Origin of the sequence: Xanthomonas euroxanthea (assembly GCF_903989455.1) — a bacterium.
Lineage (GTDB): Bacteria > Pseudomonadota > Gammaproteobacteria > Xanthomonadales > Xanthomonadaceae > Xanthomonas > Xanthomonas euroxanthea.
Window position 1 is genome coordinate 1723177 of record NZ_LR861803.1, and the last position, 57671, is coordinate 1780847.

The following is a 57671-nucleotide window of genomic DNA, read 5'->3' on the forward strand; positions in this document are numbered from 1 at the left end:
AGCGTCGGCTGGCCGGCCGGCGGCTTGGGGATGTTGAGGTGGTTGGCGACCACCGGCTTGAAACCGGTCAGCGCCGACTGCGATACGTAGGAGTTCATCCAGGCGCCGCCGCGCTTGGATTCGCGTGCGTACATGTCGGCGATGAAGATCGCCAGCTGCTTGCCGTCGGCGTCGAACACGTCATAGACGGTGATGTCGTCGCGGTAGGTCGGCAGGTCGGTGCGCTGCTTGAAGGTCAGGCCATATTCCTGGTTGGCCGCGTAGAACACGCCGTTTTCCAGCACGTTCTTCAGCTCGAAGTACGGCTTGAGCTGGGATTCGTCGAAGTTGTACTTGGCCTGGCGCACCTTCTCGCTGTAGTAGGCCCAGTCCCAGGCCTCGAGCTTGAAGCTCGGCTTGCGTGCGGCCTTCTGTTCCTTGTCGATCATCGCCTGCAGGTCGGCCGCCTCGCGCTTGGCGTTGGCCACCGCCGCCGGTGCCAGCTTGCCCAGCATCGCGTTGACCGCTTCGGGCGTCTTGGCGGTCTGGTTTTCCAGCGAATAGGCCGCGTAGGTCGGGAAGCCGAGCAGCTTGGCCTTGTCGGCGCGCAGCTTCATGATGCGCGACACCAGCGCGGTGTTGTCGTACTGGCCGCCGTGGCTGCCACGCGAGACCGAGGCATCGTAGATCTTCTTGCGCAGTTCGCGATTCTTCAACTGTGTCAGCGGCGGCTGGCCGGTGGTGTTGAGCAGCGCGATCACGTACTTGCCGTCGAGCTTGCGCGCCTTGGCGGCTTCGGCGGCGGCGGCGATCTGCTCCTCGGACAGGCCGTCGAGCTGTTTGACGTCATCGACGACGACGGCAGCGGCATTGACTTCGGCCAGCACGTTCTGGCTGAAGGTGGTGCCCAGGTTGGCCAGCTCGGCATTCATCGCCTTGAGCGTGGTCTTGTCGGCATCGGAGAGCTTGGCGCCGTCGCGGACAAAATCGCTGTAGTACTTCTCGACCAGGCGCACGCCTTGCGCGTCCAGGCCCAGCTGGCTGCGTTGGTCGTATAGCGTCTGGATGCGCGCGAACAGCTTGCCGTTGAGCGAGATCGCGTCGCGGTGCGCGGCGAACTTCGCCGAGTAGTCGGCCTGCAGTTTCTTGCGCGCGTCGTTGGTGTCGGCACCGACCAGGTTGAAGAACACCGTGGTGGCACGATCGAGCGTGGCGCCGCTTTTTTCCAGCGCGATGAGGGTGTTGTCGAAGCTCGGCTTGGCTTTCTGGTTGGCGATCTTGTCCACTTCCTTCAACTGCTCGGCCATGCCGGCGTCGAAGGCGGGTGCGAAGTCGCTGTCGGTGATCTTGTCGAACTGCGGGTAGTGCAGCGGCAGCGTGCTGTCTGCGAAGAACGGATTGGCGTGGGTGGCGGCCTGCGTGGTGGCAGGTGCGGCGATGCTGTAGGACGGCATGGCAAGTCCCAGGGAAGCGGCCAGGGCAAAGGCGAGACGGGTGGTCAAGAGGGTTGCTCCAAAGTGCGAACCGCCGAGGCTACCCCAGCCGGGCCGGACAGGCGTGTGACAAAAGGCATGGCTGCAAGGTCCTCGCCTTGCCATCAGGCGGGCGCGAGCGGTGCGCGCCTTGCGGGCCCAGGACCGCTGACGCCGTGCGTGCGCCGCCGCCGGACGGGCGCTGCAGATACGTGCTGCGGCACGCTTTTCATTTGGCTGCATGCCGGCTGCCCGGCGAGCTGCCGATCTGCCTGCCTGGCCGATGCTGGCCGCTAGTGCGCCGTGCCAGCGGCCGGCAACGGTCGGGATCATCGGGTAGGGCCAGGTGGCTGCGGCAATGGATCCGTCGAGGACCGCCTTTTCCCCGCTGACACGCTTGCGATCGCGATGCCGCGCTACGGGCCGTTGCGTTACGCTGCCCTGCTTGCACACAGCGGGGCGGCCATGAGTGACATCTCCACGTTTGAATTCACCGACCTGGACGGTCGTACGCAGTCGATGCGCGATTACGCCGGCAAGGTGGTGCTGGTGGTCAATGTCGCGTCGAAATGCGGCTTTACCCCGCAATACGCCGGACTGCAGGCGCTATGGCAGCGCTATCGCGACCGTGGGCTGGTGGTGATCGGGTTTCCCTGCGACCAGTTCGGTCACCAGGAGCCGGGCGATGCCGCGCAGATCCGCCAGTTCTGCTCGCTCGATTATGCCGTGGATTTTCCGCTGGCCGAGAAGGTCGAGGTCAACGGCAGCGGCGCGCATCCGCTGTGGCGGTGGCTCAAGCACGAACAGCGTGGCGTGCTGGGATCGGAAGCGATCAAGTGGAACTTCACCAAATTCCTGATCGGCCGCGATGGCACGGTGCTGGAGCGTTACGCACCGACCACCAAGCCGGACGCCCTGGCGGCGGACATCGAACGCGCGTTAGTTGAATCGTAGGAGCGCACCTGGGCGCGATGAGGCATTACCGGGAACGCTTCATCGCGCCCGGGTGCGCTCCTACGGCGGTTGGTTCCGCACAGGAAACGCCGCATCGCGCTGACGTCTCACGCGCGCCGCATCATTTCTCGACGAAGGCGCGCTCGAACACGTAATGCCCCGGCGTGCCGATGCGTGGCGAGGTCTGGAAGCCACGCGCGTCCAGCAGGGTGCGCAGGTCGGCCAGCATCTGCGGGCTGCCGCAGATCATGAAGCGGTCGTTGGCCGGATCCAGCGGCGGCAAGCCCAGCGTGTGCTGCATGCGGCCATCGGCCATCAGTTCGGTCAGGCGGCCCTGATTGGCGAACGCCTCGCGCGTCACCGCCGGGTAATACAGCAACTTCTCGCGCAGCAGGTCGCCGAGGAATTCGTGCTGCGGCAGCTCGCGCTCGAAGTAGTCGCGGTAGGCCAGATCCTGCACGAAGCGCACGCCCTGGGTCAGGATCACCTTGTCGAAACGCTCGTAGGTTTCCGGATCCTTGATCACCGACAACCACGGCGCCAGGCCGGTGCCGGTGCCCAGCAGGTACAGATTGCGGCCCGGGTGCAGGTCGCTGATCAGCAGCGTGCCGGTGGGCTTCTTGCCGACCAGCACCTTGTCACCGGGCTGGATGTGCTGCAGCCGCGAGGTCAGCGGGCCATCCGGCACCTTGATGCTGAAGAACTCCAGATGTTCTTCCCAATTGGCACTGGCGATCGAGTACGCCCGCAGCAGCGGGCGGGTCTCGGTCTCCAGGCCGATCATCACGAACTGCCCGTTCTCGAAGCGGAAACCGGCATCGCGGGTGGTGGTGAAGCTGAAGTAGGCATCGGTCCAGTGGCGGACCTCAAGCACCGTTTCGGCGCCGAAAGCGGAAGACATACCGGTAAGTGTCGTGGGAAGAGTACCGGCCAATTCTACCTCAAGCCGGCCAAATGAGATGAACTCTCATTTGGCTGGGAATGGAGAATCGGGAATCGGGAATGGAGTGCAGCGCCGAAAGATCTGGGCCCCTTCAGGATCGGGAGGTTGAGTGCCTGTCAGCAGCCGCGAAGCCGCCTCTAACGATTCCCCATTCCCGACTCCCCATTCCCAGCCTCACCGATACCCCGCCGCCTGCAACTCGAACAGCTCCGCATAGCGCCCGCCCTGCGCCATCAGCTCGGCGTGGGTGCCGTTGGCCTCGATGCGGCCGGCGGCCAGCACCAGGATGCGGTCGGCCATGCGCACGCTGGAGAAGCGGTGCGAGATCAGCACCGCGGTGCGGTTGTCCGACAGCTCCTTGAAGCGCTGGAACACCTCGAACTCGCTGCGCGCATCCAGTGCGGCGGTGGGTTCGTCCAGGATCATCAGCTGCGCATCGCGCATGTAGGCGCGCGCGATGGCGATCTTCTGCCATTGCCCGCCGGACAGGTCCACGCTGTTCTTGAAACGGCGCCCGACCAACTGGTCGTAGCCATCGGGCAGGCTGTCGATCAGCTCGCCGGCCATCGCACGCTGCGCAGCGGCGCGGATGCGCGGCGCATCGTCCATCGCATCGACCTGGCCGACGCCGATGTTCTCGCCCACGCTCAGGTGATAGCGCACGAAGTCCTGGAAGATCACGCCCAGGTTGGCGCGCACATCGTCCAGGTCGTAATCGCGCAGGTCCTGGCCATCGAGCAGGATGCGGCCTTCGTCCGGGTCGTACAGCCGCGCCAGCAGCTTGACCAGGGTGGTCTTGCCGGCGCCGTTTTCGCCGACCAGCGCCAGCACCTCGCCGGCGCGTAGTTCGAAATCCAGATGCCGCACCGTCCACTGCTCGGCATCCGGGTAGCGGAAGCCCACGTCCTCGAACACGAAGCCCTGGCGGATCGGTCGTGGCACCGGCAGCGCGTTCGGGCGCGAGCGGATCTCCGGCACGATGTTGAAGAACGAATACAGATCGTCCAGATACAAGGCCTGGCCGGCGACTTGCGAAAACCCGATCAGCAGGCCTTCCAGCAACTGGCGCAGACGCAGGAAACTGCCGGCCAGGAAGGTCAGGTCACCGATGCTGAAATCGCCGCGCACCGTGCGCCAGGCGATGTAGCCATAGGCCATGTAGTAGCCCAGCGTGCCCAGTGCAGCCAGCAACGCGCCCCACAACGCACGCTTGCGCGCCAGTGCGCGGTTGGCCTGGAAGAACTTGTCGGCCAGCCGGCGATAGCGCGTGATCAGGAACCGGTGCAGGTTGAGGATCTTGACTTCCTTGGCGGTCTCGACGCTGGCGCCGACCTGGCGCAGGTAGTCGAGCTGGCGCCGCTCCGGCGTCCACTGGAAGTTGAGCGAATAGCCCAATGCGTTGAAATGCGCCTCGCCGATGAAGGCCGGGATCAGGGCGATCGCCAGCAGCAGGATCAACCACGGCGCATACACCACCAGGCCCACCGCCAGGCTGACCACGGTGATGGCGTCCTGCACCTGGCCGAACAGCTGGCTCATCAGGTTCATGCGGTTCATGGTCTGGCGCCGCGCGCGATCCAGCTTGTCCTGCCGGTCGGGGTCTTCGAAATCCTCCAGATCCAGCTGTGCGGCGTGTTCCATCAGGCGCACGCTGGCGGCGTTGTTGAACAGTTCCGACAGCAATGCATCGGCATAGCCGACCAGCCGGCCGAGCAGGTCCGACCCGATCGCCAGGGCCAATTCCAGCGCCAGCAATTCCAGCAGCCGGTTCAGGCGCCCGCTGCCCAGCGCCTGGGCCAGCGAGTCGAAGGCCGGTGGTTGGCCGACCAGGTGGATCGCCTCGTCGATGATCAGTTTGCCGATATACAGCGACGCCACCGGCATCAACGCGCGCAGCACGCGCAGGCCGATGCTGCTGGCGCTCAGCCAGCGGCTGGTCTGCCAGATCTGGCGCAGGAACGGGGGCAGGTTGCGCAGCGCGTCCAGGCGCTCGCGCAGGGTGGGGCCGGGACGGGGAACGGTGGGCGCGGTGGCGCCGGAACGGGGAGCTGACATCGCATCAGTGTGCAGCGCTTTGCGTGGGCGCGGGGTGTTGGAGCGCAGCAGTGCGCATTGCGGCAGTGGCGCGCGATCGCTGCTGCGGCGCTGGCTGCACGCTTGCACGGCAACGCGATCGGTGTCTGGCGGCGCGCCCGTGCCGCGGGCCGGCCCTGCGCGATCGATGGCCCGATCAATCGCCTCGATTGACGCAACGCCCGGACGCGCCGGAAGTTTCGACTAAAATGGCCGGATTGCCCCCGCCAGCCGTAGAGCCAGCCGTGACCTCGATCAAGCAGGAAGACCTCATCCAGTCCGTCGCCGACGCGTTGCAGTACATCAGCTACTACCACCCGGTCGACTACATCAGGAACCTGTCCGCTGCCTACGAGCGCGAAGAGTCGCCGGCGGCCAAGGACGCCATCGCGCAGATCCTGATCAACTCGCGCATGTGCGCCGAAGGCCACCGCCCGATCTGCCAGGACACCGGCATCGTCACCGTGTTCCTCGAGATCGGCATGAACGTGCGCTGGGACGACGCCACGATGGGCGTGGAGGACATGGTCAACGAAGGCGTGCGCCGCGCCTACAACCACCCCGACAACAAGCTGCGCGCCAGCGTGCTGGCCGACCCGGCCGGCAAGCGCACCAACACCCGCGACAACACCCCGGCGGTGGTCAACACCAAGATCGTGCCCGGCCACCATGTCGAGGTGATCGTCGCGGCCAAGGGCGGCGGCTCGGAGGCCAAGAGCAAGTTCGCCATGCTCAACCCGTCCGACTCCATCGTCGACTGGGTGCTCAAGACCGTGCCGACCATGGGCGCCGGCTGGTGCCCGCCGGGCATGCTCGGCATCGGCATCGGCGGCACTGCGGAAAAGGCCATGCTGCTGGCCAAGGAAGCGCTGATGGAGCCGATCGACATCGTCGACCTGCAGGCGCGCGGCGCGTCCAATCGTGCCGAGGAATTGCGCCTGGAACTGTACGAGAAGGTCAACGCGCTCGGCATCGGCGCGCAGGGCCTGGGCGGGTTGACCACGGTGCTGGACATCAAGGTCAAGGACTACCCGACCCACGCCGCCAACTTGCCGGTGGCGCTGATTCCCAATTGCGCGGCCACCCGCCATGCGCACTTCACCCTGGATGGCAGCGGCGCGGTGATGCTGGATCCGCCGTCGCTGGAAGACTGGCCCAAGCTCACCTACAACCCGACCAATGCGCGCCGGGTCAACCTGGACACCATCACCCGCGAGGACGTGGCCAGCTTCAAGCCGGGCGAAGTGGTGCTGCTCAACGGCAAGCTGCTGACCGGCCGCGACGCCGCGCACAAGCGCATGATCGACATGCTCAACCGCGGCGAAACCCTGCCGGTCGACTTCACCAACCGCTTCATCTACTACGTCGGCCCGGTCGATCCGGTGCGCGACGAAGTGGTCGGCCCGGCCGGCCCGACCACCGCCACGCGCATGGACAAGTTCACCCGCCAGATGCTCGAGCAGACCGGCCTGTTGGGCATGGTCGGCAAGTCCGAGCGCGGCGATGCCGCCATCGATGCGATCCGCGACAACAAGGCCGTCTACCTGATGGCGGTCGGCGGCTCGGCTTATCTGGTCTCCAAGGCGATCAAGGCCGCACGCGTGCTGGCCTTCGAAGATCTGGGCATGGAGGCGATCTACGAATTCGAGGTCAAGGACATGCCGGTGACGGTGGCGGTGGATGCCACCGGCGAGTCGGTGCACAAGACCGGCCCGCGCCAGTGGCAATCGCGCATCGGCAAGATTCCGGTGGTGGTGGAGTAAGTAAACCTGGAACGGCGACGCACGTGCACTGCGTCGCCGTTTTCGGTTTGGGCGCTGCGCGTGCCTGCTGTTCGCACGCGGTGCCTGGGTCCTGGAAAAAACGCCTGCATGCGTGTCTCACGTCGGGTGCGGGCGGCCCGGCAGGAACGGGCTATGCTCGGGGCCTACATGCCGGCGCCCTCAGGAGAACAGGAATGCTCCGTCTCATCTGCCTTGCCGTCCTGGTGTGCGCCAGCCTGCCGCTGGCAGCGCAACAAAGGACCCCGCCCACCGTGCTGTTTCCGTCCGGCAACTATGCGCCGCAAGCCACCGCGCCAGTACCGTTTGCAGAGAAAAAGCCGCTCAAGCCCAGCGACACCGCAACGCGCTTCGACGGCCCCTCGGCGATGGAGCGCTGCATCGCGCAGTGCAACCGCCGCGCCGCGCAGTGCGCCGCCGACCGGCCCAGCGAAAGCAGCTGCCGCATGGCGGTGGCACCACGCGGAAAGAGCTGCGACGCCACCCAGAATCCGGCGCAGCGGGCCAATTGCATGGCCCAGGTGTTCGATTGCACCCAGCAGAGCGATGTCAATCGCTGTGAACCGCACAAGCTCGCCTGCTTGCGTTCCTGTACCAACTAGTCCTGCACCAACTAACGAGGGAGTCTGCATGACCACGACGCTGTACCACGCCCCCAGCACTGCCGCACTGGTCGTGCATTGGCTGCTGATCGAACTCGATGTGCCGCACGTGCTGCATCCGCTCGATTTCGAGCGCGCCGAGCAGAAATCCCCCGCGTATCTCGCACTCAACCCGGCCGGCGTGGTGCCGACGCTGGTGCTGGATGGGCAGGTGCTGACCGAGGCGGCGGCCATCGTGCTGCACCTGGCCGACCTGCATCCGCAGGCTGGCTTGGCACCGCCGCCGGGGACGCCGGCACGGGCGGCGTACTACCGGTGGATGTTCTTCTGCGCCAACACCTTGCAGCCGGCCTACCGGGCCTGGTTCTATCCGGACGAGCCGGCCGGCGCCGCGCATGCCGATGCCGTGCAGGTCCAGGCACGCGCCAGGCTCGAAGCGGCCTGGGCCCAGGTCGACGCGCACCTGCAGGCCAATGGTCCGTATCTGCTGGGCCAGACCCTGTCCGCGGCCGATTTCATGCTGACCATGCTGATGCGTTGGTCGCGCAACATGCCCCGGCCCAGCGACACCTGGCCGGCCCTGCAGGCGCATGCGCAGCGAATGAAAGTCCGCCCGGCATTTCAGGAAACCTATCGCCGCGAGGGTCTGACGGACTGGACCTGAACCCGGGGGCGCGGGTTGCGAAATCGTGTCGACATAAGCCCGCGCCGGGCCATGGTGCCGCGCCTGGCCCGGTGTACGATCGCGAGACAACCAGAGAGCAGGGGCTCGTCCATGTCGCATTCCGCATCCCGTCGAAAACTGCTGCAATGCGCCTGTTGTGCGCCGATTGCCGCCGCCGCCGCGTCACTGCCGTTTGCCGCAGGCGCGGCGCCGTCGAAGAAGACCGATCTCAATGCCGAGCAGGCCTTGCAGATCCTGCGTGACGGCAATGCCGCGTTCGTGGAAAACCGCCCCAAAAAGGTCATTTCCGACAGCAAGCGCCGTCTGGAACTGGCGCTGGGGCAGACCCCGTTCGTGATCCTGGTGTCGTGCTCGGATTCGCGGGTACCGCCGGAGTTGCTGTTCGGGCGTGGCCTTGGCGAGATGTTCATCGTCCGCAATGCCGGCAATACCGTCGACACCACCGCGTTGGGATCGATCGAATACGCGGTCAGCCAGCTCGGCGTGCCGCTGGTGGTGGTGATGGGCCACGAAAGCTGTGGCGCGGTTGCTGCGGCGGTGTCGGTGGTGGAGCAGAACGCCTTCTTCCCCGGTGCGATCGGCGCGATGATCGAGCCCATCGTCCCGGCGGTACTGACCGCCAAGAGCAAGGGCGGCGGCGACCTGCTGGCGGCCTCGGTCAAGGCCAACGTCAAGCGCACCGTGGACCGCCTGCGAGGCGCGTCCGAACCGGCGCTGCTCGAACCGCTGCGTGCAGGCAATGTCCGCGTGGTCGGTGCGTACTACACCTTGAAAGATGGCAAGGTCGATTTCTTCGACGTCTGATCGCCGCCAGCACCGCGTCATCCAGCAAAGCCGTTTCATGGACATGGCGCAGGATGGTCTGCTGCGCTGTTTGTCTACCCGCAATCGCATAAGTAAAAAGCCGGCATGCGCGCATGCCGGCTTTTCAATGAGGCTGGACGTTGCTCACTGCAGCAACGTGACCTGCTTAGAACCACTCCAGCAACGACACGCCCAGGCCGATGTAGGTGGCCTTGTGGTTGTAGTCGATCAGGCTTTCGCCGTAGCCGTCGAACACCTGCACGTGACCGCGCAGCAGGTTGGTGATCGGGAAGCCGTAATCCAGCTGCACCGAGCCGTGCGAGCGGTCGCCGCCGCGCAGCGAATGCCGCGCGATCAACGCCACTTCGTGCCCGTCCTTGTTGTAGACCAGCGTGGCATCGCCACGGCCCATGTAATCCTCGATATCGGGATTGTTGTCGTCGGCACGGTCTTCCTTGATGCGGAACCACGGGCGCAGCGTCAGCGCCCAGTTCTCGCGATCCAGGCCGATGTTGAGGATGACCCGGTTCCAGGAGCGCGACAGCGGATCTTCGCGGCCATTGGACATGTGGTTGATGCTGATGCCGCTCATGCGGCCCTTCCAGCCGAACAGGCTGTAGTTGTTGCGGAACACCAGCATCGCTTCCGGCTCGTAATTGGTTTCGCGGAACGGGCGCGAGGCATCGCTGTTGTAGGCCTGCCAGCGCGAGCTCTGGGTGTAGCCCATCCAGATGTCGCCGTTGTCGCCGAACAGATCTTCGACCACCTTGGTCTTGAAGCTGAGCTGGAACTTCAGTTCGGTACTGTCCAGTTGCTGCGGGGTGGACACCGAGTTGGCCGGATTCGGCGACTGCGGGGTGCGGTTGGAATCGCTGGTCCAGAACGCCGGCAACAGGTAAACCGGCTTGTAACCGCGCAGCTGGAAGGTGCCGAGCTTGGAATCCTTGGCCAGCTCCCAGCGGCGATCCAGCAACGAGCCGCGGCCGGCATTGGCAACTGCCTCGGCCTTGGGCTGGTCCTGGCCATCGGCGCGGAAGAAATCGCCAACGCGGCTGATGGCGCGCTCATCCTGCGGCTTGGAGTGCTTCTGCTTGGCGATCTGCGCGGCGGCGTCGGCCTCGGCGGTCAATTGCGGCGTGTAGCCCAGCGCCTGGTCGTAACAGGCCAGCCGCGCCGCATCCGAGGTGACGGAGGTGCAGGCCTGCGGGGAAGCGGGGGTGGGGGCGATTTCCTGGGCGTGCGCCAGCGGCGCGGCCACCAGGGCGATCAGCATCAGGGGACGGGTGCGGTGCTTGGACATGGGCAGTCTGGCCGAAAAAGGCGCCAGGCAGGCGCGTCAGATGCGAAGCTTAACGGTCGCGCCTGCATACGCGATGTGTACACGGTGGCATAACATCCTGGCGATGCTGCAATTGAAGGAGGTCGGCAGCCGACGAACGCCTGCGCCGTCCTCGTCAGGACGAGCCTGCACGCAAACAAGTGCTCGTTGTCGGGCCGTTGCGAGCCGCTAGAAGAACCAGGCGATGGCGAACACGCCCAGCATGCACAGGCCGAGCGCCAGCTTGGTCGCGGTGCCGAACACGATGCCCAGCCAGGTGCCGATGCCGACCTTGGTGGCCTGGTCGGACTTGCGGGTCTGCCAGTATTCGCCGAGCCACGCGCCGGCGAACGGGCCGACGAACAGGCCGATCGGCATGAAGAAGATGCCGACGACCGAGCCGATCACCGATCCCCATAGTGCCGCCTTGCTGGCACCCACCCGCTGGGCGCCGTACACCGTGGCGAGGAAGTCGATTGCAAACGACAACGCCGTCATCAGGCCCAGGATCACCAGCGCCACCCAGCCGACATGGGCGAAGCCATCAGCCCAGGCGGCCACCAGCAGTCCTGCGAACACCAGCGGCAGGCCCGGGAGCGCCGGCAGGACGACCCCGGCAAGGCCGATCAGTACCAGCACGCCAGCCAGGATGTAGTAGACGACGGTCGTATCCATGAGGTTCAAAAATGTCCCGTTTCAGGCTTGACAAAATTGTGCAAGACCTGCTTGAAAATTCGTTTTGTGCGGGTTAAGTTGCCAGCGCTGCTGTTTGCAACGGTCACCGTGAATCGTGGCCTGATGCGGTAGATCGTTCGATCCGCTACATCCTTGTACCTCGCTTCCTCCTTGCAATCACAGCCACCACCGTCAGTCCATCACAGTGTCGTAGGGAGTCAGTCGAGATGTCCAATATCGAACGCGAGAATGGTGTCGTGAAGTGGTTCAACGATGCCAAGGGCTTTGGCTTCATCAGTCGCGAAAACGGCGAGGACGTCTTCGTCCATTTCCGTGCGATCCAGATCCAGGGCTTCAAAAGCCTCAAGGAAGGCCAGAAGGTCAGCTTCACCGTCGTGCAGGGACAGAAGGGCCTGCAGGCCGACGCGGTGCAGGTGGTCTGAGCGAGGCGCGACACGCCAGGCCATCGTGCAGACAGCAGAAAGGCCCGTTGCCGGGCCTTTCTGTCGTCTCGCCAACGCTGGCGGATCGAATGTAGCGAGCAGTCGTCAGGCGGGTGCGGAGCAATCGCATTGCACGCGTGGTCCACGCCGGTTCCGGCGGCCAACCGCGCCCACCTGACGATGAGCGCCGTCGTTGTGCTGGCGCTCCGGCTGCGTGCGTCGATCAGCGCAGCACGACCTTGCCGTTGACCACGCGCACATAGGCGTTTTCGCGCACGCCGGCCAGATCGCGCTGGTTCACCACGACGACGCGGCCATCGTCCATGCGCACCTGCACATCGAAGCTCTCGCTGGTGACGTTGTTCTGGATCGCATTGCCCGCCACCGCGCCGGCGGCGGCACCGGCCACGGCCGAGACGTTCTTGTTGCCCTTGCTGCCACCGGTCTCCTTGGAGATCTGGCGCCCGGCCACCGCGCCGACGATGCCGCCGAGCACCGCGCCGGTGCCGGTGGGAGCGCTGCGGGTCGGGCCGACTTCATCGATGCGAGTCACGATGCCGCAATCCACACAGCGTGCCTGCGGCTGCGAGTAGCCCTGGTCGTAGCCGCGGTCGCCGCGATAGCTGCCGTACTGGGGCTGGGAGGTGGCGCAGCCAACCAGCGTTGCGGTTGCAGCCAGGCCAATGACGAGCAGTCGGGTCTTCATGAGGTCTCTCCGGGGTGGTTCGAAAAAAGCGGTCAGGGCCGCGGCGACGTCATCCTGTGTTGGTCTGGGTGAACGGTCTGCCAACTGCATCACTCCAGGCTTAACGAAACCCGAGCGTCCTGTTCACCACCGCTGCCGCGCGCATCAATGCGGCGGCGCGATGCCGGGTCAGCGGAAGTCGCGATGACAGGCCTCGCAGGCGTCATTGATCTGTGTCCTGACTGCGGCAAGCGCGGCGCAATCGGCTGGGGGCGTGCGCCGTGCCTGGTCCAGGACGGTGCGCAGGGCGCTGGCATGCTCGCCGAAGCGGCGGTCTTCGCCGATGTCCGGGAAGGCCGGTTCCAGTTCGTCGGCAAGCAGGCGCAACGATTGCAGCCGCGCTCGCTGGCGTGTGGCATCGCAGCTGGCATTGGGGTCGGATTGCAAGGCGCGCAGCTGGTAAGCCATCACCTGCATCAGGCTGTCCGGCACCGGATTGCGTGTGGCCTGCAGCACGCGCGCCACCATCACCGTGCCGACCAGCCCGATCAGGATGCCCAGCACCAGCAGGAAGGCGTAGCGGGACGCGCGCGATTGTTCGGTGGACGAGGCGGGCATGCAAGGACTCCGGTGGACGTGAGGTGTCGCCACGTCGGTGGGCGCGCGCGCAGCGGCGCGCGTAAAATAGGCCGATGAAAGCACAATGGCGTGAACGCTTTGCCGGTATCGACCGGCTGTACGGAGTCGGCACGGTGGAGCGCCTGGCCGCCTGCCGCGTGGCGGTGGTCGGGATGGGGGGCGTGGGCTCGTGGGTGGTCGAGGCGCTGGCGCGCACCGGCGTCGGGCACATCCGCCTGATCGATGCCGACGACCTGTGCGTGTCCAACACCAACCGGCAACTGCCGGCGTTGGCAGGGCAGTACGGACGCAACAAGGCGCGCGCGATGGCCGAACGCTGCCTGGCGATCAATCCGGAGATCCAGGCCGATGCGGTGGAGGCGTTTCTCACCGCCGGCAATATCGAACAGCTGCTCGGCGATGACTTCGATCTGGTGATCGATGCCTGCGACAGCTTCCGGGTGAAGGTGGAAACCATCGCCTGGTGCCGCCGACGCAAGCTGCCCTTGCTGACGGTGGGCGCCGCTGGCGGGCGTACCGACCCCACCCTGGTGCGTGTACGCGATGTCTCGCGCACCGAGCACGACGCGATGCTGGCGCTGATCCGCAAGAAGCTGCGCAGCGAGTTCAACTTCCCCAAGAATCCGCAGCGCTATTTCGGCGTGCCGGCGGTGTACTCGCTGGAGAACGTCAAATATCCGCAGGCCGATGGCAGCGTCTGCGGCATCCGCCCGCAGCTGGATGCCGACGCCACGCTCAAGCTGGATTGCGGCGCCGGGCTGGGCGCGGCCACGCATATCACCGGCACCTTTGCGTTTGTCGCGGTGGGCAAGGCCCTGGAGATGTTGCTCAAGCCGAAGCGGGCCACCACCGCGTCGCCGGCGGCCGAGGCCGCTGCAGGCTGATGGCGTCACCCGCGCTGCGTCACCTCGTCTGCATCGCGTACCGGTATCAGCCCGGCAACCCGAACAACCGCCGCGCGTTGGCGGTGGTCTGCGCGGCGATGCGCTCGGCCGACTCGTCGCGTAGCTGCGCGATGCAGTCCAGTACCGTGCGCAGGCAGGCCGGCTCGTTGCGTTGTCCGCGGATGCTGGCGTCGGGCTGATCCGGCGCATCGGTTTCCAGCAGCAGCCACTCCAGGGGCATCGTCGCGGCCAGGCCGCGCAGGCGGTTGGCGCGCGGGTAGGTCACCGGGCCGCCCAGGCCGATCAGGAAGTCCAGCTTCCACAATTGCCGTGCCTGTTCGGGGCTGCCGGCGAAGCTGTGGACCACCCCGCGCAGGCCGCCCACGGCCTTGATGCGGGCGATGACCTCTTCGGTGGCGCGCCGCGCATGCACGATCAGCGGCAGGTCGAAGCGCCTGGCCAGCTGCAGTTGCCCGTCGAAATACTCGCGCTGCATCTGCGCGTCCAGCCCGTCCAGATAGAAATCCAGCCCGCACTCGCCGATGGCGCAGGGACGCTCGCGCTCGATCCAGTCGGCCAGCAGCTCCAGATGGTCGGGGCGGTGCTGCTCGAGAAAGATCGGGTGCAGCCCGTAGGCCGGGTGCAAGCCGGGGGCCTGGGTGCAGACGCTGCGCAGCTGCGGCCAGCTGGCGGCGGTGACCGCCGGGACCACCTGCTGCACGACACCGGCCGCCTGCGCGCGCGCGATCACCGCGGCGCGGTCGTGCTCGAACTCGCCGGCATCCAGGTGGCAATGGCTATCGACCAGCTGCATCAATCGCGGCGCACCGGCGCGGGCAGCGGCGCCTTGCGCGTCTTCCAGTTGGCCAGCAGCAGCGTGGTCAGGCCGAACAGCAGCTCGTCCAGGAACGGGATCGGGTCCGGGAGCACCAGGTCGACCAGAAACAGCGCCGCAGCCAGCTTGAACAAGGTGGGGTAGCGCAGCTTGCTGGCCCAGTCCAGGGCGCGCGAGGTGATGGGGTTGCGCATGCGAATGCTCCGGCTGTTAGAAGCGCATGAAGTAACCGCTAGCTGAACTTAACTGCGGCGTTCATGAGCGAGGGCGTTTTTGTTCAGGGTTCACGTGCTGGAATCACCCCGTCAACAACGCGGCGTGTCCGCACGGAGCTGGATCATGAAGAGCAATACGACAACTATACTGGTCGCTGCTGGTGCGTTGCTGGTCGGAGGCGTGGCCACTGCTGCCTTTATGAACAATCGCCCGTCATCCGGCGATTTCGTCGCCAACGGCGAGCCGGCACCGCGTGGTCTGGAATACGCCGACGTGGTCAAGGTGGCACCGATCACCGAGCGCGAGCCGCAGTACGCACAGGTCGTCAACAGTGCGGCCATCCGCGAAACCACCACCAGCTCCTCGCCGCGTGAAGTCTGCCGCGACGTGGTGGTGCAGGAACGTCTGCCCGAGCGCGATGGCAATGTCGGCGGCACCGTCGCCGGTGCGGTGATCGGCGGCCTGCTCGGCAACCAGGTCGGCGGCGGCAACGGCCGCAAGCTGGCCACGGTGGCCGGCGCGGTCGGTGGCGGCATGGTCGGTAACCGTGTGGACCGTAACCATGTCGGTGGCCGCGTGGTGGACCGCACCGAGCGCCAGTGCCATACCGAAAACGCCAATTCGCAGTCCTCGCGCGTGGTGGGCTACGACGTGACCTACCGCAATGCCGACGGCACCACCGGCACCATGCGCATGGACAGCAAGCCGGGCGAGCGCATCTCGCTGGGCGATGCCGACAACGTGGTGGCCTACGACGTGACCTACCGTTACGACGGTTTCGAAAAGACCGTACGCATGAACGACAAGCCGGCCAGCGACCGCCTGCCGGTGGTCGACGGTCAGCTGGTGACCCAGACCGCCTCGACGGCCGGTGACCGCGGCGTCCGTGTGGATGCGGGCAGCACGCGCCAGTAAATCGCTGGCAGCCACCCTCCCGGGATCGCTGCAGTAGCAAGAAAGGAGCCGGCATTGCCGGCTCTTTTCGTTTCCAGGCGCCAGCGGTGCATCCCGTGCGCTGCACGGGCCGCCATGTCCGGCCGGCAACTGGCTGATAATCGTCGCTTCTCCTGCAGTGGAAGCCGACATGCCGGTACGCCCCGATGACCTGTTCGATGTACGCGCGCTGCTGACCGATGAAGAGCGGGCAGTGCAGGATGCGGTGGCGCGCTTCACCGACACGCGGGTGCTGCCGGCGATCGGAGACGCCTTCGATGCAGGGCGCTTCCCGCGCGAATGGGTGCCGGAACTGGCGGAGCTCGGCCTGCTGGGTGCCAGCCTGCCGGTCCGCGATGGCGGCGCGGGCCTGGGCGCGGTGGCGTACGGATTGATCTGCCAGGAACTGGAGCGCGGCGACAGCGGCCTGCGCAGTTTCGTCAGCGTGCAGTCCTCGCTGTGCATGTACCCGATCCATGCCTACGGTAGCGACGAACAGCGCCAGCGCTGGTTACCGGAGATGGCAGCGGGGCGTCTGATCGGCTGTTTCGGGTTGAGCGAAGCCCAGGGTGGCTCGGACCCGGCCGCGATGACCACGCGCGCGGTACGGCAGGGCGATGGCTGGCGCTTGAACGGGTCCAAGATGTGGATCACCAACGGCAGCATCGCCGGCATTGCGATCATCTGGGCGCATACCGATGACGGGGTGTGCGGCTTTCTGGTGGAGACCGGCTGCGCCGGCTTCCGTGCGCAGGACATCGGGCACAAGATGAGCCTGCGCGCGTCGGTGACCTCGGGCCTGTTCCTGGACGATGTCTATGTGCCCGAGCAAATGCGGTTGCCGAACGCGGCCGGTCTGAAGGCGCCGTTGAATTGCCTCAATCAGGCGCGCTACGGCATTGCCTGGGGCGCGATCGGCGCGGCGGTGGCCTGTCTGCGCGAGGCGCTGGCCTACAGCGGGCAACGCATCCTGTTCGGCCGGCCGCTGGCGGCCACGCAGAGCGCGCAGATCAAGCTGGCCGACATGGCGCGGCGGATTTCCACCGCGCAACTGCTGGCGCTGCAGCTCGGGCGGCTGAAGCAGGCCGGCCAGCTGCGGCCGGAACAGATCTCGCTGGCAAAGTGGAATAATTGCCGCATGGCCCTGGATGTGGCGCGGGAGTGCCGCGATCTGCTGGGCGCGGCCGGCATCACAACCGAACATGTGGCGATCCGGCATGCGCTGAACCTGGAATCGGTGATCACCTACGAGGGTACCGAGACCGTGCATCAGTTGGTGGTCGGGCGTGCGCTGACGGGACTCAATGCGTTTTGACGAGGAGTGGGTGTTGATCGACAGGGATGGGAGGCGACGCCTGCGTGGCTTGTTCTGGATGAGTTGCGTGCTGGCGGTGGTTGCGAGCGTGATCGCACCAGCGCGCAGGCCAACGAGGCGCCGCGCATGGCGCCGCCACCGGCCTGGGTCATCGCCGATGCGGTGCCCGACAAGGTGCCCGGTTCCAGCGGGCTGCGCTATGAACTGGTGTCCGATCAGGTCGATCTGACCGGCGCGGCGCCGCAGGCGTATCGCCGCCTCAGTTACACCGTGCAGCGTGCGAAAAGTCTGGACGAGGCAGGGCAGATCTCCATCGATTACCAGCCGCAATACCAGCAGCTGGCGCTCAACAGCCTGGAAGTCTGGCGCGACGGCAAGCGCATCGACATGCGCAAGCAGGCGCACTATGCCCGGTTGCGCCGCGAAAGCGGACTGGAAGACGGTTTGATCGATGGCGCGCTGACGCTGTCGATCACCTTGCCGGACCTGCGCGTGGGCGACCGGGTCGATTACGGCGTGACCATCACCGGCAGCAATCCGGTGTTCGGCAAGGGCTATTACGACGTGTTCGATGCGCGCTACGGCGTACCGCTGGGCGAGCGCCGGGTGCGCGTGCGGTATCCCGCCGGGATGGGATTGCAGTGGCGGGTGAGCGCGCCAGGCTTCAGCCGCAACGTCAGCCGCGCCGGCGACGTGGCGACGCTGGACATTGCGGCGCGCGACCTGCCCGCGGTGCAGGAGGAAAAAGACGCCCCGGAGGATGTCGATCCGTATGGCCTGATCGAAGTCTCCACGGCCGGCAACTGGGAAACGGTGGCGGCGTGGGCAGCGCAGCTGTATCCGCGCGCGTTCAAGGACGCACGCGCCGCCGAGGGCATGGTGCAGAGCCTGCAGCTGCGCAGCGACGACCCGCAGGGCGCACTGCTGCGTGCAGTGGCCTTCGTGCAGGGCGAAATCCGCTACGTCGGCCTGGACATGGGCGAGAACTCGCACGCGCCGCATACGCCGGAGGTGACGCTGCGCAACCGCTATGGCGACTGCAAGGACAAGGCCACGCTGCTGATTGCGCTGCTGCAGCTGGCCGGCATCCGCGCCGAGCCGGTGCTGGTCAGCAGCGACAAGGGCCATGGACTGGATCTGCGCTTGCCCAGTCCGTATGCCTTCGATCATGTGGTGGTACGCGCGCACCTGCCGCAGGGCGAGGTATGGGTGGATGCCACGCGCGATCGCGAAGAGGGCCCGCTTGCGCAACGGCTGCCGTTGCCGTTCGTGCGTGGCCTGCCGGTGATGGCCGGCCAGCGCGACCTGGTGGCGGTGCCATCGCCGATGCCGACGCTGCCGATGATCGAGGTGGGCGAGGAGATCGCGGTGTCGCTGCGCAAGCCGCAGCGCGTGGCGACCTTCAGCGTGGACACGACGTACCGGCAGGGGCGCGGCGAGCGCGTGGCGACCAGTTTCGAGGACAACGGCGCGCAGGCGGTCGGCGAACACTATCTGGAATTCATGCAGCAGTACTACACCGCGCTGACCCAGGTCGGCGTGCCGACCATCGACGCGACCGATCGACTGAACGTACGCACGCACGAGGCCTATCGCCTGGAGTGGCCGGCCGACGAGGGCGACGAAGTCGGCTTCCCGCTGTTCCAGCTCGGCGAATGGATGGACGCCTTGCCCGCCGCGGCGCGCAAGAGCCCGCTGGCACTGGACGGCCCGCGGCTGGCGCGGCAGACCGTGCGGGTGCGGGTCGATCCGGCGGTGCAGGTGGAGGCCGATACGCAGGTGGTCGCCAACCCCTGGTTCCGGTTCTCGCGCACGGTCTCCATGCACCAGGGACGCATCGTCATCGTCGGCGAGTGGCAGCGCCTGTCCGACCGCATTCCCGCCAGCGGCGTGAAGCGTGCGGCCGCCGACATGGAGCGTGCCCGCGACCTGCTGTACTTCAATCACGATCTCAAGCCGCATCCGCGCAGACAGCCGCTGGAGATGCACGTCTTCGTCTATCCGCTGGCCGGGCTGCTGGCGCTGGTCGTGTTGGTGCTGGCATGCCTGGCCTGGTGGCGCGGCGGTGGCCTGGGCGGGATGCTGTTCGATCCGCACACCGTTGCGCAGCGCTTGCACGCGCAGCCCGGCGCGCGCTGGAGCGCGTGGTGTGTATTCGGCCTGGTCGTCGTGCTCTCGAGCTGGATGTGGGTGTCTCCGCGGCCGCTGTGGGTGCACGCCATTGCCGTGGTGATCATGCTGGCCATCGCGCTGGTGGGCTGCGTGCTGCTGCAGCGGATGCTGCGCTGGATGGGCGGTGTCGCACAGGTCGGTGCGTTGCTGCCGGCGCTGCTGGGCAGCGCATTGCCATGGCTGGTCTGCCTGCTGGCGGCGCTGGCCGCGCTCGGCGGCGATAGCGTGCTGTTTGGCACCGGCGTGCATGATCCAGCCAGGCTGGCGCAGCTGGCCATGGCGGTGCTGCTGATGCTGCTGGGCGGGCTATGGTGGTCGATCGCGGCGGTCCAGGCAGTCGCCGGTGCGACCGGCGGTACACGGGCGCGTGCCTTTGGTGCGCTGGCATTGACGTTGTCGGTGCTGGGCATGCTGATTGCCGTGCTGGGGGTGCCGGTGGCGCTGGTGGCGATGCGCTGAGGCGCGCCGCCCGCGGCGCACGCAGCCGCGGCCACGCCTTGCGGCAGAATCGGCGCAGGGCTTTGCAAAGACTCCCGGGGCTGTGACACTGCCAGCCCCTCGTTGCTGCCGCGGAGCCAGCCTGATGTCGAGCGTGCGTCCCCCGTTGACCGTCCATGGCATGTCCAGTTCCGGCAACTGCTACAAGGTGCGCCTGCTGCTGGAGCAACTGGGCAGCCGCTATCACTGGGTCGAGGTCGACAGCGTCGCCGGCGAAACCCGCACGCCCGCGTATCTGGCCATCAATCCCAATGGCAAGGTGCCGATGGTGGAACGCGACGACGGCCGCGTGCTGGTCGAATCCAACGCAATCCTGTTCTGGCTGGCCGAAGGCACCCCATATCTGCCCACCGACGCATGGCAGCGTGCGCAGGCCCTGAGCTGGATGTTCTTCGAGCAGTACAGCCATGAGCCGTATGTGGCGGTGGCGCGTTTCATCAGCCTGTGGACGCCGCGCGATGCCGCGCGCCGCGCCGAATTGCCGCAGCTGCGCGCACGCGGCGAGCAGGCGTTGGCGGTGATGGAACAGCATCTGCAGCAGCACCGCTGGTTCACCGGCAGCGACTACGGCATCGCCGACATCGCGCTGTTTGCCTACACCCATTGCGCCGAGGACGGCGGCTTCGATCTGGAGCGCTGGCCGGCGATCGGTGCCTGGCTGCAGCGCGTGCAGGCAGTACCCGGTTTCATCGCAATGCCGGCACCGGCACCCAATGCGGTGACGGCATGAGCCGCATGCGCTGCCGGCAGGAGCACTGACGATGTGTGGATTGGCTGGACTGCTGCTGGCCTCGCCACGCATGCATGGCGAACAACTCGATGCCCTGGTGCGGCCGATGGGGGCCGCCTTGCGTCATCGCGGCCCCGACGATGCCGGCACCTGGTGCGATGCGCAGGCCGGCGTGGCGCTGGCCCATCAACGCCTGAGCATCCTGGATCTGTCGCCGCTCGGCCATCAGCCGATGCGCTCGGCCGATGGCCGTTATGTGCTGGCCTACAACGGCGAGATCTACAACTTCGCGCAGTTGCGCGCGGCCCTGTCCGCGCTCGGGCACCGCTTCCGTGGTCATTCCGATACCGAAGTGCTGTTGGCGGCGGTGGCGGAGTGGGGGCTGGACGACACCCTGACCCGCTGCAACGGCATGTTCGCGCTGGCGCTGTGGGACGAGCGCGACAACTGCCTGTCTCTGGCCCGCGACCGCGTCGGCAAGAAGCCGCTGTACTACGGCTGGGCCGGCGACACGCTGGTGTTCGGTTCCGAACTCAAGGCGCTGTGGCAGCACCCGGAGTTCGATAACGGCGTCGATCGCAATGCGCTGACCCTGCTGCTGCGGCTGGGCTACATCCCGGCGCCGGCCTGCATCCACGAGCGGACCTTCAAGTTGATGCCCGGGCGCGTGCTGCGGCTGGATGCGCAGATGGTGGCGGCCGGCGCGGCGGCGCATCGGCCGGACCAGGCGCAGCAGCCGTTCTGGAACGCGCGCGAGGCGATGCAGCGCGCACTGGCGGCGCCGTTCACCGGCAGCGACGTGCAGGCCGAGGAACAGCTCGATGCGGTGCTGCGCGATGCGGTGGCGCTGCGCATGGTGGCCGACGTGCCGGTGGGCGTGTTCCTGTCCGGCGGCACCGATTCGTCGATCGTCACCGCGATGATGCAGGCGCAGAGCACCCAGCCGGTGCACACCTTCAGCATCGGCTTCGAAGGCTCGCATCACGACGAGGCGCCGCTGGCGCGCGAGGTGGCCACACATCTGCACACCGACCACACCGAGCTGTACGTCAGCGGCGCCGATGCGCTGGCGGTGGTGCCGACCCTGCCGGACATGTTCGACGAGCCTTTCGCCGATGCCTCGCAGGTGCCGACCGCGCTGGTCGCACGGCTGGCGCGTGGCGGGGTGACGGTGGCGCTGTCCGGCGATGGTGGCGACGAGTTGTTCTTCGGCTACGGCCGTTACCAGCGTGCGCTGCGCAACTGGCGCATGCATGGGCTGGTGCCGGGGCCGCTGCGGCGGCTGATGGCGCTGGCGGCGCGCCGCAACGGCGAGTCCTCGCGCACCGGTGGCCTGGCCGCGCTGGTGGCCGAGGCCGGCGCACGCGGCATCGGCGACATCTACCGCAACCGCATTTCGCGCTGGCGCGATCCGGCCGCGGTGGTGCTGGGCGCGACCGAGCCCGACAGTTTCTACAGCCTGGCCGACCCGCTGCACGGCTCCGGTACCCCGGCCGACGCGATGATGCTGGCCGACTTTGCCGCCTATCTGCCTGACGACCTGCTGTGCAAGGTGGACCGCACCACCATGGCGGTGGGGCTGGAAGCGCGCGCGCCGTTGCTGGACTGGCGCGTGGCCGAGTTCGCCTGGTCGCTGCCGCTGTCGCTGAAGTACCGCGACGGGGTGAGCAAGTACCTGCTCAAGCGCGTGCTGTGCCGCTATCTGCCCGAGCCGATGGTCTACCGCGGCAAGCGCGGCTTCGGCGCGCCGGTGAGCGCCTGGCTGCGCGGGGATCTGCATGGCTGGGCCGACGATCTGCTGGCGCACGCCACGCTGGAGCGCGACGGCGTGTTCGCCGCCGACACCGTGGCCGGGCTATGGCGCGACTTCAATGGCGGCGAGCGCAAATGGCATACCCATCTGTGGACGGTGCTGATGTTTCAGGCCTGGCAGGCGCACTGGCGCACGCAACGCGCCGCAATCGGCCGCTGAGGCGGCCGCGCTTCACCGGGTATGAGCGCCAGGCTGACTAAAGTCGGGCGCTGATTCCCCAATGGAGCGTTCCCATGAGCAAGATCACCATCGCCGTGCTGGTCGGCAGCCTGCGTGCAGCGTCCTACAACCGCCAGCTGGCGCACGCGCTGGAGCATCTGGCCGGCGACAAGGCGGTGTTCGAGTACCTGGAAATCGGCGACATCCCGCTGTACAACCAGGACCGCGACGGTGATTTTCCGGCTGAAGGCACGCGGCTGAAGCAGCAGATCCGGGCGGCGGATGCGGTGCTGTTCGTGACTCCCGAATACAACCGCTCGATTCCCGGCGTACTCAAGAACGCCCTCGATACCGGCTCGCGTCCCTACGGTGACAGCGCCTTTGCGGGTAAGCCGGCCGCCGTGGTCGGCATCTCGGTCGGGGCGATCGGCACCGCCACCGCGCAGCAGCATCTGCGCAATGTGTTGTCGTATCTGGACATGCATGTGCTCGGCCAGCCGGAAGTCTTCCTGCAGTACAAGGACGGGCTGTTCGGGGCCGACAACCAAATTGCCAACGCCGACAGCCGCAAGTTCCTGCAGGGCTTTGTCGACGCCTTCCTGGGCCTGACCGAACAGTTCAAGCGCTGAGTTGACCACAGCGGTGGTGCGCCTGGAGGCGGCCGCCGATGGCGGCCGGTGGTGCGGCGAAAACCCAGGCACCGCAGGCGTCTCGGCGGTTGCGACAGCTGCCGCGTAGAACGGTGATGCACCGGCTGTCCACCAGTTATCCACAGAGTTGTGCATGGTCGTCGGCGTCGCCGATGACTATGCTTCCTGCCTCCGTCTCCCTCGTGTCAGGTCTGTTTGTCCATGTCTGCTCGTCCTGGTTTCCGTTCCAAGCGCAATCGCGCTCGCGACGACGATTACGATCGTCCCGAGCCGCGGCTTGACCAGTTGCGGGTGCCGCCGCATTCGGTCGAGGCCGAGCAGGCCGTGCTCGGCGGGCTGATGCTGGCGCCGGAGGCGTTCGACCGGGTCAACGACCAGCTGACCGACAACGATTTCTACCGCCGCGATCATCGCCTGATCTACCGCGCGATTCGCGAACTGAACGAAAAGGACCGCCCCTTCGATGCGGTGACCCTGGGCGAGTGGTTCGAATCGCAAGGCAAGCTGGAACAGGTGGGCGATGGCGCCTACCTGATCGAGCTGGCCAGCACCACGCCCTCGGCAGCCAATATCGCCGCCTACGCGGAGATCGTGCGCGACAAGGCGGTGCTGCGGCAACTGATCGAAGTGGGTACCACCATCGTCAACGACGGCTTCCAGCCCGAGGGTCGCGAAAGCGTGGAGTTGCTGTCGTCGGCGGAAAAGGCGGTGTTCAAGATCGCCGAGGCCGGCGCGCGAGGGCGCACCGACTTCGTGGCGATGCCGGGCGCATTGAAGGACGCCTTCGAAGAATTGCGCAGCCGTTTCGAAAACGGCGGCAACATCACCGGCCTGCCGACCGGCTACAACGATTTCGACGCGATGACCTCCGGCCTGCAGCCGACCGACCTGATCATCCTGGCCGCGCGTCCGGCGATGGGCAAGACCACCTTTGCGCTGAATATCGCCGAATACGCCGCGATCAAATCCAAGAAGGGCGTGGCGGTGTTCTCGATGGAAATGTCGGCCTCGCAGCTGGCCATGCGCCTGATCTCGTCCAATGGCCGCATCAATGCGCAGCGGCTGCGTACCGGTGCGCTGGAAGACGAGGACTGGGCGCGGGTGACCGGCGCGATCAAGATGCTGAAGGAAACCAAGATCTTCATCGACGACACGCCGGGCGTGTCGCCGGAAGTGCTGCGTTCCAAGTGCCGCCGACTCAAGCGCGAGCACGACCTTGGGCTGATCGTCATCGACTACCTGCAGCTGATGTCGGTGCCGGGCAACAGCGAAAACCGTGCGACCGAGATCTCGGAAATCTCGCGTTCGCTCAAGGGCCTGGCCAAGGAACTCAACGTGCCGGTGATCGCGTTGTCGCAGCTCAACCGCTCGCTGGAAACACGTACCGACAAGCGCCCGGTGATGGCCGACCTGCGCGAATCCGGCGCGATCGAGCAGGACGCGGATATGATCGTGTTCATCTACCGCGACGACTATTACAACAAGGAAAATTCGCCGGACAAGGGCCTGGCCGAGATCATCATCGGCAAGCACCGCGGCGGACCGACCGGTTCGTGCAAGCTCAAGTTCTTCGGCGAATACACCCGTTTCGACAATCTGGCCCACGACTCGGTAGGCAGTTTCGAGTAAGCGTCCCGCGTGGTGCCGGGCGGCAATCCGTCGCTGCGGCATCGCGCCATCGTTGCAGCGGCTGGCTTATCCTGCGCGCCTCATCGTCGCTGCCGAGCTTGTATGTCATACGCCATCGTCTGGTTCCGTCGCGATCTGCGCCTGGAAGACAACCCGGCCTTGCAGGCTGCACTGGATGCGGGGCACCAGCCGATTCCGCTGTATATCGATGCGCCGCACGAAGAGGGCGAGTGGACGCCGGGCGCCGCCTCGCGGAGCTGGCGGCATCGCTCGCTCGCGGCGCTGGACGCGGCCCTGCGCGAACTGGGCAGCGGCCTGGTCATTCGCGCCGGTGACAGCGCGCAGGTGCTGGATGAGCTGATCGCGCAGACCAAGGCGGTGGCGGTGTATTGGAACCGCAAGTACGAGCCGGCCACACAGCCGCGCGATGCGCAGATCAAGCGCAGCCTGCGCGAGCGCGGGATCGAAGTGCAGAGCTGCAACTCCGCACTGATGTTCGAACCGTGGCAGTTGACGACGCAGCAGGGCGGCCCCTACAAGGTGTTCACCCCGTTCTGGCGCAATGCGCTCACCCAACTGCAATTGCCGGCTGCGGTGCCGGCACCGCGCAGCCTGCCACCGCTGCCTGCGCAATTGAAGAGCGCTGCGCTGGACACGCTGGGGCTGCTGCCGGCGCTGGACTGGGACGGAGGCTTCTGGGAGCACTGGCAGCCCAGCGAGGCCGGCGCGCACGAGATGCTGGAGATCTTCATCGACGGTGCGCTGTCCGGCTACCGCGAAAACCGCGACCGGCCCGATCGGGTTGGCACCTCGCAGCTGTCGCCGCATCTGCACTTCGGCGAGATCGCGCCGTGGCGGATCGCCAGCACGCTGGAAGCCAATCGCAACGCACGCAACGCGGCGGAGATCGACGGCTATATCCGCCAATTGGGCTGGCGCGATTTTGCGTATCACCTGCTGCACCATTTTCCCGATACCACCAATCAGAATCTCAACCCGCGCTTCGAAGGCTTCGACTGGGCACAGGTGGACCCGGTCGCGTTGCAGGCCTGGCAGCGCGGCCGCACCGGGATTCCGATCGTCGATGCCGGCATGCGCCAGCTCTGGCACACCGGCTGGATGCACAACCGCGTGCGCATGATCGTGGCGAGCCTGTTGTGCAAGCATCTGCGCGTGCACTGGATCGAGGGCGCACGCTGGTTCTGGGACACCTTGGTGGATGCGGACCTGGCCAACAACACGATGGGTTGGCAATGGGTCGCCGGTACCGGCGCCGATGCAGCGCCGTATTTCCGCGTGTTCAACCCGGTCACGCAGGCGGAGAAGTTCGATCCGCAGGCGGCCTACATCACGCGCTGGATACCGGAACTCGGCAAGCTTGCGGTGAAGGAACGCTTCGCGCCGTGGCTGCATCCGTTGTCGTTGGCGCGTCTGGCACCGGAGTATCCGCGTACGCCGGTCATCGGCCTGGCCGAGGGCCGCGACGCGGCGTTGGCGGCCTATGCGAAAACGCGCGGATAAGCACGCGCGCCAGCGCGAAGGCCAACGGTGCTGCGTACTCACCTGAGACTCAAGTTCCGCGCGTTTCTTTTGCCGGGCTGAGCCGTCGCATGCTTGCGCTGCGTCGCTTGCGTGGCACGCGCACGAAGACGATGCAGAGATGTAAGGCGCAGTTCGAACAGAAAACGTTTTCCTGAATGCAGCACTAGCCAGATGCAGCCGGCGGTCGGTTTCATCATGCGCCAGTCGCGTTGGCCTGTTTATCCTCGCCGACACGATTGAGTGCCGGATGGTCCGGCCACAGGAGAACACCATGTCCCCAGCAGCCACCAAGAGCCTTGCCGTTGCCCTGGCCAGCGCCATCGCGTTGTCCGCCTGCGCCACCGGCGGCTCGTATGTGCAGCGCGACCAATATGGCGAGCAGACGCAACAGCAGAATCGCACCGGCCGCAACGCGCTGATCGGTACTGCGATCGGTGTGGCCGCTGGTCTGCTGACCGGCGACAGCGCCACCGAGCGTCGTCAGCATGCGATGGTGGGTGCCGGCATCGGCGCGCTCAGCGGCGCGGCGGTTGGCCAGTACCAGGATCGCCAGGAGCGCGCGCTGCGTGAGCGCACCGCCAACACCGGTATCGAAGTGCAGCGCCAGGGCGACAACATCACCCTGAACCTGCCCGACGGCATCACCTTCGACTTCGGCAAGTCTGCGTTGAAGCCGCAGTTCTACAGCGCGCTCAATGGTGTCGCCTCCACACTGCGCGAGTACAACCAGACCATGGTGGAAGTGGTCGGTCATACCGACAGCGTGGGCAGCGACGCGGTCAATCAGCGTCTGTCCGAAGAACGCGCCGGCGCGGTCGCGCAGTACCTGACCGCACAAGGCGTGCAGCGCGAGCGGATGGAAACCATGGGTGCCGGCAAGCGCTACCCGATTGCCGACAACAGCACCGATGCCGGCCGCGCGCAGAACCGCCGCGTGGAAATTCGTCTGATTCCGCTGCGCTCGGAGGGTGCGGGGAACAACACCGGCATGCGTTGAGTGTGCCGCACTGAATCGTGACGAGTCGATTGACGAGCCGCGATGAGTAAACAAGACGGGCCGCGAAAGCGGCCTGTTTTTTTGCGCTGCGAATCTTGTCGATCAACAGCAGCGCGCAATCTCTTGACGGCCGCTCGGCAAGGGCACCGCGCACTCGACGCTGCGAGTTTTCTGCAGGGCCCTTGCCCGCCCACCATCGCGGGACACGCCGCAAGTACGTCCGTGTAGGCTCTGGCGCGGCATCCATGCCGCTCAAGGTCCCGCGACGGTGGGCGGGCAAGGGCCAGTCGGGATGGTCGGTGTGCGTGGTTGCAAGCAGAGTATGAGGTGCGCTGGGCGGATCGCTGTGGGTTCGACCAGCGTCTCACTATTTTCCCATCGCCAGCAGAGCAGTAGACAGGCTTTCAATACATAACCTACAAACTTCTCATCCGCCTAACGCAAGCCGAGCGACATGCCTTCAAAAAAGCAGCCGACCAACTCTCTGGTGCGGTGTCCTTGCCGGTTGCGGGACCCTCGGCGGCATGGATGCCGCCGAGGAGCCTCCATGGACGGATTCACGGCGTGTCCCGCAAGCGGTGAGGGCACCGCGCACTCGACCAACTGGTCTTTTGACTTGCAGTTAGACGCTACCGCTAGGCGTTGACCAACGCAGCTTCGGATCTCCAGACCACGCTAAAGCTCGCGCGTTCGGTCGCTTCAAGATTGCATCCGCCGACAGCGGTGATTCGCCACGACAAAAAGTACCGGCGCCGGATGGCACAGACACTCCTGCAGCGATTCGGGATTCGAGATTTGTAGCAGCCAGGACGTTTTCGCTTGTACGGGTAACGTCTCCCCATCGCCCTTCGGGCACCTTGTCCGAGGGGGCGATGGTGCTCCGTTAGGCGACTATTCGAGTTCTGACTACGCCGTGACGTTTTCCAGGATGCGCTTGCCTTCTGCACGCAATTGCGCGTCTGCGCCGATTTCGATCTTTGCATCGTTGTCGGCCTTCTGTGCCGCCAGACGTGCAGGGCACTGCGCCATCATGTAATCCGCATCGAAGTTCATCCGCGTCACCAGGAAGTCCACGAAGGCGCGCACTTTCGGCGAGACCAGACGGCCGCCGGCGAACACCGCGTTGAAGTCCACCTCCGGCCCGGTCCAACCCGCAAGCACCCGGCGGACCAGACCCGATTGCACGAATGGCTTGGCCATCACGTCGCCGGTCAGCAGCAAGCCTTCGCCGCATAACACCGCGCCATTGAGCGCAGCCGGATCGTTGGCCACCATCAACGGATTGACCGGGAAATCGCGCACATCGCTGCCGTCGCTGAGCGACCAGAAAAAGCGGTTGTTGTGCACGTTGCGGTTCTTGCGCAGCGCCAGCGTGCGATGGAACTGCAGCTCGTCCGGATGCAACGGCTCGCCATAGCGCTCGATGTAGGACGGGCTGGCGAACACCTGCGTGCGCAGGCTGCCGAGCTTGCGCGCGACCAGATTGGAATCGGGCAGGGCGCCGACGCGCAATGCCAGATCGGCTTCGCCGCCGATCAGGTCCAGCTTCTCGTTGCCCAGATGCATGTCCAGCTGGATTTCCGGGTACTGCGCATGGAACTCGCCCAGCAATGGTGCGATCCAGGTGATGCCCAGCGAGTAGGGCACGGTGAAACGCAGCCAGCCGCGCGGGCCGGACTGCAATTGCCCGACGGCGCTCTCGGCCTCTTCCAGTTCGCGCGCGATGCGCTGGCAGTGTTCGTGGTACACCGAGCCGGCTTCGGTCAGGCCGATGCGGCGGGTGGTCCGGTGCAGCAGGCGGGCACCCAGGCGGGTTTCCAGCTCCTGCACCTTGCGGCTGACGGTGGTCTTGGGCAGGCCAAGCGCGTTGGCTGCCGCGATGAAGCTGCCTTGTTCGACCACCTTGACGAAGATCAGGGTGTCGTTGAGATCGTGAGTCATGGGACTGCCTTCCGGGGGTCAGGAGGGATTAGACCGCTTACGGGACGATTATTCCCCTAAATCCGGACTAATCAAGTGCTGGTTTGAGGCCTAACTTATGCGCCATCCCCTCCATCCAGGAGCACGGCCATGTGGTTGTGCAATGTGTTCGGCATGTCGTCCGCCTCCCGTAGCGCCATCGAAGGCGCCTTCGATCCCGTGATTCCGGCGGCGAGAAGCCCGCGTGCCAGTGTTTCACGTGCATTTTCGACGCCGCCCAGGCGTCAGGCCGGCGGGGCGCCTGCGCAGCGGACCGGACTGTCGGCGCGTCTGGCGCAGCGTGGCATTGTCCCGATGTCGGGAGTGAAAGTCCCATGACCGGGATGGTCCAATCCGAGACGGCCGTCATCGGCGGTACGGGCGATGTCGGCGCCGGGATCGTCGCCGCCTTGCTCGATGCCGGGATGCCGGTGCTGGTGATTGGACGCGACACCGCCAAGCTCGACGCGCTGCGCGCGCAGCATGGCAACACACCGCTGCTGGAGACCCTGCGGGGTTCGGTGGCCGACGACGCCTCGGCGCAGGCGCTGGCCGGCGAACTGGCGCAGCGCCCGCGTCCGCTGGCGGCGGTGATCGCCAGCCTGGGCAGCCCGTTGAAGGCCGGCCGCCTGCTGGACCGCCCGGTCGCTGCGCTGCGTCGCCGCCTGGAGCGCGACGTGCTGCCGCATCTGGCGGCCGCGCGGCATCTGCTGCCGCTGCTGGCCGAGGCCGAGGGCGGCGGTCGCTACCTGCTGCTGGGCAGCCCCTGCGCACTGCGCGCCTGGGCTGCACACGGCGATACCTCCGTTGCCGCCGCGGCCACGCGCATGCTCGCCCAGGTCCTGCACGAGGAAGCCAAGCCGTTCGGCGTCCGCGTGCATCTGCTGTCGGTCGAGCAGCCGGTGTGCACGCCGGGCCGTGCCAAGGATGCGTGTCCGGAATGGATCCGCGCCGTGGATGTCGGCCGCGCCGCAGTCTCGCTGATCGCCGGGCCTGGCCAGCCCGGGCAAGCCATCGTGACCGTCAGCCGTCGCCCGCACGCCGCTCCATCGGCCGACCGGCTTGCCGGTCTGCATTTTCCCATCCCCACCCGAGAGATCTCCCCATGACCCCGAACGCCACCCCGTTCCGTTTTCCCTTGCGTACTGTATTGACGGGCGCCGTACTCGCGGTTGTGCTGGCCGGTTGCGGTAGCAAGGCTGCCGAGACCGGTGCGCCGCCGCCGCCCAGCGTCAGCGTCGCCCCGGTGTTGATGAAGGAAATCAGCCAGTGGGACGAATTCAGCGGCCGCATCGAGCCGGTGGAAAGCGTCGAGCTGCGCCCGCGCGTGTCCGGCTATATCGACAAGGTCAATTACGTCGAAGGCGCCGAGGTGAAGAAGGGCGATGTGCTCTTCAGCATCGACGACCGCAGCTACCGCGCCGAATTCGCGCGCGCCAATGCCGCACTGGTGCGTGCACGCACGCAGTCCACGCTGGCCCGCAGCGAGGCGGCACGCGCGCGCAAATTGTCCGACCAGCAGGCCATTTCCACCGAGACCTGGGAGCAGCGTCGCGCTGCCGCCGATCAGGCCGACGCCGATCTGCTGGCCGCGCAGGCCGCGCTGGATACCGCCAAGCTCAACCTGGACTGGACCCGCGTGCGTGCGCCGATCGATGGCCGCGCCGGACGTGCGATGGTCACCGCCGGCAACCTGGTCACCGCCAGCGACAGCGCCAGCGTGCTGACCACGCTGGTGTCGCTGGACAAGGTGTTCGTGTACTTCGATGCCGACGAAGGCACCTTCCTGCGTTATTCGCAGATGGCGCGCAACGGCGAGCGCCCGGATGCGCGCGGTGGCGAGTTGCCGGTGCGCATCGGCCTGGTCGGCGAGCAGGGCTTCCCGCACACCGGGCGCGTGGATTTCCTGGATAACCAGGTCACCCGCAGCACCGGCACCATCCGCGTGCGCGCAGTGCTGGACAACGCCCAGCGCCAGTTCACGCCAGGCCTGTATGCGCACGTGCAGTTGCTGGGCAGCGGCCAGTTCAAGGCCATGCTGGTCGACGAAAAGGCCGTGCTGACCGACCAGGACCGCAAGTACGTGTACGTGGTCGACAAGGACGGCAAGGCGCAACGGCGCGATATCGAGCTTGGCCGCAATGCCGACGGCCTGCGCATCGTGCGCAAGGGACTGGCTGCCGGCGACCGCGTGGTGGTCGATGGCGTGCAGAAGATCTTCATGCCCGGCATGCCGGTCGATGCCAAGCCCGTCGCCATGGCCACGGCACCGGACAAGCGCACCGCCTCGAACTGATTCATCGCTGCATCGCACCCGTGACCACCGGCCTCGCAACGAGGCCGGCTCGGGCCCGCTGTGCCGCGCCGCCACCCGGCGGCAACCTCTTTCAGGACCACCCCCATGGACTTTTCCCGTTTTTTCATCGACCGACCGATCTTTGCCGCGGTGCTGTCGATCATCATCTTCGCTGCCGGCCTGATCGCCATGCCGCTGCTGCCCATCAGCGAGTACCCGGAAGTGGTGCCGCCGAGCGTGCAGGTGCGTGCGGTGTATCCGGGCGCCAACCCCAAGGTCATCGCCGAGACCGTCGCCACGCCGCTTGAGGAAGCCATCAACGGCGTGGAAGACATGATGTACATGAAGTCGGTCGCCGGCTCCGATGGCGTGCTGGTGGTCACCGTGACCTTCAAGCCGGGCACCGATCCGGACCAGGCGCAGGTGCAGGTGCAGAACCGCGTCAGCCAGGCGCAGGCGCGTCTGCCCGAGGACGTGCGGCGCCAGGGCGTGACCACGCAGAAGCAGTCGCCGACGCTGACCATGGTCGTGCATCTGACCTCGCCCAAGGGCAAGTACGACTCGCTGTACCTGAGCAACTACGCCACCTTGAAGGTCAAGGACGAGCTGTCGCGCCTGCCGGGCGTGGGCCAGATCCAGATCTTCGGTGCCGGCGACTACGCCATGCGCATCTGGCTGGATCCGGACAAGGTCGCCGCGCGCGGGCTCACCGCCAGCGATGTGGTCGCGGCCATCCGCGAGCAGAACGTGCAGGTCTCCGCCGGCCAGCTCGGTGCCGAGCCAATGCCCAACAAGAGCGATTTCCTGCTCTCGATCAATGCCCAGGGCCGCCTGACCACCGAAGAAGAATTCGGCAACATCGTGATCCGCAGTGGCAACAGCGGCGAGATCGTGCGCCTGTCGGATGTGGCGCGCCTGGAACTGGGCGCCGGCAACTACACCTTGCGCTCGCAGCTGGACAACAAGAACGCGGTCGGCATGGGCGTGTTCCAGTCGCCGGGTGCCAACGCGATCGAATTGTCCGATGCGGTGCGCGCCAAGATGGCCGAGCTGGAAAAGCAGTTCCCGCAGGACATGGCGTGGTCGGCTGCGTACGACCCGACCGTGTTCGTGCGCGACTCGATCAGCGCGGTGGTGCACACGCTGCTGGAAGCGGTGCTGCTGGTGGTGCTGGTGGTGATCCTGTTCCTGCAGACCTGGCGCGCCTCGATCATTCCGTTGCTGGCGGTGCCGGTGTCGGTGGTCGGTACGTTTGCCGCGCTGTACCTGCTGGGTTTTTCGATCAACACGCTGAGCCTGTTCGGCCTGGTGCTGGCCATCGGCATCGTGGTCGACGATGCGATCGTGGTGGTGGAAAACGTCGAACGCAACATCGAAGAAGGCCTGGCCCCGCTGGCCGCGGCGCATCAGGCGATGCGCGAAGTGTCCGGGCCGATCATCGCCATCGCGCTGGTGCTGTGCGCGGTGTTCGTGCCGATGGCGTTCCTGTCGGGCGTGACCGGCCAGTTCTACAAGCAGTTCGCGGTGACCATCGCCATTTCCACGGTGATTTCGGCGATCAACTCGCTGACCCTGTCGCCGGCACTGGCCGCCATGCTGCTCAAGCCGCATGACGCACCGAAGGATGGCCCGTCGCGGTTGATCGACCGCTTGTTCGGCTGGTTGTTCCGTCCGTTCAACCGCTTCTTCAACAGCAGTTCGCACAAGTACCAGGGCGCGGTCTCGCGGACCCTGGGCAAACGTGGCGCGGTGTTCGCGGTGTATGTGCTGCTGCTGGTGGTCACCGGTTTCATGTTCAAGGTGGTGCCGGGCGGCTTCATCCCGACCCAGGACAAGCTGTACCTGATTGCCGGCACCAAGTTGCCGGAAGGCGCCTCGCTGGAACGCACCAACGAGGTGATCCGTCAGATCACCCAGATCGCCTTGCAGACCGAAGGCGTGGACCACGCGATCGCGTTTCCGGGCCTGAATCCACTGCAGTTCACCAATACGCCCAATACCGGCACGGTGTTCCTGACGCTCAAGCCGTTCAGTCAGCGCAGCCGCACGGCGGCGCAGATCAACGCGGAGATCAATGCGCGCATCAGCCAGATCCAGCAGGGTTTTGCGTTTGCGTTCATGCCGCCGCCGATCCTGGGCCTGGGGCAGGGCTCGGGCTACTCGCTGTACATCCAGGACCGCGCCGGCCTGGGCTATGGCCAGTTGCAGAGTGCGGTCAATGCGATGTCCGGTGCGATCTCGCAAACACCGGGCATGCAGTTCCCGATCGGCACGTATCAGGCCAATGTGCCGCAGCTCGACGCCAAGGTCGATCGCGACAAGGCCAAGGCACAGGGCGTGCCGCTGACCAATCTGTTCGACACGCTGCAGACCTATCTGGGCTCGTCCTACATCAACGACTTCAACCGCTTCGGTCGCACCTATCAGGTGATCGCCCAGGCCGATGGACAGTTCCGCGACAGCGTCGAGGACATCGCCAACCTGCGCACCCGCAACGATCGCGGGCAGATGGTGCCGATCGGCAGCATGGTCACGCTGGGGCAGACCTACGGCCCGGATCCGGTGATCCGCTACAACGGCTATCCGGCCGCCGACCTGATCGGTGAAGCGGACCCGCGCGTGCTCTCCTCCACCCAGGCGATGCAGACGCTGGCCGGCATGGCGCCGAAGGTGTTGCCCAACGGCATGAACATCGAGTGGACCGACCTGAGCTATCAGCAATCCACCCAGGGCAACTCGGCGTTGATCGTGTTCCCGATGGCGGTGTTGCTGGCGTTCCTGGTGCTGGCCGCGTTGTACGAGAGCTGGACGCTGCCGCTGGCGGTGATCCTGATCGTGCCGATGACCCTGCTGTCTGCCTTGTTCGGCGTGTGGCTCACCGGTGGCGACAACAACGTGTTCGTGCAGGTAGGCCTTGTGGTGCTGATGGGCCTGGCGTGCAAGAACGCGATCCTGATCGTGGAGTTCGCCCGCGAACTCGAAATGCATGGCAAGGGCATCGTCGAGGCCGCGCTGGAAGCCTGCCGCCTGCGTCTGCGTCCGATCGTGATGACCTCCATCGCCTTCATCGCCGGCACCGTGCCGCTGGTGTTCGGGCATGGCGCCGGCGCCGAAGTGCGCTCGGTCACCGGCATCACCGTGTTCGCCGGCATGCTTGGCGTGACCCTGTTCGGGCTGTTCCTGACCCCGGTGTTCTACGTGGCCCTGCGCAAGTGGGTGACGCGTCGCGAACCCGCCGCACCGGCCGCTGTTGCGCACGATCACGTCAAGGCGTGAGTGCGTCATTCCCAACCCCCATTCGCAGTAGAAGGACATTGAAATGAGCAACCACAAGATCGCATTGGTCACCGGCGCCACCCGCGGCATCGGCCTGGAAACCGTCCGGCAGTTGGCCCAGGCCGGCGTGCACACGCTGCTGGCAGGCCGCAAGCGCGACGATGCCGTCGCCGCCGCACTCAAGCTGCAGGCCGAAGGCCTGCCGGTGGAAGCCATCCAGCTCGACGTCAACGACGACATCAGCATCGCCGCGGCGGTCGGCACGGTGGAACAGCGTCACGGCCACCTGGACATCCTGATCAACAACGCCGGCATCATGATCGAGGACATGCAGCGCACCCCGTCGCAGCAGAGCCTGGAGGTGTGGAAGCGGACCTTCGACACCAACCTGTTCGCGGTCGTCAGCGTCACCAAGGCGTTCCTGCCGCTGCTGCGTCGTTCGCTGGCCGGACGCATCGTCAATGTGTCCAGCATGCTTGGCTCGCTGACCCTGCATACCCAGCCCGGCTCGCCGATCTACGACTTCAAGATTCCCGCCTACGACGCCTCCAAGAGCGCGGTCAACAGCTGGACGGTGCATCTGGCACATGAGCTGCGCGACACCGCCATCAAGGTCAACACCGTGCATCCGGGCTACGTCAAAACCGACATGAACGGCGGTGGTGGCGAGATCGAGGTAGAGCAGGGCGCGCACAGCAGCGTGCAGATGGCGCTGCTCGACGCGCACGGCGCCACCGGCAGCTTTACGCATCTGGGAGAAGTGTTGCCATGGTAAGAAACCTTCTGAGCGTGGCACTGGCCGCGCTGGTGCTCAGCGGTTGCGCGGTCGGGCCGGATTACCGGCCCGACCCGCCGGCCGCGGTGACCTTGCAGGGCGCGCAGGACGCGGCCTTCAGTGCCGAATCGCCGGTCGGCAACTGGTGGTCGCAGTTCGACGACCCGGTGCTGGAACAGTTGGTGCGCGATGCCTTGTTCGCCAATCACGATCTGCGCATCGCCGTGTCGCGCGTCAAGCAGGCGCGTGCGGTGTTCGTCGAGCGTCGCCTCGACCAGGCTCCGCACATCACCGCGCAGGGCAGTTTCGATCGCCGCGAGCAACAGCAGGTGGTCGCCGGCAACCAGCGCTTCCTCACCGAGCAGACCACCCTGGGGCTGGATGCGGCCTGGGAGCTGGATCTGTTCGGCCGTCAGCGGCGCGCCTCCGAAGCGGCGCGCGCGGATCTGGAAGCCGAGCAGGCCGGCCTGCTCGACGTGCAGGTCACCGTCGCCGCCGAAGTGGCGCGCAACTACTTCGAGTTGCGCGGCACGCAGAAGCAGCTGGAGGTTTCCAAGCGCACGCTGACCAACCTGCACGACACCCAGCGGCTGACGCAGACGCGTTGGGACCTGGGCGCGGGCAGCGAGCTGGATGTGCAGAGCAGCCTGGCGCGCTTGAAGGCGATCGAGGCGGACATTCCGCTGCTGGAAACCGCCGAAGCGCAGTACCGCCATCGCCTGGCGGTGCTGCTCGGCCAGCCGCCCAATGCCCTGGATGCCACCCTGGTGGCGCGCACCACGCCGGCGTTCGCACGTGCGTTACCGCTGGGCGATACCGCCGGATTGCTGCGTCAGCGCCCGGACGTGCGCAGCGCCGAACGTCGGCTGGCGGCGGCCACGGCGCAGGTCGGCGTGGCCACGGCCGACCTGTTTCCGCGCATCAGCGTCAGCGGCTTTGTCGGCTTCCTGTCCGGCGACGCGGCCAGGCTGACCGAGGGCAGCGGCAAGGCCTGGTCGATCACCCCGTCGATCAGCTGGGCGGCATTCGACTTCGGCACCGTACGGGCACGCCTGCGTGCCAGCAAGGCGCAGGCCGACGGCGCGTTGGCGCAATACCAGCAGACGGTGTTGCTGGCGCTGGAAGACACCGAGAACGCCTTGATCGGCTACGGCCGCCAGCAGGCGCGCCTGGCGATCGTGGTGGAGCAGGCCAATGCGGCGCGGCGTGCCGAACAACTGGCGCAGATCCGCTACCGCGAGGGCTCGGAAGACTTCCTGACCCTGCTGGACGCACAACGCACCCAGTTGGCCGCCGACGATGCATTGGCGCAGGCCGAAGCAGCGGTCAATGTCGGTGTGGTCGGTGTGTACAAGGCCTTGGGCGGCTGGAAGCAGGACCAGGCGCCTGCAGCACCGGTGGCAGTGCTCGATCGCTAGGCAGGCATGCGGGGCGGCGGTCAGGTCGCCCCGCAGTCTCACTCGGAGACGTAACCGTCTGGCGCGGCTGACTCCCTGATGGACCGCCGGCGGGCGAGTGCGGCCAGGGCTCGCCATCGGCAAGTACCACCGGTATCCGCCGGTTGCCGGGTTACCTGACGGCTATTCGCCAGCCGTGCGAGCCGCTGTCAGCTGCGCCGGCCTGCGACAAGCGGCGCCGACGCGTTGTCGGCTGTTGGCCAACGCGGTGCCGGGATCTCAGCGCCGAACCGGTGTGCCCGCTGCCCGGGCGTTGAGACGACGGCCTGCGCTCAGTCGGCCACCCGCACGCTGTCGCGGCCACCGTTCTTGGCCAGATACAGCGCGGCATCGGCCCGCGAAAACCAGTCCTGCCAATGCGTCTCGCCATCGTGGCGCGCCGCGCCCAGCGACACCGTGATACGGCCACCCGGGCCGCGCAGACCGTTGCGGATCACCTTGCGCAGGCGTTCGGTGGCCGCTTCCAGTTCCTGCAAGGAACCGGCACGCAACAGCACCACGAATTCTTCGCCGCCGAAGCGGAACACCTGATGCGGCTCGCGCACTTCGAAACGCAGGATGGTGGCCAGATCCGACAGCGCGGCATCGCCTGCGGCATGCCCGTACAGATCGTTGACCTCCTTGAAATGGTCCAGATCCAGGATGATCAGGCTGTTGAGGCGTTCATGCGGCTGGCGCCGATCGATCTGGTGGGTGAGCGCACGCTCGAGCATGCGTCGGTTGGGCAGGCCGGTCAGCGCATCCAGCGAGGCCAGTTCTTCCAGATGCACGCGGTCGTCCTGCATGCGCAACGAAAACGCATAGCCCACCGCCAGCGTCACCACCGTCACCACGACCGTCGACACGCCCTGGCCGGGGCTGACGATCAGGCCGGGCAACAGCAAGAGTGCCGCCAGCAGCGGCAGGCTCAGCAGCACCGCGCGTTGCGGGCCGCACAGGAAGTAGTTGGTGGCCAGCACCGGAAACAGCCAGGGCAGGGCACCATCGCCGCCGGTCCAGCAGGCCACGAGACAGCCACCGACGTTGATGGAGGCCAGCCACACGCCACCAGCGCCAGTGCGTTCGGCATCGCGCATCCTCCAGCCCCGCCATATCGCAAACATGCCGAGCGAGGCGGTGATGAGGCAGGCCAGCGCCTGACCGGTGATGGCCAGGTACACCGCATAAAGGCAAAGCAACAGCGCGGTGATCGGCCCCAGCGTCTTGACGATGCCGAGGCGGAAATCCCGCCGCAGGTGGAGGATCACAGGGAAGGTTCTATAGGAGTCGGCATCATTATCGGCGGAGCCTTGCGAAAGTTGAGCGTGCACGCGCCGCGGCAACGGGTAGGAAAATGAAGCGTTGCCGCGCCGGGCTTCGCACATCCTTGACGGCCGTGCCGCAACCGTAGCGTCTTTGTCGTCGGAGTCTGCCATGCCCACACGCGAAGAACTCGACACGCGCCTGGATGCGCTGCAGGACGAACTGCCGCAGCTGTCCGCCGATGAGGACGCGGATTTCGACTATCTCGATTTCCAGGCGCGTGCCCAGGCCCTGCTGAGCAGCGCCGCGTCCGAGGACGCAGCCTATGTGCGGACCCGTGTGGACGGCATGCTGGCGGGCGCCGGCCTGATTCCTACCGATGAGGATGGGCAGAGCTGCACGTGATTGCTGCTCTGCCCAACCGGCGAGCCGCCTGCATCGCAGTCGGCCGGGACGGCGCGAAGGTGGGGCTGCAGGCGCAGCCCCAATGCTGGTAACGGCGTGGCTTACCGTGTGGCCGGCGCGCCGGCACTGACCACCTGATTGCGTCCGGCCTGCTTGGCGCGGTACAGCGCCTCGTCCGCGCGCCGCAGCAGCTGCGCCATGTTGCCTGCATGCTCGGGAAAGCTGGCCGCGCCGAACGATGCACTGACCTTCGGCAACGAGACGCCATCGGCCATGACCTGCAGGGACTCGATGCCGGCGCGCAGCTTCTCGGCCATCCGGCAGGCGGTCGCCAGGTCCACTTCGGGCAGGATGATCGTCAGCTCCTCGCCGCCGTAGCGGCAGCAGATGTCTTCGCCGCGCGTCTGCGCCAGCAGGAATTCGCCGATCGCCGCCAGGACGCGATCACCGCCACTGTGGCCGTGCAGGTCGTTGAACTGCTTGAAGTGGTCCACATCCAGCATCAGCACCGACAAGGGCTGTACCCGTCGCGTGCAGCGCGCCAGTTCGTGATTGAGCGCCTCTTCGAGATACCGGCGGTTATACAGTCCGGTCAACGGATCGCGAATGGACTGCTGGCGCAGCGTTTCGCGCAGACGCAGGTTGTGCAGCGCCAGCGACAATTGTTCGGCCGCTGCCTCGGCCACGGTCAACGAGGCCAGGTCGCGCGGATCCTCGCTGCGCAGCGCCAGCATCCCCAACTGCGTGCCCTGTGCCGACAACGGGATGCAGACGGTGCTCGCGTGCGCCGGAAGATTGGCGCCGACGTGCTGGCAGAGCATGCCTTGGCTGGCGTCTTGCACCACATGCGTGCGATCGCGGCGCAAGGCCCAGCAGGTGTCCGGCGCGATGCTGGCGTTGTCGTCGTCGGCCATCGTGCCCCAGGCCACCACCTGTTCGGCACGATCGCGCGAGGCGCGCAGCAGATAGACCGCACCGGCCGCGCCCGGGACCAGCGGCGCGATCGTGCGTGCGGTGATTTCCAGTGCTTCCTCGGCATCGCGGCAGTTCTGCAGCAGCCCCGAGTAACGCGCCAGCGCCTCCAGTCCCGCCGACGTGCGTTCGAGTGTGGCGAACGATTCGATCAGGCGCTCGCTGGTCGTGCTGGCGGCGTCCTCGGCCCGCACGCGCCGTTCCAGTTCGCGTGACAGCAGCCGGTAGGCCAGCAACATCACCAGCAAGCCGCTGAAAATCCCGACCACCGTGACCCACAGCACCCACTGCGCACTGCGCGTGTTGGTGTCATTGCGCTTCACCAGTTGCTGGCGCTCCAGTTCCGTCATGATCTGCACCTGGCGGCGCAGCGAAGACGAGGTCTGGAACACGCCACGTGCGATCGAGGCGCGCGCCCCATCCAGGCCCTGCTTGCGGTAGCTGTGCAACAGGTCGTCGATCTGCGTCAGGCGAATGTCCACCAGGCGCCCAAGCTCCACGACATGGCGCCGCTGTACCGGGTTGTCCTGCACCAGGGCGTCCAGCCGCACGATGCGCTCGGGCAGTCGCCCGATCGCATCGGCGTACACGCCGAGAAACGCTTCGTTGTCGGTCAAGACATAGCCGCGCACCGACGACTCCGCCGACAGCATTCCGGCCTGGATTTCGTCGATGCTGGCGATCACCTCCTGCGTGTGCGTCACCCAGCCGGCGTCGGACAGCGAACGCTGCGTGGTCAAATACCCGCCTATGCCGATCAGGACGAAGATCATCCCGCCGAGCAACAAGGCGCCGGCAGCGTGGCGTTTTGCTTTCTTGGTCAACACCGTGTTTCCCCGACACTGATTGTCTAGTAGAGACCGATGCAAGTCGCGTGCCTATGCTTCACTTCGCTTGCCAGTCAGCTGCGGGACGGGCTCAAGGTCGCTCCGGCGGCGGCACGGCGATATGCTTTACGCTCGTCATCGAGCCGGGCAACAGATTGGTCATTTTTCTAGGTAGCTATCAATTGACCTGCCGCGCTGCCCGGGGCGATGGCCCGAGCCCCGGCTGGGTTGCCGACTGGCAGATCGCCCAGATCGGTGCCGGAAGCGCCGGCGACCGGGCAGGCAGCGCACTTTCTGCCACGTTTCCCGACCACCGCAGCGCCATGGCGGCCGCTCGCGTCGCCGGCATGGTGACGCTGGAGGCCATGCACGCCGAAGCGCAACGACAGCTCGAACCCGCCTGAGCGCAGGTGCTGGTGCGCATGGTCTCATCGGCCAAGCCAGCACCAGACAGGCTGGCATGCGGTTTGCTCCAGCCCTGGAGAACGCTGGGGAGCGTCTTGGACGGAGGCGACATGCAAGAACCCAACAAAAGCGCCCTGATCCTGTTGCAACAGGAAGCCACCGAACTGCTCGCGCTCTTCGACCAACTGCGTGGCGATGCGGCACCGGCGCACGAGCCAGTCAACGTCGTTGCGGACGGACCTGCCGGGCGCACCGAACAGACCGCCCGCGTCAGTAATTGACGCATCCTGCCGGCGTGCACCCGCGCGTGGCGCACGCGCGGCCGATGCGTGGCAAGTTCCCGGCGGGCGTGGGGGAGGAGGCCTGAAAGACCCGCGCGCTGGAGGGTAGGCGCACGTCGCAGGCATTCGACACGTGCGCCAGCACCGGCGCAATTTTCGGCCTGTCTTGTGTTCGCATCTGGCAACGGCTGGCGCGGCAGCCTGTCAGCGCCAGTTGGTGGCAGATCACGCGGTCTCCAGAGCCGGCGGTCTCGGTATCGCCCATGAAAAAGGCCGGGAGCCCTCTGCATCGAGGAGTCCCGGCCTTAGTCGGTCGTCTTAGGACCGTTGTTTGGTGGAGGTGGGCGGAGCCTGAAGACGCCCCTACGCAAGCCATTGACCCTAAAGCATTTCGGGCCTTGCAGTTGAGCCTGCTTTGATACCTCAAATGATACCTAAAGTCAGGGCTGAATGAGTAGGGGGCGCTGCTGATCAGGTGCAGCGAGCGGTCGGCTGCACCGCTTGATCGCTAGCCCATTCTGAGATGCCCACACAGCAGTCCAGCTTGCTTCTGCGTCTTGGCTTGCCGCACTCCAAGACCGACGCCTCAGGGCCTGGCGATAGGCCAAGTCCACGACTACTGACAGCGGCTCTCGCAAAGCGAAGCCGCAACCTTGACCACCAGTTGCCTCCGGCGATAGTGCTGCCCCCGCACTCGGTTTGAGAGGTTGATCGGTCCGCGCTGTCGTCGTTTTCGGAGCCCAACAGGAGTTCCAAGGGAGGCAAGGTAGTGCGCAACCGGTTCGTTGTTGATGCGTATCCCTCAGTATTTGTCGCGTTCGTTGCCCTCCGGTCGATGGTCCTTTCGGCAGCGGGTTCCCGCTGACCTTCAACCGCTGCTCGGCTTGCAGGCGATCAAGCGCACCTTGCACACGACCGTTTTGGAAGAGGCGCAACTGCGCGCGGCCACCTTGGCATCGCACTACGAGCGGCTGTTCGCTCGATTGCGGGACGACGTGTTGGATCATCGCAGTCAGGCAGACGCCTCCGCCTTGGTGGCATCCGCCTCTGCAGCACCCCCCTTCCGCAACCTGACCTTGCATCGAACCAGGACGCCAGACGGGACCGTGCATGAGCGCTGGCAAATCGACAGCACCAAAGGCGTGAGGCTGTTTCGAGAACTCCACGAAGGCCTCGGCTCGGAAGGCGAACGACCAGTCGCGCTGCCGGCGTCGCCACTGGCCATCGCAGCGTATGCCACCAAGCTCGGCTCGACCCTTGAGCCAATGACGCTTGGGAAGGCACAACATGCGTGGTTGGCGACCTTGAAGGGACGCACCTTGCCCAAGACCTATGTCATCAAGAAGTCGGCCATACAAGCATTGGTGGACTACCTGGGTGAGAAGACGAAGATCCATACGATCACGCGGTCAGACCTAGCTCGCTGGTATCAGCAGATGCGGAAGGAGGGTGCGTCCACACCAACGCTGACGAACAAGCAGAGCTACATGGGCGGGAAGGGAGGATTTTTCGATTGGGCCACGGTTTCGGGTCACTACCCACAAGGCGATAACCCGGCCAAGGGTCATGTGAGCTATTCGGCAAGGGAACGGCGGGCTCGACGGAAGCTTGGGTTTAAGGCTTTTGATCGTGAGCAAATCCAGGCAATCTTCTCGCCGGTCAACTTCCCCAGGCTTTCTCCAAATGCCCGCTGGGCGGCGCTCATTGGCCTTTACACGGGAGCCAGAGCCTCTGAGGTCGGGCAGTTGTTGGTGGCGGATGTGTTCAACGAGGAGAACATCCCTTGCATCCGGATTTCAGATGAGGGAGAGCACCAGAAGGTCAAAACCGAGGTAAGCCTGCGCACGGTGCCCATCCATCCCGAGCTGCTGGCGCTAGGGTTTTGGGACTGGTTTGAGAGCCGAAAGGCTGCTGGTCACAAGCGCTTGTTCCCGCACGCCAAAGCAGATGCCATGAACGGGCAGGGAAACTGGATCACGAAGGCGTTTAGCCGTTACCTGGGTGAGATCGGCAAGGATTGGCCTAAGGCCAAGCGCGGTTTCCACTCCTTGCGAAAGACCTTCATCCAAGAGTTGCAAGGACTGGGTGTGTCGTCGGAGCTGCGCGCGCAGATCGTGGGGCATGAACTCGATGATAAGCATCATTCAACCTATAGTAGGGTCTTCACAACGCGAGAGAAGTTGGTCGGATTGAGTCAACACTGTCCTGGACTGGAAAAATTTAATTTCCGTCTTCAATTGTAGGGTGCTGCTTGACAAGAATTTCTCCTAGCTTATTTTTAGTAAAAGGGGGGTGTATGCACGTCAATCATCAGCGACTAAATGAGTTGTCAGAGCAGGCTTGGACTATTTCCTACCTAAGAGCACTATCAGAAGTGCGTCCTGAGGAGGCCGAAAAAATGGCACAAGAAGCAGTCACTCGACTGAGAAATAAAGTCTTATATGGAGATATTAATCAAGAAGAGCGCTATGCAGAGTTATGCGCTCGCATGGCTGCTGCAGATCGATGCAACAGAGCTTCGATAGAGTTAAGCTAGTTTGGAGTAAAACCCTTACGAACATGCTTATGATTTAGCTCATTTTTTTTGGATTCAGCAGTTTCAAGTAATGTTAGATCCAATTGAGACTGCTCCATACTTGCTTTGCCTTCTATTGAGTTAGACCATTCAGGATCAGGATCTTTGGGCTCGAAAATCGAACGTAGGTCGTTGGTGGAAGTAATGTGGGCAAAGAATTTTCCGTTGCTATCCATTATAACTACATTTATTGTCTCTTGTTGCTTTTCGTCCCCGCAGAGATAGCCGATATATTCACTGAACTCTTTGAGAGGAAGTCCGAGCTCACTCCACGTGTGCGGCGTCTCAAAGCGACTGATAAGTTTTGTTTTCTGGTCTCCAACTTCGTCCAGTTTAGACTCAGTATCGTATAAATATCTGATTGAGTCTGGCGGGTCTGTCGTTACTGACGGAAATGAATGGCCGAGGCCATAGGCCCGCTTAAAATCTGATCGAATAAGCTTCCAACAGTTAGAGTTGAATCGATGCATTACACCTAGAAAATAAGGGGTTAAATAAAGTGCCCCAGGAACCGGGCGCCCCGTTTCAAAGTTTTTAGGGCGGCGCTTGAAGTCTGGAGCCCAAAACGCAAAGTGATGGCACTGTAGCGACTGATGAAATCGCAGGGCATCATCAACTGACATCTGCTCTTGATTACGGACTACGAAAGATGTCCCGAGCGTCTCCAGTCGCGAGAGGGCGTGCTTTACTTGGGGGCGATTCCATTCATCATTGATATTCGAACGCTTCGCTTTTACTTCAAAGATGAAAAGCCGATCATTGATGTCAGTTAAGTTATCTCCGACTTTTTTTTCAGCGTTTCCGGACAATCCGACGGCTGGCTTGGGTTCGGCGCCAACCAACTTGGCACGACGCCATTGCCAGTCGCGTAGTGCCAACACAACAGACATCTCTGAGAGATCGGCCATATGACTATTCCTTTCGTTATTGGCGCGTGGTAGCGTTTTGATGAGACCGATTGGTGTTTGGTGAATTTTGAGGTGAGAATAAAACACTTAGGCAATTCGTTTGTGCGACTCGGTTGCCGAAGGCGATTGGTCTACGCTAGTTGCCTCTATCATTAAAAATAAAACCAATATGTTTCGGGGATATGATGTCTGCTGTAAATCGCAATGAGGTTGATTGTCGAGCGATATCAAAAAGGAGCAAGTAGTGTCCAGCCAGCTCTCCGATGGTTGCAAGGCCATAGCGACGTAAAATATCTGGAACGTGGCTCTCATGAATAGAAATGCGGAAATCGCTATCAGCAGGCCCAAAGTTCGAGTAATAGCAGCTGCCGCGTGCCCAGAAGCGAAGAGGACGCACAATGCCCCAGAGCCCATGCCATCGCTGTGTATGGCGCTCCACGTTGCATCTTCGAAGCGCACGAAAGCGTCATGGACAGCCATCTCTGTGCGATTGGGATCCGGCATGCGAAGCGTTAGAGAGCTGGTCTTGAAGCTTGGCCAATGCACAAGCTGTTCAAGGAGCTTTTGAGGGCCTCGCAACACAGAGTTCGTTGATCGCGTCCGGTCCCCGCCGCCACGAGATCGGCTTTCGCTCTCCGTGGGTTCACCGATTGAGCCGTTATCGGCCAAGCCTTCTTCTTGATCGGTCAGAATACGAACGATCAGCGTGGTATTTCGTTGCTCCCAATGGGCCACAGTCCGATCGGTATCTTCGTCTTCCCATGGATCACCATAGCTTCGGGTGATGTCGCACTCGTCGCCGTGGGGTAGTGCGTAGAAGTGAGCAACCTTGCTGCGCCGCCCTGGGCTGGGCCTGGACGCCGACCTGAAATGAGCAGTTGCCTCGCAATGAGGGCAACGCAGATGAGGCTTCAATGCTCGGCGAGCAGAAGGATTCAGGTCCGCCACCTCCTGAGCCGTGTAGTCCTGGTCGCTTCGACGATCCCTTGCTTTATCCATAGACACCCCCTGTCTTGACCTACATGCTTTCAAGGGTTGTGGCAGTAGTCAAGCTGTTCAAGTTGAGGAGGCCCGACCGGCCTCATGCCCTCCCAATATCCAAAGAAGACAGAAGCCGCTGCGGAGCAATACGATAGAATAGTAGAGCTTTTCGATAAATCGCCGTGCAGCTTTACTGCAATAGATTTCTCACGAATAATTTGCTAATCAACTGATTGGAACAGTCCTGAATGACAACCGCGTCTTTGAGTGCCCTTGCCGCTGCTAAAGAAAAATTGGCAGAAGAAATTCGGAAGTTGGAAGAGCAGGAAGCTCAGCTACGCCAGCAGCAATCATCTGAAGCCTATTCAGAGATCGTCAAGTTGCTCGACCAATACACCGAGCATTTCAGTGCAAAGCAGAAGTCGGAGATTGCGGCTCTGATCGGTGCTGGTGTGGCCAAGCCGAAAAAAGCTGCTTCCGCAAAGAAAGAAGTGGCGCCGAAGTATTGGCTGCCACACAACCAAGAAACGTGGTCAGGGCGTGGCCGTCCACCCAAAGCCTTCACCATTTGGCAGGGCAGTGCCTCTTACAAGGAATGGAAAGCCAAGCACCCGGATGAGAAGTTCCCGGCTTTCCCTGGCTGAGGCATTGCGAATGCGAGGCAACGAGTGCCCGAAGTCTCTTCGGGCACTCGTTTTCTACGTCTGCGGATTGTCGTCCATTAGCTCAGATCACAACCACTCGGCTGCGGCCAAGTGGTTGCCGGCAGCATCGCTTTGACATTAGCTGGCGCTGTGATGCCAATCGTGCTGGCGCCAAAGGTGTCTTCCAGCTCATTGATGCTGACGATGTAGCTGTCCAGCGAGCCGAGCGTGGCGCTGTTTGGAATGAGCCAACTGATGGCCCGAGAGCCGCCACTTGGATTGGCCGTGATGATGGTCTTCCAGAAGAAGTCTGGTGTCCGAATGCCATGACTGGTGAGGAAGTAGTCGTTGGTCGTGTCGCTATAAATGACGCCGCCATAGACTTGGACGCTTGCGATATCGCGATAACACTCAGCCACTTCTTCGGCACGGACCCAGATGCCTTGATTGAAGCTAGCCACCTGAGGAACGATGTTGGACATCAAGTTAGCGCGGCGGATGTAAGTTGCGTTGTAGTCCATGTGGTTGGACGTCACCAAGTGCCCCCGGTCATAGCCCGAACGCACGCTGGCATAGGAAGCACTGGACGTCTGGCCTGCGCAGCCGCTGGGCAGTTCAGTATCCAAGTTGAAGCTTGAAGGGCGCGCTGCCGAGCCGGTGTCGGCTTGCAAGACATACTCGTAGCGCAGCGCGGTGCGGTTGGTGCAGTCGTAGCTCAACGTGTAGCCACCCTTGTTGAGCGTGACCACCTGGGCCTGGGCCGCAGCACTGAACGTGGTGATCAACGACACGGCGAGGAAGATTCGGAATCGCATAGCAGCACATCTCCTTGTGTTTTCTGGGGTAGCACATGCTCGGCAAGCACGGAAAAAGGCCGTTGCCAGTTCAGGAACGCATGAGTTGACGGAGTTGAAGCAGGCAGCCCAACTGGGCGAGTGGCAGGGTTGCGCCGCCCCCTGTTGCCGTGGTGTGGCACGCGGTCGTCACTTGTATCTAACAAACGAACTCTAGCGTCAATTCTTAATTCTTGAAGTTGTGACCCAGCTCCAACGCCCGAGCCAGCAAGTGAGTGGATCCATGGTGTGACACAGGCGGTGCGATCTCAGAGGGTGCGACAGTGCTGCCGATACTTAAGCCTATGGATAGAGCCGAGCTGCGCTTTCACCTCGAACGCCTAGATGAGGCCGTGCCCGCTTTGCGGGTCTCCAGCCCTGACCGGCGCCACTTTTGGCAAGCCTTTGCCAGCATGGTCTCTGCCATCGAGAGCAAGGCGTTAACGAGTGAAGACGCGCAGTTCGTCGGCCGTCGAGCCGACGAAATCTTGTCGTGGCACGGGCTCGAGAGCAGCGACGAAAGCACCTGAGGTCATCGGTGCTGCCATAGCCCGACCCTGTGGACAGCAATGCGCTTGCATGCAGGCATGACGCACGCAGGCGCGTGTCTGCTAATGCCCCATCCATGGCAGGGCACAGTAGGCAACCGCCAGTGCTGACATTGGCCGCGCCTGTTTCCATCCTCTGTTTGGCCTGCAAGCCTTGAGGCATCCATCGAGATTTTTTACCAGCATTGAGCCTCTGAAAGGGACCTTGGCTTCGCTGTCCCTACCGTAATGTCACGTTGAGTCTGCAGGAAGCCTTGGGTTTCCTGGGCATCTGGGTCCTCGATCACCTGGCCATAGGCCGCCAGCAGCACACCCGCTTGGCGGCAATGGGCTGGGTATAGCCCACCCCTCTCTTTTGCTACCCTTTAACTTCAGAGGAGAAGGCGATGAAGCTTAAGCGGGAAGCTAAAACACTGAAATCCAAGTCATTGGCTTCATTGCGCCGAGGACTTGAAGCTTTTAATAGTCACGATGATATTGGTCGACCCGAGGTAATCTTGCTGCTGCTCCAACATGCTAGCGAGATGCTCACAAAGGCTCTCTTGGTTCAAAAGGACGAAGATGTATTTGATAAAGAGAAAGGGACATCTATCGGCCTTGAGAGATCTCTGAAAATCGGGCTATCAAAGGGTTGGCTGACCGTAGCTCAGGTAGGGTCTATTCGAGTTATTGATGCCATGAGAGATCAAGCTCAGCACTGGATGATCGTTGTGCCTGAGGATGCGCTTTATATAAATGCGCGAGCGCTTATTACGACGCTGGATGAAATTCTTTCTATTCATTTCGGTGACTCTCTCGCTGATCACCTTCCTTTGAGAGTTCTTCCACTCTCAACGCTGCCCATTCCAGATTTCATTATGCTGATAAATCGGGAATATGCTCAAATCCGAGAGTTGTTAGCGCCTGGTCGCCGTGCTCGTGATGAGGCGAGAGGACGAATCACTGCGCTATTGGCAATGGAAGCACACGTGAGTGAAGAGGTCTCGGTGTCGAAACGAGACCTGGATCGAATCGAAGATGCAATCAAGAGTGGCACTCAGGTGGAACAGGTGTTTCCACGCCTGATGACATTGGCAACCGATGTTTCAGGCGAGGGTCCTACTATTCGAGTTCGAATCACAAAGGCCCCAGATGCTCCCAGAATTCGATATGTGTCTGGTGACGATCCTGAGGGAGCAGCCGCCATTCGCGAGGTGGATCTTCAGAGGAAGTATCATTTAAGCCCTAGTGCTCTTGCGGTAAAGCTTGGTTTGAATACCAGTAAGGCCAAGGCGGTGCGAGATTTTCTAAAAGTTGATGAGGATCCGGCGAATGTCATGGTTTTTGAGTTCGGCTCTCAAAAGCACCCTCGTTACTCGGATAACGCACTTCGAGTTCTGAAAGCGGCCATTAGCCCAGAACTAGTCGAGCGCGCTTGGAGGGAGCGTGCTGGGCGTCGCTAAATATATATAAAAGCGCGAAATTTTGGGTGTCGATGGCAAGAGGTTATGGGGCCATAAATTGGGCGACAGTGACGCGGTAACTGACGAGCACGTTGTAAAAAAAACATCACTGTTATAGAAGAGGCTGGCCGTCGTGCCATACGGGTTGATTGACTTGCCGGCGCATGCAATCACTTCGCCCGCACGTTCAATGACTTGGTAATGCCAGGCGGCAGCATGGTGCGTTAGAAATCGCACGAAGTCAGGGAGTTCCTCATTGCCGACGATCGCCGGCACGTTGCCATCGAACAGCGCCAAGCAGGCGCTGAAGTCGTCAGGATTCCAGGTCCGAGTCGTATGCATGCGTCAAATTTTCCTCGGACACGCAAGCGCGCCGCAATGCAACGCGCAAAGGCCAAGTCCTCAGGGGCGCTGACCCATCAGCTCGCTGGCCGAGAACTCTTGCTTTCCTCCTGACCACCGAGGTCGGTATTTGCCGCTTGAGTTGGGGTTTCAACCCATTTTCATCTCCACCAGCGCTGGGCCTCTGAAAAGGACTTTAGCTTCGCTGGCCCGACCGCAAGGGCGAGCCTCCTTCTCGTCGCTGGCGCTTTGTTGCGGCCCTTCGCTGTGCGCCGCTTGCGCGGTGCTCGCTCCCGGGTGCGGTAGGGCCGGACGCTCCGCCTGTCGGTTCCCACGAGGCGCACAACGCGCTGGTGGAGAAGAACCGATGAAGCGCACCCAAGACCTGAAGGCTCAATACCAACTCCAGATGGACGAAGAGGGCATCTTGCTCGCAGCAGCCACCATCCTGGAACAACGCCTTCAACGGCAAGGCCGCATCCACAGCCCCGAGCAAGCCGGCGATTACCTCATTGCCCGCTGCGCACATCTGAGTCACGAAGTCTTCGGGGTCGTCTTCCTGGACATCAAGCACCAGATCTTGGCAATCGAACATCTCTTCTTCGGCACCATCGACGGCTGCGAGGTGCACCCTCGGGTGGTCGCCAAGCGCGCCCTGGATCTGAACGCTGCGGCTGTCATCCTTTTCCATAACCACCCAAGCGGAAACCCCGAGCCCAGCGAAGCTGACCGCAAGGTCACCGAGCGCCTGCAGCAGGCTCTGAGCCTTCTCGACATCCGGGTGCTGGACCACCTGGTGATCGGTGGCCAGAAGAGCGTCAGCCTCGCGGCAAGGGGGTGGGCATAGCCCCTCTCTTTCATCGGTTGTTGGCATAGGGCTACCGTGCGCATGTTTTCCAAGAGACATCACGCTGCGCTTGAGGCCGGTCATCGAGCTTCTTTCGCTGCTTACGCCATCACGCCGTGATCTTGACGAAAGGCGTGATGGCGTTAAGTTGAAGGGGAGGAGAGAAAATGGACCAGACACTTAAAAGAAAGATTAGACAGGCAGTGAAGCAGGGGAGTGAGGCCTATGTGATGTCGCTTTGTCAGGCTCAAAGCGATAGCGAGAGCGATGCTGCTGCACGCTACGCTATTGATGTTGCAATCAGGAGCGGAAAGGAAAGCTTGGTCGATCAATTGATTCCACTGCTGTCAAAGTCATTTGAGGTCTATCCGCTTGATGCGGCTGCTAAGGCAGGATCACTGCGGGCAGTCGAGCAGCTCATGGCATTTTGCGACACGGAGGATGACGAGGCATTGGTGCTTGCTGCTAGGCATGGGCACACGGAGTGCATCAAACGACTGCTCAAAGAGTGCAGCCCTCTGCAACATGACTCACTTGCGTTGTATGAGGCCGCGCGCCGTGGTCATGCAGATGTCGTCTTTCAAATTGTCCTGTTCTCAGATGCCAAGGCACAGGACAGTCGCGCGCTGATCGCCGCTTGTCGGGAAGGCCACTTGGAAGTGGTCAAGCATCTGCTGCCGTTCTCATCCAAGATCCAATGTGCGCAGCACGGCTTTGCAGTGGCAGCCGAGAACAACCATGTCGACGTCGTTGATTTCTTGATAGAAGCGGGCCTTCCAGATCCCGAGGACACCTACGCATTGGGACTTAACGTCGCTGCTGCGAAAGGCCATGAACGCCTGGTGCGCACCTTGCTCGGGGCGATTGTGACAACCCACCGTGCGCCTCGTGACTTTGGCGAAGAGGCGCTGCAATCTGCGGCACGAAATGGGCATGTAGGTATCGTCAAGTCCATCTTAGAGTTCGCGCACAAGACCGCTTATCCCGAATTGGCTTTGCACGTCGCACTCGAAAATGGCCATGATGAGGTGGCCGACATCTTGGTTCGCCGAGCGAACTTAGATGATGTGCGGGACCTGATCACAGACGAAGCGATTGAGGCGAAGCTTGATGAGGCGATTGCCAGAGTTGATACGGCCAAGCAGCGCAGAGAGCTTCAATCCAACGAGCGCAAAAGGGTGGCGCAGAGCGATACGGCAGGGCCGATGATGAACCCGTCTCGTGGCGTGCGCTTGTAAGCAGATGTTGCCGAGATAAGACCAGATGTCGCCAGCATCCTTACACCTCTGCTTCTAAGGACTTACTCTTCGTATTTCACAATCGCCACGCGAGAGTGTTCTGACCTGATGGCGGTCGGTGTCGTAGATGGCGATCAGGTCAGAGCTACTGGCAATGATGTGGCCTCGGATCTTTCGCTCACCCTTTTCCCAGAGTTCTGAGTCTCCTCGCGAGACTGGACCGAGGAGTCGGACCTTTTCTGTGTTTGCGTCATCTTTACCAGCATGCTCGCCAAGCAAACCCGGCAGGGTCGCCACCAACAGGCCGACGAGAAATAGTGTCAGTGCGAGATAAACCCCCGAGGCAGCAATGCCGGCCGATGAGGAAATAAGCTTGATCCATGGATGTCGAAGGAAAAACTCGTTAATTCGACCTTCGCCAACTGATCGAGTGGGCAACCGGTAGATCAAAACTGCGATCCACACAAAAACAAAGGCTGTTGCTACGGAAACCCAGGGGAACGAGCGAAACATTCCAAGCCCTTGCAGCACGATGGCATAGTAGCCGCGAACGACCTTCCAGTCGGCCGATTGTGGAAATAGGTCGGCCTGAACGCCCCAGGCTTTGAGATAGCTTGTGTAAGCAACATGCCCACAGCCGTGAAGAACGATTCCAGCTAGTGTTGTCACGGCAGCCAGACTACCGACGAAGCGGGTGATGGACCACGACCTCTTGGAAGATGCACTGTTCGCGTCTTCTGGTGACGGGGTGGAACGCTTCGATTGGACAATTTCGATATGGCGCATAGTTTTCGTAGATCAACTTCGAGATGGGAAGGAGCTGCGTAGCCAACCCATCGCCTCATCAAGGTCTAGGTTAGAGCTGGCATAAGACACTTGAAGCAAGTGGGGCGAAAGCAAACTGTCCCACTTTTGGCTGGCCAGATTTTTCGCACCTGCCAATAGCACTTCAATTGACGGGGTTGGTGTAGCGGCAATCGCTCTGAGCGCTGTCTGGATTTTCTCAAGGGCATTCGGACCCTGCATGATCTCGACCCCCAGGCGGCTACCCTGCGCCTTGAAGTTCCTAGCATTGAGTAAGCAAGCGATTGCATCGTTGGCCGCATCGCCCAGCCAAGTGAGAAGCAGGATGTCGCTTCCACGATCCAGGAAAAGCTGATCATCCAAGCCGTGTTGGTGGTAGCTGGTCCGTCCTTCGTCGATGAAGCGTTGCGCACACGCATCCACAAACGTTGGCGTCAGCGCTCCCTGATAGATCGCGCGCATGGTCTGACGCACCTTGGTGTGCACGCGTCCGCCGCCGCCGCTAAACAAAGGTGGCGCGCCACTCTTGGTGGCAGACACGTAGATCGTCTTCTGTCCTTCGTCGATTTGCTCGACTAGCCAGGTGCGCCCACCAAACAAAATACGCTGGCCGGTCGTGAGCATCTGGGAAACGGGCAGGGTGCCAAGCGGCTTGCCAGCGGCGACAATCCGGCATTCTTCGTCGACCGTGAACGCTGCATAGAACGAGTAGTGGTTGACGATCCGGTCGCCGACAGGCCCGTGCAGCAAGAGCCCGGATCCATCTTGGATCAAGATGTCTTGTTGACCCAAATGGCGTAGCAGCTCGACAAACGCATCACGAGACACTTGATTGAAAGGAGCGCTAGGCGCGCATAGCAACTGAAACGCCTGGGGTGCGGTCAGGCCGCCATACTGTGCGATGACTGAAAGGAGTTGCTGGATGAAGGTGGAAAGATGCGCACCTTTGACCACAGGCGGCTCATACCATTTCTCGGTGAGCAGCATGACCACGGCCAAAGTTTGGAAGGTGTCGAGCCTCAGGCGTGTTCGAAGATCCGCCTGCGAGTCAATGGCATCTTCAATCACATAGCCGCGCAAGATCGCAGCTTCACCTTTGCGTCTTCCGGATCTGCCCATGCGTTGACGAAGACTGGCAACGGTAGGGGGCGTGCCAATCTGGGCAACGCTCTTGACCGCTCCGATATCGATGCCGAGTTCCAATGTGTTGGTGCAGACGGCAGTCGCTGGCTGATCCTTTTGTTTGAGCGCAGCCTCAGTGTCGTAGCGAATTTCTTTGGAAAGACTGCCATGGTGCGGCCAGAACTCGCGCGCCACGCCACCTTTTTCGCAAAGCTCATTGAGCAGGTGGGTATAGCGCTCGACCTCACGGCGGCTGTTGGGAAAGACCAGATTGTTGCTGCCGCGAAGGGTTTTGAACAAGTGCTCGGCCACAGCCAATGGTGCTAGTTCTTGCTTCTCCTTCTTGTCATCAGCTTCGCCCTTTTGAGGAACAGGTTCTTCAAAGCCTTTGATGATAAGGAGAAGTTCTGACGCATCGGAAGGGGCGTCTACAATCGCGGCGGTGCCCGCTGGACGCAGAAAGCGCGCCGCAGCCTGCATGTCACCGAGTGTTGCCGACAGCCCGATGCGAGGCACTTTGCGACCAACGACGGTATCGATCCTGTGTAGCAAGGATTGAAGTTGTTTGCCGCGCTCACTGCCGGTGAAGGCATGCAGCTCGTCGATCACAAAGTAAGCCAGGTGCTTGAAGATGCCGGCAATCGAGGTGCCTCGGTTGCACAGCATTGCTTCTAGCGACTCTGGCGTGATTAGAACGACGCCATGTGGTTTCTTGAAGAAGCGCTGTTTGCTTGTGCTGCTGATGTCCCCATGCCACGGCCACACCGGAATTTCGAGGTCTTCGCACAGTCGCTCCAATCGACCGAATTGATCATTGATCAAGGCCTTCAAGGGGCTGATGTAAACGATCAAACCTGCTGGGGTTTGCTGTTCAAGATAGGTCAGCGCTGGAAGGAAGGCCGCTTCCGTCTTGCCCGAGGCGGTGCTAGCGGCAACGATCACATCTTGATCGGCAGGCAGGATCAGTGGGATGGCCATTTCCTGGACATCTCGCAGGGCTTCCCATTGCTCTGCCCACAAGTAGCGCTGGATGCCTGGCGAAAGAAGAGAGAACGCGCTTGACTGGCTCATCGATTAGAGTTTGAACGAAGCCAGTTCGTCATCCGCTTGGACCGTTAGATCTTCGTCGCCGCCATGGTCTTCCTTGACTTCGACCTCCCCGATCAAGGTTTGCCAGGCCGTGCCGGGATTTTGCTCCAAGACTGCCAAGAGATTGATGAACGCGGTAATCGTGGTGCGAGGCGTGCGGAAGAAGCCATCACCAATCCGATTGGCGCAGTGTTCCATGAATTGCTGGATCGCTTCGTCAGGCAGCAAATACTTATCTGTATCACCACCTGCGTAAACGTGGCGGATCTTGGTCAAAAGCACATAGAAGTCTTCCGCAGTGAGGCTCGAAAGGCGCACGACAGGTCCAGAGAAGTCCACCAGCCCTTCTTTGGCAAAGGTGTTTTGGGCCAAGCGGCTTTGGAGGGCTTGGTAGCTGTAAACGCCGCGACGGGGATCCATCAGGAATTCCGGCGTGCCACCCAGCACGAAGCCAAGACCGACCGCAGTGCCTTGGAAGGAGTCATTGAGCATGCGCAAGATCTGCTCGTAGTTCGAGTTGCGTGCCTGGGCGTTGGCAAGCTTGTAGAGATTAACGAGCTCGTCCAGGCAAACCAGAAGCCCGCTAAAGCCGGCCAGTCGCACGAAGCGTCCCATCAGTTTGAGCTGATCGTAGACCGAGGCATCATCAACAATCGAGCGGACACCAAGCGCAGCTTTCGCATCGGTCTTGGTGGAGAACTCGCCACGCAGCCAGCGGATAGCATCGGACTTAAGTTGCTCGTTGCTTTCTTCAAAGCCTTTGCAGTAGGCCGCAATGACGTCAGCGAAGTCATAGCCGTTAACGAGTTCCGTCAGCTGTTCAAGCTTGGCGCGGATGACTTGCTCAGTGGGAACATCCTTTGCTTTGGCTTCGGTCTTGGCGGTTGCGATGAATTTCTCAACGACCCCTGGCAGCGCGCCACCGTCAGGCTTGGTGCGCGTGGCCAAGTTACGCATGAGTTCTGCATAGAGAGAGCGCGCCTGGCCACCAGATGCATGCAAACGCCGATCGGGATTGAGGTCCGCGCTTGCCACGACGAGCTTGCGCTCCATCGCGATGGCGCGCACCAGGTTGAGGAAGAAGGTCTTGCCGGCACCGTATTCACCAACGACCAGTCGGAACGAGGAGCCGCCATCGGCCAAGCGATCAATGTCGCTGACCAGCGTTTCGACTTCACGAATGCGCCCCACCTGGATCAGGTGCTGACCCGCACGTGGCACGACACCTGCACGCAATGACTGGATGACCGCATCACGATCCTTGGCACGAATAGGGTTGCTCATTGCTCTATTTTCTCGATGAACTCTGGGTTGATCTCCACCGGATCGTCTCCTTCAGAGAATGGGATGTCATAAGCATCAAACGATGCATCATTGATGTGTTCAAGTGCGCCATCGAGCATCAGCTCCAGATCCGAAGCGCCATCTTCCAGTTCGGAGCGCGTCCAGTTGGGTCGGGAGAGCATGAGGCGCAGCAGTGCGCTATGCGTTTCATCCAAACCCAACAGGCCAGGAGTAGAAGCAGCTTCTTGACTGGGGAGCGGCAGTGCTTGGGGCTCGATGACGGGTTCGGCGAAATCCTCGGTAAAGATGCCAGCCAAGAGGGCGGAGACTTTGGCGGTATCGTGTTGGAGTTCGGCAATACGTTTGGGGTCCAGGCGAAACTGCTTGGCTGGCTCTGCCTTGGTGGCGCTTCTTCCAGCGCTCACTGCATGGACATCACTAAAGACGCGCTTGGTCTCCACGCCGAGCGTCTTGTAAACCTTCTCCAAGAAGCGCATTTCGTCTGGCGAGACCGTACCGTCGCTTTGCGCAAGGCTTGCCATTGAGGCTGCGATTGTTTCCTTGGTGGGTTGATCCAATGGATCAAGCTTTTTCTTGAGGGAGGCCAGAGTGATTGGTGCTTGGCTCAGCCACACAAGATGTGCACGAAGGCGCTTGTGGTCCGCGGGACTGAGGTGACTCCATGCATCAATCTCTCGGCCAAGATGTTCGATTTCGTGTGCACTGAAATCACCATCGGCTTGTGCAACGGTGGAAGCAAGTTGCAAGGTCAACAGCGCGATTTGATACGCGCTGCTTTGGGCTTGATGGGTTTGGCCGGGCAACAACGCGAAGAGGACCACAGGATCAGCATCGCTGGGCGCCCGCGCGCCTTCAAGCACGTTGGGCTCCATTCCGATGTGAGCCAACTCAAGGGTCCTGGCGAGATCTCGGATCTTTTCTCGGTTGAGCGACGCTCCACCATTGCCAAAGCGATCGGCAAGCTGAGTCAGGGGCAGGGTGATCGCACGATCTTGAACCTCGTCCACCAGCAATTGGAGCGCTGCTTTGCGCGGTGCCGGCCAAATGCTGGTTGGCAAGTGTAGCAAGCCATCCAGCGTATTCCGAGCCTCGGGGTTCTTGTTGATAAGGCGACTCAGCGGGCCGAGTTCATCCGTGCATTGCTGGACGATTTCGTTGAGCTTCTTGATGGGCGCGGTGAGCGCGGTGACATCGGGTGTCTCGCCAAAGGTCTTGGGCTTTAAGCTGGTGCCATACAAAGCAGGAGAAAAGGTCTGTCTTGAGAATTTAAGCTTGGTGCGGTTCTTGGGCAGGACCAACCCTGCATCAAAAAGCTCCCGGTAGCGCTCAACGAAGAGCTGATCGAATTCCTCTGCGCAGCGCGTTGTGGCAGTTCTGAGGGGGATTTCGGGGCTCAGGCGAGCCCATGCGAGGGCCAATTGTGCTGGAATCGGGGCGCGATCTAGTGAGCATTGCCCCAATGCTAGACGTAGATAAAACGGAAGCTCATGGGTGCGCTGAAAGCTAGGAAGCGGCTTGGTGTAAAGCTTCTCCTCAATGTCATCGAGTTCCATCCAGTCGAGCAAGCTGTTGATCTGGAATCGGATAACGCTGTAGATCTTGCCGTAGGCGGCTTCTAGCTGCCGTAGTGCTGCTTTGATGGCCGGCCAACCCTGCTTTGACTCTGGCTCAT

The 57671-nt window shown here is 63.3% G+C and carries 50 protein-coding genes (2 of these 50 only partly in view); 31 read left to right on the forward strand and 19 right to left on the reverse strand.

The features are described from left to right. On the reverse strand, positions 1–1481 hold the 5' portion of the coding sequence (locus H7A86_RS07415) for a M3 family metallopeptidase (RefSeq protein ID WP_180708068.1). It extends 718 nt beyond the left edge of the window; 1481 of the gene's 2199 nt are visible here — the first part of the coding sequence; its start codon is at positions 1479–1481; its stop codon lies off the left edge, out of view. A gap of 435 nt (positions 1482–1916) precedes the next feature. On the opposite strand from H7A86_RS07415, the gene H7A86_RS07420 reads away from it, so the two are divergent. Then, complete coding sequence (locus tag H7A86_RS07420; RefSeq protein ID WP_119132451.1) at positions 1917–2405, forward strand: glutathione peroxidase; 489 nt, start codon at positions 1917–1919, stop codon at positions 2403–2405. Between the two features lie 121 nt (positions 2406–2526). On the opposite strand, the gene H7A86_RS07425 is transcribed toward H7A86_RS07420, so the two are convergent. Continuing rightward, positions 2527–3306: a ferredoxin--NADP reductase gene (locus H7A86_RS07425; protein WP_104645084.1), complete on the reverse strand. Its 780-nt coding sequence runs from the start codon at positions 3304–3306 to the stop codon at positions 2527–2529. A gap of 216 nt (positions 3307–3522) precedes the next feature. After that, positions 3523–5403, reverse strand: coding sequence for an ABC transporter ATP-binding protein (locus H7A86_RS07430; RefSeq protein ID WP_119132450.1), 1881 nt, complete (start codon positions 5401–5403; stop codon positions 3523–3525). A gap of 263 nt (positions 5404–5666) precedes the next feature. Between H7A86_RS07430 and H7A86_RS07435 the strand changes: the two genes are divergently transcribed. The 4 genes from H7A86_RS07435 (at position 5667) to H7A86_RS07450 (ending at position 9293) form a co-directional block, all read left to right on the forward strand. Continuing rightward, on the forward strand, positions 5667–7184 hold the full coding sequence (locus H7A86_RS07435; protein WP_167765157.1) for a fumarate hydratase: 1518 nt from the start codon (positions 5667–5669) through the stop codon (positions 7182–7184). A gap of 194 nt (positions 7185–7378) precedes the next feature. Further along, positions 7379–7804, forward strand: coding sequence for a hypothetical protein (locus H7A86_RS07440; protein ID WP_164739662.1), 426 nt, complete (start codon positions 7379–7381; stop codon positions 7802–7804). A gap of 28 nt (positions 7805–7832) precedes the next feature. Next, the gene (locus tag H7A86_RS07445; protein ID WP_119132330.1) at positions 7833–8468 is read left to right on the forward strand and encodes a glutathione S-transferase family protein; all 636 of its coding nucleotides are present in this window, start codon (positions 7833–7835) and stop codon (positions 8466–8468) included. A gap of 186 nt (positions 8469–8654) precedes the next feature. Continuing rightward, positions 8655–9293 carry a carbonic anhydrase gene (locus tag H7A86_RS07450; RefSeq protein ID WP_180708133.1) on the forward strand — a complete coding sequence of 213 codons (639 nt, stop codon included), beginning with the start codon at positions 8655–8657 and terminating at the stop codon, positions 9291–9293. 166 nt (positions 9294–9459) lie between these two features. On the opposite strand, the gene H7A86_RS07455 is transcribed toward H7A86_RS07450, so the two are convergent. Both H7A86_RS07455 and H7A86_RS07460 read right to left on the reverse strand, forming a co-directional pair. Then, entirely contained in the window at positions 9460–10593 is a 1134-nt protein-coding gene (locus H7A86_RS07455; RefSeq protein ID WP_119132329.1) for a phospholipase A, read from the reverse strand. Positions 10594–10800: 207 nt separating this feature from the next. Further along, positions 10801–11286 carry a DUF456 domain-containing protein gene (locus H7A86_RS07460; protein WP_104648371.1) on the reverse strand — a complete coding sequence of 162 codons (486 nt, stop codon included), beginning with the start codon at positions 11284–11286 and terminating at the stop codon, positions 10801–10803. A gap of 227 nt (positions 11287–11513) precedes the next feature. On the opposite strand from H7A86_RS07460, the gene H7A86_RS07465 reads away from it, so the two are divergent. After that, positions 11514–11729, forward strand: a complete 216-nt coding sequence (locus H7A86_RS07465; protein ID WP_003483561.1) for a cold-shock protein — start codon at positions 11514–11516, stop codon at positions 11727–11729. A 223-nt stretch (positions 11730–11952) separates the two neighbouring features. On the opposite strand, the gene H7A86_RS07470 is transcribed toward H7A86_RS07465, so the two are convergent. Both H7A86_RS07470 and H7A86_RS07475 read right to left on the reverse strand, forming a co-directional pair. Continuing rightward, positions 11953–12435, reverse strand: a complete 483-nt coding sequence (locus tag H7A86_RS07470; RefSeq protein WP_119132328.1) for a glycine zipper 2TM domain-containing protein — start codon at positions 12433–12435, stop codon at positions 11953–11955. A gap of 168 nt (positions 12436–12603) precedes the next feature. Beyond that, the gene (locus H7A86_RS07475; protein WP_119132327.1) at positions 12604–13032 is read right to left on the reverse strand and encodes a hypothetical protein; all 429 of its coding nucleotides are present in this window, start codon (positions 13030–13032) and stop codon (positions 12604–12606) included. 74 nt (positions 13033–13106) lie between these two features. On the opposite strand from H7A86_RS07475, the gene H7A86_RS07480 reads away from it, so the two are divergent. Next, on the forward strand, positions 13107–13937 hold the full coding sequence (locus H7A86_RS07480; protein WP_104648373.1) for a tRNA threonylcarbamoyladenosine dehydratase: 831 nt from the start codon (positions 13107–13109) through the stop codon (positions 13935–13937). Positions 13938–13983: 46 nt separating this feature from the next. Here H7A86_RS07480 and H7A86_RS07485 read toward each other — a convergent pair whose 3' ends face one another. Beyond that, positions 13984–14751: a TatD family hydrolase gene (locus H7A86_RS07485; RefSeq protein ID WP_119132326.1), complete on the reverse strand. Its 768-nt coding sequence runs from the start codon at positions 14749–14751 to the stop codon at positions 13984–13986. Then, positions 14751–14966: a DUF6116 family protein gene (locus H7A86_RS07490; RefSeq protein ID WP_023903489.1), complete on the reverse strand. Its 216-nt coding sequence runs from the start codon at positions 14964–14966 to the stop codon at positions 14751–14753. Before H7A86_RS07490 ends, H7A86_RS07485 begins: the two co-directional genes overlap by 1 nt. 145 nt (positions 14967–15111) lie before the next feature. Here H7A86_RS07490 and H7A86_RS07495 point away from each other — a divergent pair, with 145 nt between their 5' ends. The 9 genes from H7A86_RS07495 (at position 15112) to H7A86_RS07535 (ending at position 27426) form a co-directional block, all read left to right on the forward strand. Then, the gene (locus H7A86_RS07495; RefSeq protein WP_006451921.1) at positions 15112–15903 is read left to right on the forward strand and encodes a glycine zipper 2TM domain-containing protein; all 792 of its coding nucleotides are present in this window, start codon (positions 15112–15114) and stop codon (positions 15901–15903) included. Between the two features lie 157 nt (positions 15904–16060). Next, the gene (locus H7A86_RS07500) at positions 16061–17236 is read left to right on the forward strand and encodes an acyl-CoA dehydrogenase family protein (RefSeq protein ID WP_180708069.1); all 1176 of its coding nucleotides are present in this window, start codon (positions 16061–16063) and stop codon (positions 17234–17236) included. A 126-nt stretch (positions 17237–17362) separates the two neighbouring features. Next, entirely contained in the window at positions 17363–19867 is a 2505-nt protein-coding gene (locus tag H7A86_RS07505; RefSeq protein WP_119132448.1) for a DUF3857 domain-containing protein, read from the forward strand. A gap of 124 nt (positions 19868–19991) precedes the next feature. After that, positions 19992–20636 (forward strand): glutathione S-transferase family protein, encoded by a 645-nt coding sequence (locus H7A86_RS07510; protein ID WP_164740113.1) that lies wholly within the window; start codon positions 19992–19994, stop codon positions 20634–20636. A 31-nt stretch (positions 20637–20667) separates the two neighbouring features. Continuing rightward, entirely contained in the window at positions 20668–22608 is a 1941-nt protein-coding gene (gene asnB, locus H7A86_RS07515) for an asparagine synthase (glutamine-hydrolyzing) (protein ID WP_119132324.1), read from the forward strand. A 74-nt stretch (positions 22609–22682) separates the two neighbouring features. After that, complete coding sequence (locus tag H7A86_RS07520) at positions 22683–23237, forward strand: NADPH-dependent FMN reductase (protein WP_104583352.1); 555 nt, start codon at positions 22683–22685, stop codon at positions 23235–23237. A 222-nt stretch (positions 23238–23459) separates the two neighbouring features. Next, complete coding sequence (locus tag H7A86_RS07525) at positions 23460–24887, forward strand: replicative DNA helicase (RefSeq protein WP_119132323.1); 1428 nt, start codon at positions 23460–23462, stop codon at positions 24885–24887. A 102-nt stretch (positions 24888–24989) separates the two neighbouring features. Then, positions 24990–26408 carry a cryptochrome/photolyase family protein gene (locus tag H7A86_RS07530; protein WP_119132322.1) on the forward strand — a complete coding sequence of 473 codons (1419 nt, stop codon included), beginning with the start codon at positions 24990–24992 and terminating at the stop codon, positions 26406–26408. A 292-nt stretch (positions 26409–26700) separates the two neighbouring features. After that, the gene (locus tag H7A86_RS07535) at positions 26701–27426 is read left to right on the forward strand and encodes a YiaD family glycine zipper/OmpA-like lipoprotein (RefSeq protein ID WP_016902719.1); all 726 of its coding nucleotides are present in this window, start codon (positions 26701–26703) and stop codon (positions 27424–27426) included. Positions 27427–28332: 906 nt separating this feature from the next. Here H7A86_RS07535 and H7A86_RS07540 read toward each other — a convergent pair. Further along, on the reverse strand, positions 28333–29367 hold the full coding sequence (locus H7A86_RS07540; protein ID WP_119132321.1) for an XC_2801 family transcriptional regulator: 1035 nt from the start codon (positions 29365–29367) through the stop codon (positions 28333–28335). Positions 29368–29496: 129 nt separating this feature from the next. Here H7A86_RS07540 and H7A86_RS07545 point away from each other — a divergent pair, with 129 nt between their 5' ends. From H7A86_RS07545 to H7A86_RS07570, 6 genes are all read left to right on the forward strand, one after another. Further along, complete coding sequence (locus H7A86_RS07545; protein ID WP_115676632.1) at positions 29497–29724, forward strand: hypothetical protein; 228 nt, start codon at positions 29497–29499, stop codon at positions 29722–29724. Continuing rightward, positions 29721–30494, forward strand: a complete 774-nt coding sequence (locus tag H7A86_RS07550) for an SDR family oxidoreductase (protein ID WP_104648380.1) — start codon at positions 29721–29723, stop codon at positions 30492–30494. The genes H7A86_RS07545 and H7A86_RS07550 overlap by 4 nt, the downstream gene beginning before the upstream one ends. Further along, a complete protein-coding gene (locus H7A86_RS07555; RefSeq protein WP_115676633.1) occupies positions 30491–31681 on the forward strand; it encodes an efflux RND transporter periplasmic adaptor subunit in 1191 nt (396 codons plus the stop codon). The genes H7A86_RS07550 and H7A86_RS07555 overlap by 4 nt, the downstream gene beginning before the upstream one ends. A 105-nt stretch (positions 31682–31786) precedes the next feature. Then, entirely contained in the window at positions 31787–34957 is a 3171-nt protein-coding gene (locus tag H7A86_RS07560) for an efflux RND transporter permease subunit (protein ID WP_104552982.1), read from the forward strand. 43 nt (positions 34958–35000) lie between these two features. Then, a complete protein-coding gene (locus tag H7A86_RS07565) occupies positions 35001–35732 on the forward strand; it encodes an SDR family oxidoreductase (RefSeq protein WP_016904913.1) in 732 nt (243 codons plus the stop codon). Further along, positions 35726–37150 (forward strand): efflux transporter outer membrane subunit, encoded by a 1425-nt coding sequence (locus H7A86_RS07570; RefSeq protein WP_104583345.1) that lies wholly within the window; start codon positions 35726–35728, stop codon positions 37148–37150. The genes H7A86_RS07565 and H7A86_RS07570 overlap by 7 nt, the downstream gene beginning before the upstream one ends. Positions 37151–37461: 311 nt before the next feature. Here H7A86_RS07570 and H7A86_RS07575 read toward each other — a convergent pair whose 3' ends face one another. Continuing rightward, complete coding sequence (locus H7A86_RS07575; RefSeq protein WP_104583344.1) at positions 37462–38436, reverse strand: GGDEF domain-containing protein; 975 nt, start codon at positions 38434–38436, stop codon at positions 37462–37464. A gap of 94 nt (positions 38437–38530) precedes the next feature. On the opposite strand from H7A86_RS07575, the gene H7A86_RS07580 reads away from it, so the two are divergent. Then, complete coding sequence (locus tag H7A86_RS07580) at positions 38531–38836, forward strand: hypothetical protein (protein ID WP_119132320.1); 306 nt, start codon at positions 38531–38533, stop codon at positions 38834–38836. Positions 38837–38937: 101 nt separating this feature from the next. Here H7A86_RS07580 and H7A86_RS07585 read toward each other — a convergent pair whose 3' ends face one another. Beyond that, entirely contained in the window at positions 38938–40635 is a 1698-nt protein-coding gene (locus H7A86_RS07585) for a sensor domain-containing diguanylate cyclase (RefSeq protein WP_119132319.1), read from the reverse strand. A gap of 155 nt (positions 40636–40790) precedes the next feature. Here H7A86_RS07585 and H7A86_RS07590 point away from each other — a divergent pair, with 155 nt between their 5' ends. The 3 genes from H7A86_RS07590 (at position 40791) to H7A86_RS07600 (ending at position 43564) form a co-directional block, all read left to right on the forward strand. Beyond that, on the forward strand, positions 40791–41039 hold the full coding sequence (locus H7A86_RS07590) for a hypothetical protein (protein ID WP_115677062.1): 249 nt from the start codon (positions 40791–40793) through the stop codon (positions 41037–41039). Between the two features lie 111 nt (positions 41040–41150). Next, positions 41151–41321: a hypothetical protein gene (locus H7A86_RS07595; RefSeq protein WP_167765148.1), complete on the forward strand. Its 171-nt coding sequence runs from the start codon at positions 41151–41153 to the stop codon at positions 41319–41321. Between the two features lie 791 nt (positions 41322–42112). Then, on the forward strand, positions 42113–43564 hold the full coding sequence (locus tag H7A86_RS07600; RefSeq protein ID WP_119132446.1) for a DUF6538 domain-containing protein: 1452 nt from the start codon (positions 42113–42115) through the stop codon (positions 43562–43564). Positions 43565–43853: 289 nt separating this feature from the next. Here the strand turns inward: H7A86_RS07600 and H7A86_RS07605 are convergent, their stop codons facing one another. Then, a complete protein-coding gene (locus H7A86_RS07605; RefSeq protein ID WP_180708070.1) occupies positions 43854–44804 on the reverse strand; it encodes a hypothetical protein in 951 nt (316 codons plus the stop codon). 1229 nt (positions 44805–46033) lie between these two features. Between H7A86_RS07605 and H7A86_RS07610 the strand changes: the two genes are divergently transcribed. Further along, entirely contained in the window at positions 46034–46429 is a 396-nt protein-coding gene (locus H7A86_RS07610; RefSeq protein WP_119132317.1) for an H-NS histone family protein, read from the forward strand. Positions 46430–46506: 77 nt separating this feature from the next. Here H7A86_RS07610 and H7A86_RS07615 read toward each other — a convergent pair whose 3' ends face one another. Continuing rightward, positions 46507–47244 carry a DNA/RNA non-specific endonuclease gene (locus H7A86_RS07615; protein WP_119132316.1) on the reverse strand — a complete coding sequence of 246 codons (738 nt, stop codon included), beginning with the start codon at positions 47242–47244 and terminating at the stop codon, positions 46507–46509. 323 nt (positions 47245–47567) lie between these two features. On the opposite strand from H7A86_RS07615, the gene H7A86_RS07620 reads away from it, so the two are divergent. Further along, a complete protein-coding gene (locus H7A86_RS07620; protein ID WP_180708071.1) occupies positions 47568–47792 on the forward strand; it encodes a hypothetical protein in 225 nt (74 codons plus the stop codon). A 404-nt stretch (positions 47793–48196) separates the two neighbouring features. Continuing rightward, a complete protein-coding gene (locus tag H7A86_RS07625) occupies positions 48197–49252 on the forward strand; it encodes a hypothetical protein (RefSeq protein ID WP_180708072.1) in 1056 nt (351 codons plus the stop codon). On the opposite strand, the gene H7A86_RS07630 is transcribed toward H7A86_RS07625, so the two are convergent. Continuing rightward, positions 49211–49594, reverse strand: a complete 384-nt coding sequence (locus tag H7A86_RS07630) for a hypothetical protein (RefSeq protein ID WP_232099286.1) — start codon at positions 49592–49594, stop codon at positions 49211–49213. The genes H7A86_RS07625 and H7A86_RS07630 overlap by 42 nt on opposite strands. A gap of 367 nt (positions 49595–49961) precedes the next feature. Here H7A86_RS07630 and H7A86_RS07635 point away from each other — a divergent pair, with 367 nt between their 5' ends. Together H7A86_RS07635 and H7A86_RS07640 are read left to right on the forward strand one after the other, a co-directional pair. Beyond that, positions 49962–50441 carry a JAB domain-containing protein gene (locus tag H7A86_RS07635; RefSeq protein ID WP_119132315.1) on the forward strand — a complete coding sequence of 160 codons (480 nt, stop codon included), beginning with the start codon at positions 49962–49964 and terminating at the stop codon, positions 50439–50441. A gap of 167 nt (positions 50442–50608) precedes the next feature. Beyond that, positions 50609–51679 carry an ankyrin repeat domain-containing protein gene (locus H7A86_RS07640; RefSeq protein ID WP_119132314.1) on the forward strand — a complete coding sequence of 357 codons (1071 nt, stop codon included), beginning with the start codon at positions 50609–50611 and terminating at the stop codon, positions 51677–51679. Between the two features lie 54 nt (positions 51680–51733). Here the strand turns inward: H7A86_RS07640 and H7A86_RS07645 are convergent, their stop codons facing one another. The 4 genes in view from H7A86_RS07645 to H7A86_RS07660 are tightly spaced (at most 12 nt apart) and all read right to left on the reverse strand, a layout consistent with a single transcriptional unit that may run on beyond the window. Then, complete coding sequence (locus H7A86_RS07645; RefSeq protein ID WP_119132313.1) at positions 51734–52465, reverse strand: hypothetical protein; 732 nt, start codon at positions 52463–52465, stop codon at positions 51734–51736. Positions 52466–52477: 12 nt separating this feature from the next. After that, positions 52478–54676 (reverse strand): DEAD/DEAH box helicase, encoded by a 2199-nt coding sequence (locus H7A86_RS07650; protein ID WP_119132312.1) that lies wholly within the window; start codon positions 54674–54676, stop codon positions 52478–52480. Positions 54677–54679: 3 nt separating this feature from the next. Further along, on the reverse strand, positions 54680–55978 hold the full coding sequence (locus H7A86_RS07655) for an ATP-binding protein (RefSeq protein WP_119132311.1): 1299 nt from the start codon (positions 55976–55978) through the stop codon (positions 54680–54682). Next, positions 55975–57671 carry the 3' portion of a tellurite resistance TerB family protein gene (locus tag H7A86_RS07660; RefSeq protein ID WP_425509742.1) on the reverse strand. Its footprint extends 1495 nt past the window's final position, so the window shows 1697 of its 3192 coding nt (coding positions 1496–3192); the start codon falls outside the window, past its right edge — the gene reads right to left on this strand; its stop codon occupies positions 55975–55977. Before H7A86_RS07660 ends, H7A86_RS07655 begins: the two co-directional genes overlap by 4 nt.

Coding starts and splice junctions, on each gene's coding strand:
- H7A86_RS07425 (WP_104645084.1), bottom strand. CDS start 3,306: ATGTCTTCCGCTTTCGGCGCCGAAACGGTGCTTGAGGTCCGCCACTGG.
- H7A86_RS07470 (WP_119132328.1), bottom strand. CDS start 12,435: ATGAAGACCCGACTGCTCGTCATTGGCCTGGCTGCAACCGCAACGCTG.
- H7A86_RS07540 (WP_119132321.1), bottom strand. CDS start 29,367: ATGACTCACGATCTCAACGACACCCTGATCTTCGTCAAGGTGGTCGAA.
- H7A86_RS07645 (WP_119132313.1), bottom strand. CDS start 52,465: ATGCGCCATATCGAAATTGTCCAATCGAAGCGTTCCACCCCGTCACCA.
- H7A86_RS07640 (WP_119132314.1), top strand. CDS start 50,609: ATGGACCAGACACTTAAAAGAAAGATTAGACAGGCAGTGAAGCAGGGG.
- H7A86_RS07510 (WP_164740113.1), top strand. CDS start 19,992: ATGTCGAGCGTGCGTCCCCCGTTGACCGTCCATGGCATGTCCAGTTCC.
- H7A86_RS07525 (WP_119132323.1), top strand. CDS start 23,460: ATGTCTGCTCGTCCTGGTTTCCGTTCCAAGCGCAATCGCGCTCGCGAC.
- H7A86_RS07605 (WP_180708070.1), bottom strand. CDS start 44,804: ATGGCCGATCTCTCAGAGATGTCTGTTGTGTTGGCACTACGCGACTGG.
- H7A86_RS07480 (WP_104648373.1), top strand. CDS start 13,107: ATGAAAGCACAATGGCGTGAACGCTTTGCCGGTATCGACCGGCTGTAC.
- H7A86_RS07555 (WP_115676633.1), top strand. CDS start 30,491: ATGACCCCGAACGCCACCCCGTTCCGTTTTCCCTTGCGTACTGTATTG.
- H7A86_RS07570 (WP_104583345.1), top strand. CDS start 35,726: ATGGTAAGAAACCTTCTGAGCGTGGCACTGGCCGCGCTGGTGCTCAGC.
- H7A86_RS07560 (WP_104552982.1), top strand. CDS start 31,787: ATGGACTTTTCCCGTTTTTTCATCGACCGACCGATCTTTGCCGCGGTG.
- H7A86_RS07655 (WP_119132311.1), bottom strand. CDS start 55,978: ATGAGCAACCCTATTCGTGCCAAGGATCGTGATGCGGTCATCCAGTCA.
- H7A86_RS07635 (WP_119132315.1), top strand. CDS start 49,962: ATGAAGCGCACCCAAGACCTGAAGGCTCAATACCAACTCCAGATGGAC.
- H7A86_RS07625 (WP_180708072.1), top strand. CDS start 48,197: ATGAAGCTTAAGCGGGAAGCTAAAACACTGAAATCCAAGTCATTGGCT.
- H7A86_RS07600 (WP_119132446.1), top strand. CDS start 42,113: ATGCGTATCCCTCAGTATTTGTCGCGTTCGTTGCCCTCCGGTCGATGG.
- H7A86_RS07530 (WP_119132322.1), top strand. CDS start 24,990: ATGTCATACGCCATCGTCTGGTTCCGTCGCGATCTGCGCCTGGAAGAC.
- H7A86_RS07520 (WP_104583352.1), top strand. CDS start 22,683: ATGAGCAAGATCACCATCGCCGTGCTGGTCGGCAGCCTGCGTGCAGCG.
- H7A86_RS07430 (WP_119132450.1), bottom strand. CDS start 5,403: ATGTCAGCTCCCCGTTCCGGCGCCACCGCGCCCACCGTTCCCCGTCCC.
- H7A86_RS07610 (WP_119132317.1), top strand. CDS start 46,034: ATGACAACCGCGTCTTTGAGTGCCCTTGCCGCTGCTAAAGAAAAATTG.
- H7A86_RS07550 (WP_104648380.1), top strand. CDS start 29,721: ATGACCGGGATGGTCCAATCCGAGACGGCCGTCATCGGCGGTACGGGC.
- H7A86_RS07490 (WP_023903489.1), bottom strand. CDS start 14,966: ATGCGCAACCCCATCACCTCGCGCGCCCTGGACTGGGCCAGCAAGCTG.
- H7A86_RS07420 (WP_119132451.1), top strand. CDS start 1,917: ATGAGTGACATCTCCACGTTTGAATTCACCGACCTGGACGGTCGTACG.
- H7A86_RS07565 (WP_016904913.1), top strand. CDS start 35,001: ATGAGCAACCACAAGATCGCATTGGTCACCGGCGCCACCCGCGGCATC.
- H7A86_RS07650 (WP_119132312.1), bottom strand. CDS start 54,676: ATGAGCCAGTCAAGCGCGTTCTCTCTTCTTTCGCCAGGCATCCAGCGC.
- H7A86_RS07495 (WP_006451921.1), top strand. CDS start 15,112: ATGAAGAGCAATACGACAACTATACTGGTCGCTGCTGGTGCGTTGCTG.
- H7A86_RS07485 (WP_119132326.1), bottom strand. CDS start 14,751: ATGCAGCTGGTCGATAGCCATTGCCACCTGGATGCCGGCGAGTTCGAG.
- H7A86_RS07545 (WP_115676632.1), top strand. CDS start 29,497: ATGTGGTTGTGCAATGTGTTCGGCATGTCGTCCGCCTCCCGTAGCGCC.
- H7A86_RS07440 (WP_164739662.1), top strand. CDS start 7,379: ATGCTCCGTCTCATCTGCCTTGCCGTCCTGGTGTGCGCCAGCCTGCCG.
- H7A86_RS07445 (WP_119132330.1), top strand. CDS start 7,833: ATGACCACGACGCTGTACCACGCCCCCAGCACTGCCGCACTGGTCGTG.
- H7A86_RS07615 (WP_119132316.1), bottom strand. CDS start 47,244: ATGCGATTCCGAATCTTCCTCGCCGTGTCGTTGATCACCACGTTCAGT.
- H7A86_RS07460 (WP_104648371.1), bottom strand. CDS start 11,286: ATGGATACGACCGTCGTCTACTACATCCTGGCTGGCGTGCTGGTACTG.
- H7A86_RS07535 (WP_016902719.1), top strand. CDS start 26,701: ATGTCCCCAGCAGCCACCAAGAGCCTTGCCGTTGCCCTGGCCAGCGCC.
- H7A86_RS07465 (WP_003483561.1), top strand. CDS start 11,514: ATGTCCAATATCGAACGCGAGAATGGTGTCGTGAAGTGGTTCAACGAT.
- H7A86_RS07505 (WP_119132448.1), top strand. CDS start 17,363: ATGGCGCCGCCACCGGCCTGGGTCATCGCCGATGCGGTGCCCGACAAG.
- H7A86_RS07455 (WP_119132329.1), bottom strand. CDS start 10,593: ATGTCCAAGCACCGCACCCGTCCCCTGATGCTGATCGCCCTGGTGGCC.
- H7A86_RS07475 (WP_119132327.1), bottom strand. CDS start 13,032: ATGCCCGCCTCGTCCACCGAACAATCGCGCGCGTCCCGCTACGCCTTC.
- H7A86_RS07620 (WP_180708071.1), top strand. CDS start 47,568: ATGGATAGAGCCGAGCTGCGCTTTCACCTCGAACGCCTAGATGAGGCC.
- asnB (WP_119132324.1), top strand. CDS start 20,668: ATGTGTGGATTGGCTGGACTGCTGCTGGCCTCGCCACGCATGCATGGC.
- H7A86_RS07630 (WP_232099286.1), bottom strand. CDS start 49,594: ATGCATACGACTCGGACCTGGAATCCTGACGACTTCAGCGCCTGCTTG.
- H7A86_RS07595 (WP_167765148.1), top strand. CDS start 41,151: ATGCAAGAACCCAACAAAAGCGCCCTGATCCTGTTGCAACAGGAAGCC.